The sequence below is a fragment of the Pantoea sp. B623 genome, from assembly GCF_024814475.1.
GTDB lineage: Bacteria > Pseudomonadota > Gammaproteobacteria > Enterobacterales > Enterobacteriaceae > Pantoea > Pantoea ananatis.
The window spans coordinates 286789-344459 of the sequence record NZ_JANUXM010000004.1; the positions used below are offsets into that span (position 1 = coordinate 286789).

The 57671-nt window shown below is 55.0% G+C and carries 48 protein-coding genes and 1 pseudogene; 23 read left to right on the plus strand and 26 right to left on the minus strand.

All coding sequences use genetic code 11. The annotated features are described in order from the left end of the window. The first annotated feature begins 253 nt into the window (after positions 1-253). The gene (locus tag NXS97_RS03175; RefSeq protein ID WP_234033877.1) at positions 254-442 is read left to right on the plus strand and encodes a hypothetical protein; all 189 of its coding nucleotides are present in this window, start codon (positions 254-256) and stop codon (positions 440-442) included. Positions 443-682: 240 nt separating this feature from the next. Here NXS97_RS03175 and NXS97_RS03180 read toward each other — a convergent pair whose 3' ends face one another. Together NXS97_RS03180 and NXS97_RS03185 are read right to left on the minus strand one after the other, a co-directional pair. Beyond that, a complete protein-coding gene (locus NXS97_RS03180; RefSeq protein WP_014605880.1) occupies positions 683-1240 on the minus strand; it encodes an isochorismatase family protein in 558 nt (185 codons plus the stop codon). A 152-nt stretch (positions 1241-1392) separates the two neighbouring features. After that, a complete protein-coding gene (locus tag NXS97_RS03185; protein ID WP_014605881.1) occupies positions 1393-1938 on the minus strand; it encodes a helix-turn-helix domain-containing protein in 546 nt (181 codons plus the stop codon). 92 nt (positions 1939-2030) lie between these two features. Here NXS97_RS03185 and NXS97_RS03190 point away from each other — a divergent pair, with 92 nt between their 5' ends. From NXS97_RS03190 to NXS97_RS03205, 4 genes are all read left to right on the plus strand, one after another. After that, a complete protein-coding gene (locus NXS97_RS03190) occupies positions 2031-3206 on the plus strand; it encodes a benzoate/H(+) symporter BenE family transporter (protein WP_105087539.1) in 1176 nt (391 codons plus the stop codon). A gap of 162 nt (positions 3207-3368) precedes the next feature. Then, on the plus strand, positions 3369-4718 hold the full coding sequence (locus NXS97_RS03195) for an SrfA family protein (RefSeq protein ID WP_116219716.1): 1350 nt from the start codon (positions 3369-3371) through the stop codon (positions 4716-4718). Positions 4719-4720: 2 nt separating this feature from the next. Next, the gene (locus tag NXS97_RS03200) at positions 4721-7684 is read left to right on the plus strand and encodes a virulence factor SrfB (RefSeq protein WP_259231695.1); all 2964 of its coding nucleotides are present in this window, start codon (positions 4721-4723) and stop codon (positions 7682-7684) included. Then, positions 7681-10056 (plus strand): virulence factor SrfC family protein, encoded by a 2376-nt coding sequence (locus NXS97_RS03205; RefSeq protein ID WP_014605884.1) that lies wholly within the window; start codon positions 7681-7683, stop codon positions 10054-10056. The genes NXS97_RS03200 and NXS97_RS03205 overlap by 4 nt, the downstream gene beginning before the upstream one ends. On the opposite strand, the gene NXS97_RS03210 is transcribed toward NXS97_RS03205, so the two are convergent. From NXS97_RS03210 to NXS97_RS03220, 3 genes are all read right to left on the minus strand, one after another. Then, positions 10053-10316: a barstar family protein gene (locus NXS97_RS03210; protein WP_259231696.1), complete on the minus strand. Its 264-nt coding sequence runs from the start codon at positions 10314-10316 to the stop codon at positions 10053-10055. The two genes, NXS97_RS03205 and NXS97_RS03210, sit on opposite strands and share 4 nt — an antisense overlap. 2 nt (positions 10317-10318) lie before the next feature. Continuing rightward, positions 10319-10756 (minus strand): ribonuclease domain-containing protein, encoded by a 438-nt coding sequence (locus tag NXS97_RS03215; RefSeq protein ID WP_014605886.1) that lies wholly within the window; start codon positions 10754-10756, stop codon positions 10319-10321. 96 nt (positions 10757-10852) lie between these two features. Then, the gene (locus NXS97_RS03220) at positions 10853-11200 is read right to left on the minus strand and encodes a helix-turn-helix domain-containing protein (RefSeq protein WP_013025716.1); all 348 of its coding nucleotides are present in this window, start codon (positions 11198-11200) and stop codon (positions 10853-10855) included. A gap of 302 nt (positions 11201-11502) precedes the next feature. On the opposite strand from NXS97_RS03220, the gene NXS97_RS03225 reads away from it, so the two are divergent. The 3 genes and pseudogenes from NXS97_RS03225 (at position 11503) to NXS97_RS03235 (ending at position 17224) form a co-directional block, all read left to right on the plus strand. Next, positions 11503-12657 carry an efflux RND transporter periplasmic adaptor subunit gene (locus NXS97_RS03225; protein ID WP_014593664.1) on the plus strand — a complete coding sequence of 385 codons (1155 nt, stop codon included), beginning with the start codon at positions 11503-11505 and terminating at the stop codon, positions 12655-12657. Positions 12658-12669: 12 nt separating this feature from the next. Further along, complete coding sequence (gene oqxB / locus NXS97_RS03230; protein ID WP_014605887.1) at positions 12670-15825, plus strand: multidrug efflux RND transporter permease subunit OqxB; 3156 nt, start codon at positions 12670-12672, stop codon at positions 15823-15825. Between the two features lie 108 nt (positions 15826-15933). Beyond that, positions 15934-17224: pseudogene (locus NXS97_RS03235) on the plus strand (dienelactone hydrolase family protein). A 141-nt stretch (positions 17225-17365) separates the two neighbouring features. On the opposite strand, the gene NXS97_RS03240 reads toward NXS97_RS03235, so the two are convergent. Together NXS97_RS03240 and NXS97_RS03245 are read right to left on the minus strand one after the other, a co-directional pair. After that, positions 17366-17860, minus strand: a complete 495-nt coding sequence (locus NXS97_RS03240; RefSeq protein ID WP_014605889.1) for an Rrf2 family transcriptional regulator — start codon at positions 17858-17860, stop codon at positions 17366-17368. A 187-nt stretch (positions 17861-18047) separates the two neighbouring features. Continuing rightward, positions 18048-19232: an MFS transporter gene (locus NXS97_RS03245; RefSeq protein WP_072136732.1), complete on the minus strand. Its 1185-nt coding sequence runs from the start codon at positions 19230-19232 to the stop codon at positions 18048-18050. Positions 19233-19430: 198 nt separating this feature from the next. Here NXS97_RS03245 and tus point away from each other — a divergent pair, with 198 nt between their 5' ends. Continuing rightward, complete coding sequence (gene tus, locus NXS97_RS03250) at positions 19431-20360, plus strand: DNA replication terminus site-binding protein (RefSeq protein WP_088900260.1); 930 nt, start codon at positions 19431-19433, stop codon at positions 20358-20360. Positions 20361-20393: 33 nt separating this feature from the next. Here the strand turns inward: tus and fumC are convergent, their stop codons facing one another. Further along, positions 20394-21791 (minus strand): class II fumarate hydratase, encoded by a 1398-nt coding sequence (gene fumC / locus NXS97_RS03255; RefSeq protein WP_014593659.1) that lies wholly within the window; start codon positions 21789-21791, stop codon positions 20394-20396. A 198-nt stretch (positions 21792-21989) separates the two neighbouring features. Here fumC and manA point away from each other — a divergent pair, with 198 nt between their 5' ends. The 3 genes from manA (at position 21990) to add (ending at position 26007) form a co-directional block, all read left to right on the plus strand. Further along, positions 21990-23165, plus strand: a complete 1176-nt coding sequence (manA, locus tag NXS97_RS03260; protein WP_014593658.1) for a mannose-6-phosphate isomerase — start codon at positions 21990-21992, stop codon at positions 23163-23165. Positions 23166-23297: 132 nt separating this feature from the next. Continuing rightward, positions 23298-24797 carry a YdgA family protein gene (locus tag NXS97_RS03265; RefSeq protein ID WP_013025708.1) on the plus strand — a complete coding sequence of 500 codons (1500 nt, stop codon included), beginning with the start codon at positions 23298-23300 and terminating at the stop codon, positions 24795-24797. Positions 24798-25011: 214 nt separating this feature from the next. Further along, entirely contained in the window at positions 25012-26007 is a 996-nt protein-coding gene (gene add, locus NXS97_RS03270; protein ID WP_028715104.1) for an adenosine deaminase, read from the plus strand. A gap of 43 nt (positions 26008-26050) precedes the next feature. Here add and NXS97_RS03275 read toward each other — a convergent pair whose 3' ends face one another. The 5 genes from NXS97_RS03275 to NXS97_RS03295 all read right to left on the minus strand — a co-directional run bounded on the left by NXS97_RS03275 (position 26051) and on the right by NXS97_RS03295 (position 31806). Further along, positions 26051-27091 (minus strand): oxidoreductase, encoded by a 1041-nt coding sequence (locus NXS97_RS03275; RefSeq protein ID WP_015700355.1) that lies wholly within the window; start codon positions 27089-27091, stop codon positions 26051-26053. Positions 27092-27169: 78 nt separating this feature from the next. Further along, a complete protein-coding gene (araC, locus tag NXS97_RS03280; protein ID WP_014593654.1) occupies positions 27170-28087 on the minus strand; it encodes an arabinose operon transcriptional regulator AraC in 918 nt (305 codons plus the stop codon). 72 nt (positions 28088-28159) lie between these two features. Further along, entirely contained in the window at positions 28160-29146 is a 987-nt protein-coding gene (gene araH / locus NXS97_RS03285) for an L-arabinose ABC transporter permease AraH (RefSeq protein WP_013025704.1), read from the minus strand. 12 nt (positions 29147-29158) lie between these two features. Further along, positions 29159-30679 (minus strand): L-arabinose ABC transporter ATP-binding protein AraG, encoded by a 1521-nt coding sequence (araG, locus tag NXS97_RS03290; protein WP_013025703.1) that lies wholly within the window; start codon positions 30677-30679, stop codon positions 29159-29161. A 143-nt stretch (positions 30680-30822) separates the two neighbouring features. Continuing rightward, on the minus strand, positions 30823-31806 hold the full coding sequence (locus NXS97_RS03295; protein WP_013025702.1) for an arabinose ABC transporter substrate-binding protein: 984 nt from the start codon (positions 31804-31806) through the stop codon (positions 30823-30825). A gap of 365 nt (positions 31807-32171) precedes the next feature. Between NXS97_RS03295 and NXS97_RS03300 the strand changes: the two genes are divergently transcribed. Both NXS97_RS03300 and araA read left to right on the plus strand, forming a co-directional pair. Further along, entirely contained in the window at positions 32172-33857 is a 1686-nt protein-coding gene (locus NXS97_RS03300) for a ribulokinase (protein ID WP_116219715.1), read from the plus strand. Between the two features lie 11 nt (positions 33858-33868). Continuing rightward, positions 33869-35359 (plus strand): L-arabinose isomerase, encoded by a 1491-nt coding sequence (gene araA / locus NXS97_RS03305; protein WP_014593649.1) that lies wholly within the window; start codon positions 33869-33871, stop codon positions 35357-35359. Positions 35360-35690: 331 nt separating this feature from the next. Here the strand turns inward: araA and NXS97_RS03310 are convergent, their stop codons facing one another. Further along, positions 35691-36428: a hypothetical protein gene (locus NXS97_RS03310; protein ID WP_078828660.1), complete on the minus strand. Its 738-nt coding sequence runs from the start codon at positions 36426-36428 to the stop codon at positions 35691-35693. Positions 36429-36638: 210 nt separating this feature from the next. Continuing rightward, the gene (locus NXS97_RS03315) at positions 36639-37361 is read right to left on the minus strand and encodes an SDR family NAD(P)-dependent oxidoreductase (protein ID WP_015700360.1); all 723 of its coding nucleotides are present in this window, start codon (positions 37359-37361) and stop codon (positions 36639-36641) included. Between the two features lie 93 nt (positions 37362-37454). On the opposite strand from NXS97_RS03315, the gene NXS97_RS03320 reads away from it, so the two are divergent. Together NXS97_RS03320 and NXS97_RS03325 are read left to right on the plus strand one after the other, a co-directional pair. Next, positions 37455-38405 (plus strand): LysR family transcriptional regulator, encoded by a 951-nt coding sequence (locus NXS97_RS03320; RefSeq protein WP_041455901.1) that lies wholly within the window; start codon positions 37455-37457, stop codon positions 38403-38405. A gap of 142 nt (positions 38406-38547) precedes the next feature. Beyond that, positions 38548-39246, plus strand: a complete 699-nt coding sequence (locus tag NXS97_RS03325; RefSeq protein ID WP_116219714.1) for an RluA family pseudouridine synthase — start codon at positions 38548-38550, stop codon at positions 39244-39246. Between the two features lie 101 nt (positions 39247-39347). Here the strand turns inward: NXS97_RS03325 and NXS97_RS03330 are convergent, their stop codons facing one another. Beyond that, positions 39348-40283 carry an alpha/beta fold hydrolase gene (locus NXS97_RS03330; RefSeq protein ID WP_015700363.1) on the minus strand — a complete coding sequence of 312 codons (936 nt, stop codon included), beginning with the start codon at positions 40281-40283 and terminating at the stop codon, positions 39348-39350. Between the two features lie 97 nt (positions 40284-40380). On the opposite strand from NXS97_RS03330, the gene NXS97_RS03335 reads away from it, so the two are divergent. Then, positions 40381-40971, plus strand: a complete 591-nt coding sequence (locus NXS97_RS03335; RefSeq protein ID WP_015700364.1) for an ABATE domain-containing protein — start codon at positions 40381-40383, stop codon at positions 40969-40971. A gap of 88 nt (positions 40972-41059) precedes the next feature. On the opposite strand, the gene NXS97_RS03340 is transcribed toward NXS97_RS03335, so the two are convergent. Continuing rightward, positions 41060-41599, minus strand: coding sequence for a DUF2058 domain-containing protein (locus NXS97_RS03340; protein ID WP_014593642.1), 540 nt, complete (start codon positions 41597-41599; stop codon positions 41060-41062). A 392-nt stretch (positions 41600-41991) separates the two neighbouring features. After that, entirely contained in the window at positions 41992-42474 is a 483-nt protein-coding gene (locus NXS97_RS03345) for a cold-shock protein (protein WP_013025692.1), read from the minus strand. Positions 42475-42766: 292 nt separating this feature from the next. Here NXS97_RS03345 and NXS97_RS03350 point away from each other — a divergent pair, with 292 nt between their 5' ends. The 5 genes from NXS97_RS03350 to NXS97_RS03370 all read left to right on the plus strand — a co-directional run bounded on the left by NXS97_RS03350 (position 42767) and on the right by NXS97_RS03370 (position 47455). Continuing rightward, positions 42767-43432 (plus strand): haloacid dehalogenase type II, encoded by a 666-nt coding sequence (locus NXS97_RS03350; RefSeq protein WP_015700365.1) that lies wholly within the window; start codon positions 42767-42769, stop codon positions 43430-43432. A 34-nt stretch (positions 43433-43466) separates the two neighbouring features. Further along, positions 43467-44513 (plus strand): phosphotransferase, encoded by a 1047-nt coding sequence (locus tag NXS97_RS03355; RefSeq protein ID WP_072136724.1) that lies wholly within the window; start codon positions 43467-43469, stop codon positions 44511-44513. A gap of 14 nt (positions 44514-44527) precedes the next feature. Then, complete coding sequence (locus NXS97_RS03360) at positions 44528-45895, plus strand: aspartate aminotransferase family protein (RefSeq protein ID WP_078828655.1); 1368 nt, start codon at positions 44528-44530, stop codon at positions 45893-45895. Between the two features lie 10 nt (positions 45896-45905). Next, positions 45906-46409, plus strand: a complete 504-nt coding sequence (locus NXS97_RS03365; RefSeq protein ID WP_014605903.1) for an Lrp/AsnC family transcriptional regulator — start codon at positions 45906-45908, stop codon at positions 46407-46409. 662 nt (positions 46410-47071) lie between these two features. Then, on the plus strand, positions 47072-47455 hold the full coding sequence (locus NXS97_RS03370) for a hypothetical protein (protein ID WP_015700368.1): 384 nt from the start codon (positions 47072-47074) through the stop codon (positions 47453-47455). 460 nt (positions 47456-47915) lie between these two features. Here the strand turns inward: NXS97_RS03370 and NXS97_RS03375 are convergent, their stop codons facing one another. The 5 genes from NXS97_RS03375 to NXS97_RS03395 form a co-directional block, all read right to left on the minus strand. Next, positions 47916-48743, minus strand: a complete 828-nt coding sequence (locus NXS97_RS03375) for an MBL fold metallo-hydrolase (RefSeq protein WP_015700369.1) — start codon at positions 48741-48743, stop codon at positions 47916-47918. Between the two features lie 106 nt (positions 48744-48849). After that, complete coding sequence (locus NXS97_RS03380) at positions 48850-49557, minus strand: alpha/beta fold hydrolase (protein ID WP_015700370.1); 708 nt, start codon at positions 49555-49557, stop codon at positions 48850-48852. Between the two features lie 104 nt (positions 49558-49661). Then, positions 49662-50243, minus strand: a complete 582-nt coding sequence (locus tag NXS97_RS03385) for a histidine phosphatase family protein (protein WP_014593637.1) — start codon at positions 50241-50243, stop codon at positions 49662-49664. Positions 50244-50415: 172 nt separating this feature from the next. Continuing rightward, entirely contained in the window at positions 50416-51519 is a 1104-nt protein-coding gene (locus NXS97_RS03390) for a mechanosensitive ion channel family protein (RefSeq protein ID WP_015700371.1), read from the minus strand. A gap of 565 nt (positions 51520-52084) precedes the next feature. Next, entirely contained in the window at positions 52085-52972 is an 888-nt protein-coding gene (locus tag NXS97_RS03395) for an SDR family oxidoreductase (RefSeq protein ID WP_015700372.1), read from the minus strand. Positions 52973-53051: 79 nt separating this feature from the next. Between NXS97_RS03395 and NXS97_RS03400 the strand changes: the two genes are divergently transcribed. Then, on the plus strand, positions 53052-53999 hold the full coding sequence (locus tag NXS97_RS03400) for an AraC family transcriptional regulator (protein WP_014593634.1): 948 nt from the start codon (positions 53052-53054) through the stop codon (positions 53997-53999). Between the two features lie 89 nt (positions 54000-54088). Here NXS97_RS03400 and NXS97_RS03405 read toward each other — a convergent pair whose 3' ends face one another. From NXS97_RS03405 to NXS97_RS03415, 3 genes are all read right to left on the minus strand, one after another. Further along, entirely contained in the window at positions 54089-55519 is a 1431-nt protein-coding gene (locus NXS97_RS03405; protein ID WP_015700374.1) for a cytosine permease, read from the minus strand. Positions 55520-56031: 512 nt separating this feature from the next. After that, positions 56032-56925 (minus strand): N-acetylmuramoyl-L-alanine amidase, encoded by an 894-nt coding sequence (locus NXS97_RS03410; protein ID WP_015700375.1) that lies wholly within the window; start codon positions 56923-56925, stop codon positions 56032-56034. Next, a complete protein-coding gene (locus NXS97_RS03415; RefSeq protein ID WP_019105273.1) occupies positions 56926-57201 on the minus strand; it encodes a LuxR C-terminal-related transcriptional regulator in 276 nt (91 codons plus the stop codon). It abuts the gene before it with no gap. Positions 57202-57671: the final 470 nt, after the last annotated feature.

Below are 57671 nucleotides of genomic sequence, written 5' to 3' on the forward strand. Positions count from 1 at the left end.
ACGTTGAGCAGTAAAATCTGTTTCAGTCGTGCCTTTAATCAGGATGTTACCAATGCGAAAAAAGAGGCGGAGGAAGGTCCAGTGTACATCACCGATCACGATAAACCCGCGCATGTCCTGTTAACGGTTGAGGCATATCCGAGGTTAACAGGCGGTAAAAAAAACTGGCCATGACGCTGGCAATGCCTGAAACGGCAGATGTCGATTTCGAACCTGAACGGCCTGTCATCACCGGACGAGATGCCGGCTTCTGATGCGTTATCTGCCGGATAACCCGATCCTTTCTGGGTTGCGTAAGGCAGGCACGCCGCGTATTGATCCCAATGTCCTGGCATGGGCTAATGCTATTGACCTTGACAGCACGTTCATTTCAGCGCTGACGCGGCTGGAAACAGAGACAGGTATTTTGCGTCTTGAAGGGCTGAATGGGGAGCAGGCATAACGTTTGCACCACGAGTATCAGACGCAGGAGCTTGAGGCGGGTCGCCAGCGAAGGTTGCCGATTGATGGCCTGTTCGCAGGCCGGTGCGCCATGCTGCACCTGCCCGACTGACGTTCCGCAACCGATGCGCTGATTGCGGCAACGGCGCTACAGCACGATGTCATTCAGGTCACGCGTAACCTGAACGATTTCCAGGGACTGGGCGTGATGCTGCTCAATCCCAGGCCTGCCTGACAGGGTTTACAGCGCGTTCAGTTTGGCAATCACATCATTATAGCTGCCCGTTTCACCAAGGCGGGGAAAGACGCGCTTGATGCTGTTTTCGTGCGTATCACTATTGAGATCGGTCATCGCATCCACTGCAAGCGTGACGTTGTAACCTGATGCGTACGCCTCACGCGCCGTCGATTCCACGCCAATACTGGTTGCAATGCCGCAAATGACCACCTGGGTAATGCCACGCTTTTGCAGTTCATCATGCAGCGCGGTGTCATGAAACGCGCCCCAGGTTTTTTTGGTGATGGTCAGATCGTTATGCTGCGGTGTCATGGCGGGCACCAGGGTCGCCCAGTTTGCAGGCAGCTCGCCTTCGTGACGCGGCTGTTCATTGCGACCAGGCGCACCGCCTGCCACGTTGACGAGCACGACGGGCAGATCCTTTTCACGGAAGGCGCTGGCAAGCCGCGCGCAGCGTTCAATCACCGGCTGTGGCTCGTGCACAACTGGCAGCGCGACAATCCCCTCTTGCAGATCGATGACGATCAGAGCGGTTTTCGCATCAAGTGTGGTTATAGCCATAGTCATTCCTCACAAATCGGTAACAGATAAAGCGTCAGTATGGCGCAGACGGCGGGCGTTGATACAGCCTGCAAAGCGCGCCATACAAGGGAAACGAAGTATACAAATGCCGGTCGGGCCTGAACAGACGCGGCTGGTTTCAATTTGTAAGCTCAGGTTCGACCCAGATAGTGGATCAGGCTGTGAAACCGCAGGCGGCGGTCAAGGGGATTACGATAGCTGTGAGCGACGTCGGCCCGGAACTGAAAGGCTTCGCCCTGTTTAAGCCGTCGCCAGGTCTCTTCCACGCCTAACAACAGTTCCCCTTCCAGTACCACCACCTGCTCAATCACCCCTTTCTCATGGGCAGTGGAGTCGCTCTGCGCACCCGCTGCCAGCTCAACCGCCAGTAAATCAAAACGCAACCGGGCGTCGTAAGGCAGCAGCGGCGTAACCGCCATCTGCGCATTCTGCTGCCGGTAACAGGTCACCTCGCCTGCGGAATGTGTCCCGGAATGAACAAAAAATGAGAACGGAACGTTGAAGCCGGTCGCTATTTTCCACAAGGTCGCGACCGTGGGGCTGGACTCGCCGCGTTCAATCTGGCCCAGCATCGCCTTACTGACGCCCGTTTTTTCTGCGGTTAAGCTCAGGCTCCAGCCATTGGCCTGGCGCAATTGTTTTAGCCCATCGCCAAGATATTGATGCAAATTTTCCATGTTATCTCCTGCTTTACCGCTTCAGTGTAACACTTGTGCGTTATAACGCCCTGTGCGAGGATGTGCGCTATAACGCACAAGAGGGTTACACCATGTCAGCACGCCGCGCACCCTTTCCCGTTACCCTGCCCATTGCCGTTTCCGGCCTGGTGGCGGTATTAGTCGGCTACAGCAGTACCGGTGCGATTATCTATCAGGTTGCCCTGTCCGCGGGCGCCTCATCCGCGCAAATTGCCGGCTGGCTTTCCGTCATTGGCCTGGCGATGGGCATTGCTTCAGCGGGGCTCTCTCTGGCGTACCGGATGCCGATCTTAGCCGCCTGGTCCACGCCGGGCGCGGCATTACTCGCCACCAGCCTTCAGGGCGCATCAATACACGAAGCCGTCGGCGTATTTGTTTTTGCCAATGCCCTGATTGTGTTGTGCGGGGTGACGGGCCTGTTTGCCCGACTAATGAACTACATCCCTGCCTCGCTGGCCGCCGCCATGCTGGCCGGGATTTTACTGCGCTTTGGCCTGCAGACGTTTAGCGATTTAGCGGTAAATTTTACCCTGGCGGGCGCAATGTGCTGTGTTTGGCTGCTGGCACGCCGGTGGTTGGCTCGCTACGCCATTCTGATCGCGCTGCTGGCAGGCCTGGCTGTCGCATACGGGCAAAACAGCCTTCATTTTCCCGCGCATGCGGCGAGTTTTAGCCTTCCCGGCCCTGTCTGGCCGACCTTTTCATGGCCTGTACTCATCGGTGTTGGCCTTCCCTATTTTCTGGTGACCATGGCGTCACAAAATGCACCTGGCATCGCCACATTGCACGCCCATGGCTACCGTCCCCCGGTCTCCGCGTTGATGAGCTGGACAGGACTGCTGGCCCTGGTCTTGTCACCGTTTGGCGGGTTTTCGGTTTGTGTGGCGGCGATTACGGCGGCCATTTGCATGGGAGAAGATGTGGATGTCGATCCCCGTCGCCGCTGGATAGCTGCCGCGCTGGCCGGTTTTTTTTATCTGCTGGCTGGCTTTTCCGGCGCGTTAATTGCCGTGTTGTTCAGCGCACTGCCTGCGGTAATGGTGCAGGTGCTGGCGGGGCTGGCACTGCTTGCCACGCTCGGCGGCAGTCTGCAACGGGCGCTTGAGCAGCCCGAGGAGCGGGACAGCGCCCTGATAGCCTTTTTGATCACCGCATCCGGGGTAACGCTCTGCGGCATCGGCGCGGCGTTCTGGGGCCTGGTCGGCGGTGTGGTTGCACATCTGTTATTAAAGCGTAAAACAGCGTAACATCATCTGGGCATTGGTTATTTTCCCGCCAGCGGGTCAAAAAACCACGCATTTATCCCCTTTTTCAGCGGTTTGATTTGCCATTGTCCCACGTAAAATCACCGTAATCGACGATAACACGCGATCTTCTGCCTCAGACAACGACCGATAAGGGCTTAACAGGTGGCAAAAACTTTTCTGCGCAGCGGCAATCTGGATGCGGTTCTGGCTTTGGGCGAGAACGGCCAGCCTGTATATGCGTCCGCCCTGCAAATCCGTGAAACCCTGCGTTTGCGCCGTCAGAGCGCGCTGGCAAATTGCCTGGCGATTCCACAAACGAACGAACGTGGCGACCGGCTTGACTGGTACTCGCCCTTCCCGGGCAAGGTTAAGTCCTGGATGGGCGCCAGCGATTATGAACGCCGCCAGGCTTTACAACATCTCACAGCCTGTCAGCAGGATCTGCAAGCCATCAGCGCCAGCGCCAGCGGTGCGGCCAATCCGGCAATGCGCCTGTTCGGCGCGCTGTTAGGCAAAAGCTTGCAGTTTCCCAATCAGCAATATGTTTATCTGGTCAACGGCAAACCCGTCATAACCTTTTGGGGGTTTGTTGACGCGCAGGAGCGGAATCGCGACGATGCGCTGGCCTGCCTGCGAGACAGTCTTGAAGAGTCGCTGCCAACCGTGCTGGTTGAACCACCGCCCGAACCGGTGACGATCGCTGCCGCCTCTGAACCCGAACCTGTTGTCGCACCGGAGCCGGAGATCGTGACGCCGCCGGTCCAGGAAAGCGCGGTTCAGGCCCCAGAACCTACGCCCACGGCGACAGCGCGTCGTCGGCCTTTCCGCCTGTGGTATTTACTTCCAACCCTGGCGGTTGCCGCGGCAGCAGCTGCCGCTGTGATCTTGCATCTGCCTCAGTCAGAACCGGTGACGGTCACGCAACCGGTCGCGCAAAACACGCCGGCTCCCGCGCCGGTTACCGCCACTAAGCCACCGGCGGTCGTCGCGTCTGCTGAAAAACTGTCTGCCACGCTGCCACAGAAACCGGCGGCGGTGGTCGCAAATGCATCAACTGCGGCTGCACCGACTTCCGCTGCGCCCGCGCCCTCATCAACCCTTTCAAATGTGGTGGTGCCTGCTGTGCCCGCCAAACCCGACGATCTGGTGGTGACGCCGGATGCCGTGCGCGATGGACAGGTACAGGTCATTGATGGCCGCTGGCGTGTGGATATTGCACAGATCAAAACCCCGACCGGTAAACCGCCGGTGATGCGTTTCCAGTTCAATAAAGGGAAAGGCAGCGTGCAGATCAGTCAGGGCAATACCACCTGTAAGGCCGACGTGACGGCCGCGATGACCAGCGCAGGAAACCTGGTGATTGAGAGCCGCTTTACTGCCCGGTGCGCGGACAAATCCCGTTACCGTATGCCATTGTTAGTGTGTCATTCCAGCATTGGCGCGGCCGTCTGTGAAGCGCAGTACAGTGCGGATCGTGTGTATCCCATTACGATTAAGCGTGAGAGTAAGTAACTATGTTGGCTCCCCTGATCGATGATAAGCAGAAAATTTCTCTGATTGAGAACAGCGGCGTGCAGTTCCTGGATTTTGGTCTGCAGCTTTCCGCGCCCCAGGCGCGACGCCAGTTTGTGCGCCAGACGGCAAACGGCCCCTTGCTGCGACTGAACGTGGACGGCAACAGCGGCAAATTTTTACTTTACCCACAGGACGGTGGCGCGCCTGAAGTGGTTCGTCCTGAAACCGACATCGCCCTGTCAGACTCGCTGACGCTGCTGGAAGCCTGCTGGTTGCCCCTGCCGATGCTGCGTTGCGCATCGGGCCGCCGCTTTATTGGCGGCCCTGAAAACTGGGCGCGCATGCGTCTGGTGGCCCTGGATAAACCCGACAGCACCGGCAATACGCACCGCGTCACGCTGGCTTTCGATACCCGCTGCGTCGCTGATGAAGACGGCGGCGAGCAACTCGGACTCACGCCTTCCGATGCGCAGAACGGCGTGACCTTTGCGCTGGCCTGGCATAACTACGAGCTGGGCGAATTCCTTGACCATACCTGGGTTGATGGCTGGTTGCGTGAGTCCTTCACCGACCGCGTAGCCGATCGCCGGGAGCAGGCCATCAGCCAGGCACTGCGCGAGTTTGAATATCAGGCGCATTACCTTAACCTGCTGGAATTACTGGGCGAGCAGCTTAACCTGACCGAGATCCACATTCAGGCCGCCACGCTGAAAACCCCGGCGGTCAACGTCGATATTATTCTCGACGTAGGGAATTCCCACACCTGCGGCATTCTGGTGGAAGACCATCCGGAAGAGAGCAACGGCCTGAAGCAGACCTATGAACTGCAAATGCGCGACCTGTCTCAGCCGCATCGGGTGTATAACGAACTGTTCGACAGCCGGCTGGAATTTGCCGAAGCGCGTTTTGGTAAAGCCAATTTTTCACTGGAAAGCGGCCGCGAGCAGGCTTTTATGTGGCCCTCGTTAACCCGCGTCGGGCGTGAAGCCAGTCGCCTGGCCCTGCAACGCGCCGGTCTGGAAGGCAGTACCGGCCTGTCCAGTCCACGCCGTTACCTGTGGGATGAAGCACGCTATCAGCCGGGCTGGCGCTTTAATCAGCAGAGCCCGCAGGGGGAACCTCAGGCCTGCGCCGCGCCGTTTACCTCGTTAATGAATGATGAAGGTCAGCCGCTGTACGCCCTGCCCGTGGATGAACGCTTACCGGTGTTCTCCGCCCACTACAGCCGCAGTTCGCTGATGACCTTTATGTTGTGTGAGTTGCTGGCTCAGGCGCTAATGCAAATGAACAGTGCGGCACAGCGCCAACGTATGCCGCAAAGCCATGCCCCGCGTCAGCTGCGCCACGTTATTTTGACCCTGCCGTCCGCCATGCCAAAACCTGAACGGGAGATCTTCCGCCGCCGCATGCAGGAAGCCATCGCGCTGGTGTGGAAAGCCGAGGGCTGGCACCCGGCCGATGAGGATTTTACCGAGCAGAGCCAGGCCCAGAGCAGCAAGCCCGTCCCGGATGTGCAGATGGAATGGGACGAAGCCACCTGTGGCCAGATGGTGTGGCTGTTTAATGAGACGCAGGTGAACTTTGCCGGACGGGCAGAAGATTTCTTTAGCAGCATGGCACGTCCCGACCGCCCGCGTGAGGCGGATGAACTGCCGGGCAAGAGCCTGCGTATTGCCTCTATTGATATAGGCGGCGGCACCACCGATTTAGCGATTACCCAGTATCGTCTTGACGACGGCCAGGGTAATAACGTCAAAATCACCCCGCGCCTGCTGTTCCGTGAAGGCTTCAAAGTCGCCGGTGACGATATTCTGCTGGACGTGATCCAACTGTGGATTTTACCCGCTCTGCAACAGAGCCTGCAAAAAGCCGGGCTGACACTGGCGGAGCCGCTGATCAACAAGCTGTTTGGTCACGACAGCCGCATGGACGGACAGGCCACGTTACGCCAGCAGGCGACGCTGCAGCTGTTTATCCCGCTGGCTCAGGCGGTGCTGGAGCGCTACGAAAACTGGGATCCGCTGGAAAGCCACGCCGAGATCAATGCGCTGTTCGGTGAACTGGTCGATCAGCGCCCTGCCGATGCGGTGCTGGCGTTTGTTAACGGTGAAATTCAGCGTGAACTCGGCGGCAACAGCCGTTTTGATCTGCTTGAGGTGCCGCTGGTGGTCAGCATGGCTCAGTTGCACGGTGAGTTTATGCAGCATCGCATGGCGATCATTCCGGCGCTGCGCTCTATGTGTGAAGTGGTGTCACTCTACCAGTGTGACGTCCTGTTGCTGACCGGACGTCCTTCGCGCTTCCCCGGCATTCAGGCGCTGGTACGTCATCTGCAGCCGCTGCCGGGCAGCCGTATTTTATCGCTTGAGGGCTATCACACCAGCGACTGGTATCCGTTTAATAAACATGGTCGCATTGATAACCCCAAATCGACCGCCGCGGTCGGCGCAATGCTGTGCCTGCTGGCGCTGGATTTGCGCCTGAGCAGCTTTTGGTTCCGTGCAGGCGACTTTGAGCCTTATTCAACCATTCGTTATCTCGGTATGCTGGACGAAAATCAGGCGCTGACGGACGAAAACCTGTGCTACAGCGAAATCGACCTCGACGATCAGCAGTTTTCGCTGGATCGCAAAACCAGCTTTCGTATTCGCGGCAACGTGTGCCTGGGATTCCGCCAGTTAGATAATGAGCGCTGGCCTGCCTCGCCCCTCTACAGCCTGACGCTCAATGATGCGGCGCTGGCGCGTAAGGTTGCGGGGGAAAGTGTCCTGCGCGTCAAGCTCGCCGTGAAGGCCGGTCCGGGTGCGCCCGGCCCTGAAAATCTGGTGTTAAGCGAGGCTAAACTGGATGATGGCACGCGTGTTCCGCTTGAACATCTGAGCCTCAAACTCAATACTCTCTCCGCCACGGGCAATGCCAATGCGCAATACTGGATTGACAGCGGGAGTGTGTGTAAACGATGAGATCGGTAAAACCCCGCCAGCCGCAGACGCTGGCAAAACGCCTGAGTTTATTGCAGGACGCCCTGAACGGCAGCCTGGCCTGGATTGAGAATACCCGCGAGCAGTCGCCCCGCCTGGCTCTGGAAGCCGAAACCCTGACCCTGCAGCTAAGGCAGGCTCGTGTACAGGCCCAGGCCCTGGCGCAGCAGGTTGCGCGCCCGGTGACGCTGGCGCTGTTTGGCCAGTCCCAGGCGGGTAAAGCCTGGCTGTTGACGGAAATGGTGGCCGATGCACAGGGCCAGTTGATCACCGCGTTAAGTGATAAACCGGTGAATTATTTTCAGAATGTGAATCCCGGCAATCTCGACTTCGCCACCGCAACGCGTTTTACCCACCAGCGGGAACCCCTCTCTTCAGAGTGGCCCGTTGAGCTGACGCTGCTAAGCGAGGCCGACGTGCTGCGCCTGGCCATCTCCTGTGGTGGCGGTGTCACCCAGCCCGACACCGCAAAAATTGACAGCGTGTTGCAACGCCTGCAACGCCATCGCTTAACCACGCCGCTGCCGGGTCTGGAGAGCGACGCGCTGGTCACGCTCTGGTCCTGGTGCCGCCGTCATCACCTGTATGATGCACAGCTTGATCGCCACTTCTGGCCACAGGCTGTTGAACTGGCACCCTGGCTGAGCGTTGACGACCGCGTGCAGCTGTTTTCACTGCTGTGGCCAGCCGAGCCCGCCCTGAATGAGCTGGTGCGGAGTTTACTGCATCTGCGCCATCAGCTTCGTAACAGCACCCGGGTACTGGCTCCGCTTAGCCTGCTGACGGATAACGCCCTGTTGCCCGCGGAGCAGCTGATTGTTCCCGCCAGCGAGCAGGATCAGTCGCTGCCAATCGAGGTTTGCCCGTTAAACGGTAACCGTCTGGGTAAACCGCAGAACGTGGCGTTGGGATTACTTGCCCTGCTCACGCTTGAGGTCACTATTCCCCTTAGCTCCACCCCGCGCACCGCGCTCTATGATGACGCAGACATGCTGGAGCTGCCCGCACCGGGTACGCCCAGCGATCCGGCCCTGCGTGAAGAGCGCCAGCGCCTGCAGCAGCAGGATGCACTACGCGCACGCCTGCTGGAGCACAAACGTACACTGATACCGGGCATTTATGCCGCCCGCCAGAGTATCGATTTGCTGTTAATCTGCACCGCCGCCAGCCAGCGTCAGGATGTTGACGTCGCCAGTCAGGCGTTACGGGAATGGCAGCGTCACCAGCCAGTCAATGAGGCGGGCGAGAAACCCCGTCTTATTTGGGCTATTACCCCTTACGATGCGCGGCATCAGCAGATCAACGTCGACGAGGCAGTGCAGCGTCAGGTGGGGCAGCCGGGTCAGCAATGGGGTTCCATGCTGGCACTGGATCGCGCAGGCGTGGACCGGATGTCTGACTGGCTACAGGAAGAAATGCAGCCTGAAGCCCGTCGCGATATGCTGATCGCACAACTGGCACAAATTCAGCACACCGTTGTCGAGCGTCGGCTTCAGCCCTGGACGGAAGCGGGTGCATCGCCCGACCAGGCGGCACGCAAGCAAAGCATCGCCGATACACTGCTGAAGTGTTTACAACACCGCACCGGTTTACATGGCGAACTGCTTGAGCGCTTACAGCCCTCCCGCGAGGCCCTGCGTCAGCTCTGGCTCAACCAGTCCACCTCATCCGTTCCGGCGGCGACGTCCAGCATTCAGGCCCCGGAAAATCAGTTTGGTATTGGCTTTGAATTTGATTTGTTCAGCGATAACGAAGTTGAACAGCCCGCCCCGAAGCAGACCAGCTTCGGTCAGGGCTCGGCACAGTTCCCGCGTCAGGTGTTTAGCCTGTGGCTTAACCACCTGCGTCAGCTACCGGAAAATCAGAGCCTGCTGGCTTTACTGAATATTGATAAAGCCACGATGGAGTGGTTGATCGAAGAGTTGATCACGGCCAGCTTTCGTACCGGTATTCTGCAGTCCCTGCAGCAGGCGCTGCATGAACCCGATGCGCAGAGCATGACGCATGAATCACGTGCTGACCGTCAGGTCACGCGCGCGATGACGGTGCTGGGGGATTTTGTGGCCTGGCTGGGCTTCCTGCAGCGTCCGGAATCGGAACGTCCTGGCAGCCGGGTCAATCGCGGGCAGCCTGTTTTCTCGCGCCCGCCGGCACCCAGCGTTAATTTCAGTGCAGGACAGCGCCTGACGAAGCTTTCCGCCGCGCCAGCAAACCATACGGCCTACTATATTTACGACTGGCTGGTGGGGCTTAACACCGTGATTATCGAAAACAATGGCTATACCGGTGGGGGCGACCTGCCGGTTGCAGCGCGAGAGTCACTTACAGCCCTGCTTAAGCCACTGCGCCACTAACCGTAAATCAGGCGCAGCTCGACCGCCAGCGACTGCGCCGCCTCTTCCAGCAACGCCACTACGGGGGCCAGTTCCTCATTGCACCGTTCTGCATGCAGCAGATGAATCGTGGCGGGCAACGCCATTCCTCCGGTCAGCCAGTCCCATAGCGCATCCAGATTATTGCCAAATCCGGCAGGACAATCGCTCTGCGCCGCAAACGCATGATAGAAAGCCTCGCGATCGATGAGCTGGCGCAGATCAAAGCTTAAGGTCAGCATGGTTACTGAACCGGCTTAAAGGTGCGATAGTGGTCGGTCGAGAGGAAAACCAGACCATCAGAGGAGTAGACCAGCCTGTCAGCCTCACGGTGGCCGCAGCGGTAGTTCACATCCGCCTCGAACCACTGGCGATCGGCGCGTTCAGGCAATTTTCGTTCCCGGTTGGAAAAGCGATCGCCGCCGATGGCCCGCCCCGGCAACACCTCACACAAGTCCCCTTTCGCTGGATTCCAGCCAAGGCGACGCGCCTGCTTTTTGGTAATGTAGTAATCGGGCAATTGCTGATGCTGCAGCACCCAACGGGCGACCGTTCGCACATCCGTTAAGGCAGCGATATCCGAGGCCGACGTTTTGGCTGGTGCAGACGTCAGATAAGGTCTTAACCCCACCCAACAGAGAACAAGGATCAGAACCAGTCCAACCCACAGTTTTTTTGACATGATGGCATCCCTTTAAACAGGATGCAGATGATAACAGCTTTAGCGGGCGATAAAAAAGCGCGGGCCAGATTGCCTGGCCCTGGCGGGATACTGCTTTTACTGCATGGCTGACTGCGAAGGCACAGTGTGACGGCGCCATGCACCCGGGGCTACACCGTACTGACGCTTAAAGCTGCGGTTAAAAGACTGTTGCGAGTCAAATCCCAGCGATATCGCTACATTCAGGATAGGCTCGTTGGTGCTGGTCAAACGGTCGGCCGATTTTTTCAACTTCTTCATGCGAATGTATTCACCCAGTGGATAGCCGGTGTGCTCTTTAAACATCCGTTGCAGGTGCCATTTTGAATAGCCAGCGCGCTCAGAAACGGTATCGAGATCGAGACGTGCTTCGATATTGTTATCGATCCAGCTAATCAGGTCGTGAATAAAAGCGTTACTCATCATGTTTATTCTCCCGTCGCGGCGCGAACAGTATTAGTATCAGTTGCAGTTACACTTAAAGCGTGGCTGACAATGCCATTTAATGCAAGTTTAATTAATACATTAAATGCCGCACTTTTTATGGGGCTTATTTTTGGCTGCTGTCATGCACCGATCGCGGCGTTGAAAACCGCACATAAAGTGTATCAGTAATTCTTGCAGTTCTTAGTCGCACAAGCCTACACTCCTCGCGATAAATTGCAACCATAGAAGTTGCAAATATTGGCCTTCGGGCCTTATTTCACTGTCATCGCGGGATCACAAAAATGATTACTCACTGGGTTCGTCAGGGATCTTCCCTGCTGGGAATGGGGCTGCTGGTTAGTCTGCTAAGCGGTTGTGACACGGGCCAGGCTAAAAATGCCCCGCCGCCGCCGCCCGACGTCAGCGTTGCGGATGTGTTGGTGAAGCCTGTCAGTCAATGGGACAGCTTCAACGGGCGCGTTGAAGCCGTAGAAAGCGTGCAGCTCCGGCCTCGCGTTTCGGGTTATATCGACAGCGTTAATTATCATGAAGGCGACGAGGTCAGGAAAGGTCAGGTCCTGTTTACCATCGACGATCGCAGCTACCGTGCCGCACTGGAACAGGCAAAAGCGACGCTGGCCCGCGCGCGCAGTCAGGCCAGCCTGACACGCAGCGAATCGGCACGCACCGAGAAGCTGGTGGGTACACAGGCGGTGTCACGCGAGATGTGGGAACAGCGACGTTCAACAGCCAGTCAGGCTCAGGCTGATGTGCAGGCCGCCGAATCCTCTGTCGACATGGCTCAACTCAATCTGGATTTTACCCGCGTCACCGCGCCGATCGACGGACGGGCCAGCCGGGCCATGATTACTGCCGGTAATCTTGTCACCGCTGGCGACAGCGCCAGCGTACTGACCACATTGGTTTCGCAGGACAAGATGTTCGTCTATTTCGACGTCGATGAGACCACCTTCCTGCACTATCAGGCAATGGCACGTCAGGGACAACAGCGGCATGCCCTGCCCGTTGAAATCGGCCTGGCCGGCGAACAGGGTTATCCACATCGCGGCAACGTCGATTTTCTTGATAACCAACTTAATGCCAGCACCGGTACGATCCGCATGCGCGCCCTTCTGGACAACCGCCAGCGCACCTATACGCCCGGCCTGTTTGCCCGCGTTCGCCTTCCCGGTAGCGCGCAGTTTAATGCCGTGTTAATCGACGACAAAGCCGTGCTGACCGATCAGGACCGCAAGTATGTCTATGTGGTCGATGCACAGGGTAAAGCCCAACGTCGTGATGTTCATCCCGGCGCGATGGCGGACGGATTACGCATCGTTACCACCGGTTTACAGGCGGGCGATCGGGTTATCGTTGCCGGCCTGCAAAAAGTGTTTATGCCTGGTATGCCGGTAACGGCAAAAACCGTCGATATGGCCGCGACTGCCGCGCGATAACCTGAGGTTGTTATGGATTTTTCCCGCTTTTTTATTGATCGGCCGATCTTTGCCGCCGTGCTGTCCGTCTTGATTTTTATGACCGGACTGATCGCCATCCCGCTGCTGCCCATCAGTGAGTATCCGGACGTGGTGCCGCCCAGCGTGCAGGTGCGTGCCGAATATCCCGGCGCTAACCCGAAAGCCATCGCCGACTCCGTGGCAACGCCGCTGGAAGAGGCGATTAACGGCGTTGAAAACATGATGTACATGAAGTCCGTGGCCGGTTCTGACGGTGTGCTGGTGACCACCGTGACCTTCCGCCCGGGTACCGATCCGGATCAGGCCCAGGTTCAGGTGCAAAACCGCGTAGCCCAGGCCGAGGCGCGGTTGCCGGAGGACGTGCGCCGTCTCGGCATCACGACGCAAAAAATGTCGCCGACCCTGACCTTAGTGGTGCATCTGTTTTCCCCTAATAACACCTACGATTCGCTCTATCTGCGTAACTACGCCACGTTGAAAGTCAAAGATGAGCTGGCCCGTCTGCCGGGCGTGGGGCAAATCCAGATTTTTGGCGCGGGTGAATACGCGATGCGCGTCTGGCTCGATCCCAACAAAGTGGCGGCGCGCGGCTTAACCGCCTCGGACGTTGTGAAAGCGATGCAGGAGCAGAACGTACAGGTTTCTGCGGGGCAACTTGGGGCGGAACCGTTAAAAAAACAGAGCGATTTTCTGCTGTCCATTAATATGCAAGGACGGCTGGAAAACGAGCAGCAGTTTGGCGATATCATTCTGAAAACGTCAGAGGACGGCTCACTGGTCCGGCTGCGTGACGTGGCGCGCATTGAAATGGGTTCAGGCAGCTATGCCCTGCGTTCGCAGCTCAATAACAAAGACGCCGTCGGTATTGGTATTTTCCAGGCACCGGGCGCCAATGCTATCGATCTGTCAAACGCGGTGCGTGCCAAAATGGATGAACTGGCCACCCGTTTCCCCAACGATGTGAAGTGGGCTGCGCCTTACGATCCCACCGTGTTTGTTCGCGACTCCATTAAGGCTGTGGTGCAAACCCTGCTGGAAGCGGTGTTTTTAGTGGTGCTGGTGGTGATTCTGTTCCTGCAAACCTGGCGCGCTTCCATTATTCCCCTGCTGGCGGTTCCGGTATCCGTAGTCGGCACCTTTAGCGTGCTGTATCTGCTTGGGTTCTCGCTCAACACGCTAAGCCTGTTCGGACTGGTGCTGGCCATCGGTATCGTGGTGGACGATGCCATCGTGGTGGTGGAAAACGTTGAACGCAATATTGAGATGGGACTGTCACCCAAAGCCGCTGCCCATCAGGCGATGCGTGAGGTATCCGGCCCGATCATTGCCATCGCCCTCGTGCTGTGTGCGGTGTTCGTGCCCATGGCGTTTCTGTCGGGCGTGACCGGCCAGTTTTACAAACAGTTCGCCACCACGATTGCGATTTCAACCGTGATCTCCGCCATCAACTCACTGACCCTGTCTCCCGCACTGGCCGCGATGTTACTGAAGGATCATCAGGCCCCCAAAGATATGCCGACGCGCCTGATCGACAGGCTGTTTGGCTGGATTTTCCGCCCGTTTAACCGCTTCTTTCAGCGTAGCGCGCACGGCTATGAATCGATGGTGGGGAAAACCCTGCGTCGTCGCGGCGCGGTGTTTGGTGTTTACCTGGTGTTACTGGCTGGCGCGGGCTGGATGTTTCATGCGGTGCCGGGCGGGTTTATTCCCACTCAGGACAAGCTTTACCTGATCGGCGGCGTCAAAATGCCGGAAGGCTCGTCGCTGGCGCGCACCGATGAAGTGATTCGTCAGATGAGCGAAATCGGCCTGCAAACGGAAGGCGTGGCCTATGCGGTGGCCTTCCCCGGCCTGAACGCGTTGCAGTTTACTAATACGCCGAACAGCGGCACGGTCTTTTTTGGCCTGAAGCCGTTCAGCGAACGTAAACAAACGGCGGCGCAGATAAACGCGGAGATCAATGCGAAAATTTCCCGCATTCAACAGGGATTTGGCTTTTCAATTATGCCACCGCCTATCCTGGGGCTAGGCCAGGGTTCGGGCTATTCCCTTTACGTTCAGGATCGGGCCGGACTGGGCTATGGCGCACTGCAGACCGCGATTAACACCCTCTCGGGCGCGGTTATGCAGACGCCGGGCATGCACTTCCCGATCTCCTCTTATCAGGCCAACGTGCCACAGCTGGAGGTGCAGGTTGACCGCGATAAGGCGAAAGCACAGGGCGTAGCGTTAACCGATCTGTTCAGTACGCTACAAACTTATCTGGGTTCATCCTACGTTAATGACTTTAACCGTTTTGGGCGCACCTGGCGCGTCATGGCGCAGGCCGACGGGGAATTCCGCGACAGCGTTGAGGACATCGCGAACCTGCGTACCCGTAACGACCGCGGTGAGATGGTGCCGATTGGCAGCATGGTGCACATCACCACGGCCTACGGCCCCGATCCGGTGATTCGTTATAACGGCTATCCGGCGGCTGACTTGATCGGCGATGCCGATCCACGCGTGCTCTCATCGGCCCAGGCGATGCGTCAACTTGAAACGATGTCGGGTCAGTTGCTGCCGAACGGCATGAATATCGAATGGACCGATCTCAGCTATCAGCAGGCGACGCAGGGTAATACGGCCCTGATTGTTTTCCCTGTTGCTGTCCTGTTGGCGTTTTTAGTGCTGGCTGCACTGTATGAGAGCTGGACGCTGCCGCTTGCGGTGATCCTGATTGTGCCGGTGACCATGCTGTCTGCCCTTGTGGGCGTCTGGTTAACCGGTGGGGATAACAACGTATTCGTGCAGGTTGGACTGGTCGTGCTGATGGGGCTGGCCTGTAAGAACGCCATTCTGATTGTGGAGTTCGCCCGCGAACTGGAGATTCAGGGCAAAGGCATTACAGAAGCGGCGCTGGAAGCCTGCCGTCTGCGCCTGCGTCCTATCGTAATGACCTCTATCGCCTTTATTGCCGGCACGATCCCCCTGATTCTGGGTGAAGGTGCGGGTGCTGAAGTGCGTGGCGTTACCGGCGTTACCGTGTTCTCCGGTATGTTAGGCGTTACGCTGTTTGGCCTGTTCCTGACGCCGGTGTTCTACGTGACGCTGCGCAAGCTGGTGACGCGTAAAGCCGCTGAGCAGCGCTTACAGAACGCGCCATAACGGAGTCGACAGCGGGCGATGAAAAACCGCCTGCTGTCATCCCTCCGGCTTCATGCTTTCCCACCTGCTTAGCGCACTGCTTTTGCTTTTAAAAATAAAACCCTGTTAATGGGCGAGGCAGAATTTCGCCGTCGCATGCATGACATAGTTATGGCTGATAATGTGACGGACGCGATATCCCGCATGATTGATAATCTGTCGCCCGCTCCTGTGACCTTCAAAAGCAAAAAGCAAAAGGAAATGTTCAGAATGCCGTTTCGTTTTCAGCGCAATATGATGATTCTGTGCCTGCTTGTGATTTCACTTCCTTCCATTAGCTTGCCCCTTTCGCCATACCAGCAATTTGATGGACTGATAAGAGCGCCCCTTACCTTTGAGGTGACGCTGAGCAATGGCCAGTTCGCTGAGCTTGATGCCTTTGTCACCCGACCCAGCGGAACCGGTGCCGCACCGCTGGTCTTGATAACTAACGGGACTGAAGGCTCCCGGGCCTTTGATCGCGGCATCATGAATCCAAACCGTATGTCAGGCACGGCTCTGGCGTTTGCACGCCACGGCTATGCTGCAGTGGTGGTGTTACGCGAAGGCTATGGCCACTCAAGCGGAAACGCAGAATATGCGGGCGGTTCATGTGAACAGCCGCGCCATCAGCTGGCCGGGCAGCGAGATCGTATGGATCTGCTGGCCGCGCTGGCTATACTGCAAAGACAGCCCTGGGCATCGCGGGAAAACGCGATTCTGGCTGGCATGTCTTCCGGCGGCTTTGCCGTTCTGGCAACCAGCGCGGCGAATCCGCCTGGCGTTAGCGCGGTCATTAATTTTGACGGCGGCCGGGGCGCGAATAAAGATAAATCGCTTTGTGATGGACCGGGTCTGCTTACCGAATTCGAACGCTACGGTGCAACGGCACGTCTCCCCTCGCTCTGGCTCTACTCTGCCAACGATCAGGATTTCTCGCCTGACATGGGAAGAACGTTTTATGACGCCTATCGACGTCAGGGCGGCAGCGCTGAATTTCGTGAAATGCCCCCCCTTTGGTAAGAATGGGCATGTTTTCATGGATAGTGCGCCTGAAGCATTTTGGTGGCAGACGGTTTCCGCGTTTCTACAGGCGCATCATCTGCCTTACCAAGAGGTTGTCTCTCTTCCCGACACCACCTTGCCCGTGCCTGCGGCGTTAAATAAAGCCGGGGCGGAGGCGTTTAAACATTACACCTCGTCCCGTCTGTATGAAAAAGCCTTCGCGATCGGTCCGGAAGGCGCATGGGGAAGCGCCTATTGGGCCAGAACCGGCGACGATGCGGCCAGCATCGCCCTTGAATATTGCAATACCTTTAACCGTGGTGATAAAGGCAGTTGCAGGCTGTATGCCATCGGTGATGCGGTTGTTTTACGCTAAGCCTGCACGCTAAAAAAATGATGGGCCGGGCAGAAAGGACAGTGCCCTGTAACAGGGGGATAATCATGGTGACGGGCAAAATGTGACGCGCGGCAAAGCGCTGTTTCCTTGAGGGACAATCAACACATAAAAAAAGCCGCATCAGCGGCTTTTTTTGCACTCGCTTTCAGGCTCTGCCACATCCGGTTCCGGTACGGCTGTGCAGTTGCTGGTATCGTGGGTTTTCAGCTCATTTAAGGCATCGGCCACCGTGCGTTTGGCCAGGACCGCGAGTGAGGCCTGCTCGGCTTCTTCTGCGATGGATTTAAAATACCAGCACAGGTTGGCGCTGACCAGGCAACGCGGCGCGACGTCCGGGCGCGCAGCCCAGAGTTTTTTATCATCAGTGACGGAAACATAAATATCACGCAGGGTGATGTCTGCCGCCGGTCGGCCAAGATGAATGGAGCCGGTGCGTCCCAGCGTAGACACAATAATGCCGTCACGCGTTAATGGCACCATCAACTTGCGGATAAAACTCGGGTTTGCTTCAAGCCCGTAAGCGAGAATCGCGCTGGTAGAGCGTTTTCCCATTTGCTCCGCCATCGCCACGCTCAGAACCATTTGCAAAGCTGTCGGGAAGCGATAATCAAGCATCTTTGTATCCTGAATTGCGGTGCGTTTTTGTTGTTGTATTGCCGCATGAGTGAACAATGAATCAGCTGTAAATATAACAAAGGCGGTGGGTTTTTAGAAGCAAGAGGCCCGCGACAAGGCACATATTCACCACACTGAAGCCGTCAACAGCACAAGGTGCTTACCGCCATTCTGCTTGCCGATTCGCTTAAGGCGCTGCGTTGACCTGTGCGGGAAGCCGTTTTTTTAACGCCACCACCAGCAGCAGGTTCAGCACGGCGAGCGTGCAAAGCAGCCATAAGGTGGCGTCTGCGCCCAGGGTGGCAAACACATAGCCAAATACCAGCGGCGTTATTGCCTGGCCCATTAGCGCCGGGCGCGCCATTCTGCCTGCGAGCACGGCATAGGCTTCCGGTTTGACCATCACCAATGGCAACGTGCCCCGCACAATCGCACGCAGGCCGTTGCCTGCACCGTAAAGGATCATGCTGAAGAACGCCGTTTGAGGAAACAGCGCCAGCAGCACCAGGCCCAACGCGACGAATCCAACAGAAAAAAACGTGGTCCAGATGGGGTGATTCCCTTTGAAAACCATATCGATAATCCGCGAAGCCACCTGGCACGGCCCCAGTATGGTGCTGATCGCCAGCGCCGAGGCCAGGCTGTAACCGCTCGCTTCCAGCAGGGTAATAAGCTGCACGGAGATGGCCGTCATGATGACCGATGCCAGGGTGAAAATGGCACACAGCAGGCGAAACAGTACCACAGGCAAATCGGCCTCAGCGGGAGGCAGGCTTTGACGTTTAACCGCTACGGGCAGACTGCTCTGCGGCAGTGCAAAGAGATAAACGGGCAGAACGCAAACCAGTAACAGTCCGGCGATGGCAAAACAGGCGCCGCGCCAGTCAAGCCAGTGGATCAGCAGTGCCGTTCCCGGCCAGACCAGGCTGGTGCAGAAACCGGAAATAAGCGTTATGCCGGTTATCGCGCTGCGCGCATGTCCGCCATAGCGAGTGCCCAGGGTGGCAAAGAGCGCATCGTACAGCCCCATCGCCATGCCCACGCCAATGATGACCCAGGCCAATAAAAACACAGGTAAATGATGGCTGAACCCCATGAGGATCAACCCTGCCGCCATCACAAAGCCATTTAACGCCAGCATCAAACGCCCGCCGGTCCGGGCAATCATGTGCCCACAGCGCGGAGCCAGTAGCCCGGAAACCAGAATGCCTAACGAGAGCCCACCATAAACCCACTGTTGCGACCAACCGGTCTCCGCCACGATGGGCGCGGCCATCACCGCCATCAGATAAAAGGATCCGCCCCAGGAGAGGATCTGAACCAGCCCCATAAGGACAATGCTGAATGAACCGGGCTTTTTGATTACGTCCATGTCGGGAATCCGTTAGCGAGCGAAGCGTTTTTATAACATGTTAATGCAATGGAAAAAACGGGGGCCACTTTTTCCTGCCTGCGCCGAATGGCGGCACGGTTTTAACAACATGACTAATAGTATGTTGTAACTACAGTCGCTATTGCAGCGCCTTGCGACTTCTGCCACATTGAGCATGTTGTAACTATGGAGAACAGAATGGCGCGCTACGATTTAGTGACTGACATGCAGCAATGCGTAAAAGATCTTGAGCAGGCGTTAGGTGCCTTGCGGCAGCAGATTGAGTCGCTACCGCTATTGATTGCCCGGGTCTTTCGTTTACCGCCCGTCGAAAAAGGTCATGAGCACGATCCTGTGACGCAACTTGCCGTTGAGCAGCTGCTTGGCATTCAGGCGCGAGACATGGCCATGAATCACTACTGCCGGCTGTTTATGCAACATCAGTCGGAAAAGCTCAGTACTAAAGCCGCCGTGCGCTTGCCAGGTGCGCTTTGTATTGCGTGCAGCGAACAGGAAGAAACGGAGCTCACTGAGCGCATCGCGGGAATCAATCACCTTAAAGCCCGGCTGGAGCACCTGATTACGGTGGAGTCCGGCCTGCCCTCTGAAGCCCGCTTTGAGTTTGTCCATCAGCATTTACGAGGGCTAATCACCCTGAATGCCTACCGGACCATCACCGCGATCCCGGCACCGGAAAGTGTACGTTTTGGCTGGGCCAATAAGCAGGTGATTAAAAACGTGAAACGGGAAGAGATCGTTGCCCAACTGGAAAGAAGCCTGAAAGCGGGCCGCGCCCAGGCGCCCTGGACACGAGAACAGTGGGCAGAAAAGGTTCAACAGGAGCTGGCAGATGTCCGCGCCCTGCCCGCCTCAGCACGTCTTAAGATTAAACGCCCGGTGAAAGTGCAGCCTATTGCGCGCATCTGGCGCGCAGAAGAGAAAAAGCAAACCCAGCTGGCCTGCCCGTCACCGATTCTGGTGCTGTGCCGCGACCGCAGCCAGGTGCCGCAGTTGGGTGAGCTGCTGAATTATGATGCCGACAATATTACGCATCGCTATAAGCCAGCCGCCGAACCGCTGTCTTTGCTGATCCCCCGGCTGCACTTATGGGTTGATTGTCTGGTGTGATATCAGGGCCGTGAAGGCCCTGACGTGCCTGATTCACTGCTTCATGCTGCCAACCATCTCTTCCGGGCGAACCCAGGCATCAAACTCGTCTTCAGTCAGATAACCCAGTTTCAGCGCCGAGGCTTTAAGCGTTAAGCCTTGCTTGTGAGCCTGCTTGGCAATTTCCGCCGCTTTGTCATAACCGATGTGGGTATTTAACGCGGTAACCAGCATGAGCGATTCGTTGAGTAACTGTTCAATTCGCTCACGCACCGGCTCAATACCGGTCGCGCAGTGGTGGTTAAAGCTGTCCATGCCGTCGGCCAGTAAACGAACCGATTGCAGGAAGTTATGAATAATCATCGGACGATAAACGTTCAGCTCGAAGTTGCCTGACGCACCGCCCATGTTAATCGCTACATCATTTCCCATCACCTGGCAGCACAACATTGTCAGGGCTTCACACTGGGTTGGATTCACTTTGCCCGGCATAATGGAGCTGCCCGGTTCATTTTCCGGAATAGCGATTTCACCGATACCACAACGTGGGCCCGATGACAGCCAGCGCACGTCGTTGGCAATCTTCATCAACGACGCCGCCAGCCCTTTAAGTGCGCCGTGCGCATGCACCAGCGCATCGCAGGTTGCCAGCGCTTCAAATTTATTGGGCGCGGTCACGAAGGGTTGTCCGGTCAGGTCAGCCAGTGCTTTAGCCACGCGAACGGCATATTCAGGATGCGTATTCAACCCGGTTCCTACCGCCGTTCCACCCAGCGCCAGTTCTCCAAGGTGCGGAATGCTCTGTTCGATGTGCCTGAGGTTATGCTCAAGCATGGCAACCCAGCCCGAAATTTCCTGGCCCAGTGTTAACGGCGTGGCGTCCTGGAGATGGGTACGGCCAATTTTAACGATGTCTTTAAACGCCTCAGATTTGGCGCTCAGCGTTTGTTTAAGCACGTTCAGCTGTGGGATCAGATGTTCACGCACCGCAATGACGGCCGCCACGTGCATGGCGGTGGGAAACACATCATTCGAACTCTGGCTCTTGTTGACATCGTCGTTAGGATGCACGAGGCGCGCCATACCGCGCGCTCCGCCGAGCAGCTCACTGGCCCGGTTAGCCAACACTTCATTCATGTTCATGTTGGTCTGGGTACCTGAACCGGTCTGCCAGATTGCCAGGGGGAATTCGTCACTGTGCTTGTCCGCTAACACCTCATCGGCGGCGTTCACGATCGCTTCCGCCCGCTCGGCCGGTAATAAGCCCAGATCCCGGTTAACGCTCGCGGCGGCGCGCTTGGTCATTGCCAGCGCATGAACCAGCGCGACAGGCATTTTTTCTGTCGAGATGCGGAAGTGCTCCAGTGAGCGCTGTGTCTGAGCGCCCCAAAGTTTCTCAGCCGGTACATCAATTGGCCCCATTGAATCTTTTTCAACGCGATTGGCTGCCATGATTCTCTCCTTAGCACAGTTTTAGATAAGACTTAGCGTCATCGGTTGTCGATTAGCCCCTGTCTGACGCGGTTAAACTTACACAATTTTTTAACATCCTCCGAGCTTAGCATCCTTCTTGCGCGGGATATGTATTTTCCATGGCGGTTTCTGGTTTAATAAGCGCAGTCTTTTTCCGCCAGTAAGGCAATTAAAAAAATGAAAAAAATGATTAACTCCCTGCAAAATTATGCATGGGGCAGTAAAACCGCTTTAACCTCGCTGTATGGCATAGCCAATCCAAAGCAGTTACCGATGGCTGAATTGTGGATGGGTGCGCACCCTAAAAGCCCATCGACTGTGGAAGAACATGGCAAGCCCCGTTCGTTACGTGATGTGATTGCGGCCAATCCACAGCAGATGCTGGGCGATGCCGTTGCTAAGCGCTTTGGCGAGCTGCCTTTTTTGTTTAAAGTGCTGTGTGCCGATCAGCCGCTGTCCATTCAGGTGCATCCCAGCAAACGCGCCGCCGAAGAGGGGTTTGCGCGTGAAAATGCCGCGTCAGTCCCTCTCAATTCCGCAGAACGCAATTATAAAGACGCTAATCACAAGCCCGAACTGGTCTATGCGCTGACGCCCTTCAAAGCCATCAACGGCTTTCGCGAACTGAACGAAATGGTTTCGCTGCTGGAGCCGGTTGCCGAGGCACACCCGCAGATCGCCCAGTTCCTGCGCCAGCCCACTTTGGCGAATCTTGCCCAGCTGTTTTCCACCCTGCTTTCCCTTGAGGATGATGAAAAAACGCAGGCGTTGCGCGTACTGATGACCGCCGCACAGCAGCATCATGGCGAGCCATGGCAGACTATCAACGACATTGCGGAAGTGTATCCGCAAGACAGCGGCCTGTTTTCACCGCTGCTGCTTAACGTGATCACGCTGCAACCCGGCGAAGCCATGTTCCTGTTTGCCGAAACACCGCACGCCTACCTGCACGGCGTCGCGCTGGAAGTCATGGCCAACTCTGATAACGTGTTACGCGCGGGCCTGACGCCGAAATATATCGATATCCCAGAATTGATGGCCAACCTTGCATTTAAAGAAAAGCCGGCCAGTCAACTGCTCACGCAACCCGCGCAGCACGAAAACAGCCTGAATTTCCCCGTACCCGTGGAGGATTTTTCGTTCTCTATTCATGCGCTTACTGATAAGCCGCTTTCTGTCCATCAGGACAGCGCTGCGTTGCTGTTTTGCGTTGAAGGCGAGGCGACGCTCGTCTGTGGTCAGCAGCAGCTGGTGCTCAAACCTGGCGAATCCTGTTTCGTGGCAGCCAGCGATCCGTCTCTGACCATTGCAGGTCACGGCCGTGTTGCACGCGTATTTAATGAGTTAAGCTGAGACGGCTGACGTCACCGCGCTTAACTGCTATTATTTCAATCTATTAGCTAAAAATGCCTGTGGGCGCTTTTTCATCCGCCGTTTGGCGCGGTCTGTCAGGCGGGTGAAATCAAGGATAAGGACGATTCAGCAATGAAAAAGACTCAAGTTGCCGTTGGTGTGGTAGTTGCTCTGGGCGTAGTCTGGACAGGTGCGGCATGGTTTACCGGCAAAAAGCTGGAAAGCAATATGGATCAGATGATCCAGAACGCCAATGCCCAGTTGACGGCGATGGCCCCGAACAGTCGTCTTAAAGTGAGCTATCAGGATTATCAACGCGGCATTTTCAGCAGTAAAATGAATGTGGTTATCCAGGCGAGCTCGCAGACGGAGGACAACCCGCTGCTAAAACCCGGCCAGAGCATCATTCTGAATGAACAGATCGATCACGGTCCTTTCCCGTTTGCCCAGCTGAAAAAATTCAACCTCATTCCCAGCATGGCCTCTGTTCACACCACGCTGGCAAACACCGATGCGGTAAAAAAACTGTTTGAGCTGACCAACAACCAGTCGTTTATCAATGCTGAAACGCGCGTGGGATACAGTGGAAGCACCGATACCGCGGTAAATATTCTGCCCATCGATTATCAAAATGCACAAACGGCGCAGCGCGCGGCCACCAGCGGCGGCACGGTGAATATCAGCGCAGATAACAAAGGCGATAAAGTTTCGCTGGACAGCGACATCGACAGTATTGCGATCACCAGCAAAAACCAGGTCGATCAGCCGGTCATGTTTACGTTAAACGGACTGAAGCTTAAAGCCGATACGCACCTGACCAGCGAAGGCGTTCGCATTGGCGATCAGTCAATCAGCGTGGATAAACTGGCTGCCGCCGTTAACGGACAGGACGCGGTGATCCTGAATAAGATGGTCGGTGATTCTGCTTTTGATAATAAAGCGGGCAAAATCAGTGGCGACATCAACTATAAAATTGATGGCGTGGAAGTGCAGAAACAAAATCTGGGCCAGTTCGCATTAAAAATGAAGCTGTCTCAGTTCGATGCGCAAAGCGTAAAAACCTTCTCTGACAACTACAACGCACAGCTGACCACGCTGATGAATCAGCCGGGCGTGGAAGATGATCCGGTTCGTTTCCAGAACGGTGTTCGTGCCATTCTGCTGAATAATCTGCCTACCCTGTTAAAAGGTGCGCCTACCGTTAGCGTTGCACCGCTGAGCTGGAAGAACGATAAAGGCGAAAGCACCTTTAATCTGAACGTTAATTTTAACGATCCGTCGACGGTAACGGGCGAGCCGCAGACGCTGGCCGCATCGGTTGATCGCGTGCTGAAAACGCTGGATTTAAAACTCTCTGTGAATATGCCAATGGCAACCGAAACCATGCGCCATATTGGCCTGGCTGAGGGCTATCAGGCGGACGACGCGCAGAAGCTGGCGGATCAGCAGGTCAAAGGCCTGGCAGCGATGGGACAGATGTTCCGTCTGACACAAACCCAGGACAACAATATCGTCACCAGCCTGCAGTATGCTAACGGCCAGGTAAATATGAACGGCGACAAAATGACGCTGGAACAGTTTATGTCTCGTTACATGCTGGGCGTGCCAACCAACGAAGGCATGCCAGAATAAGCGTTATCTTCTGGAATCAGGCGGCCTTTGGCCGCCTTTTTTATGCCAATGCCTGGCGGGTGTGCCGCTGCTGGTAAATTCATTCAGTGCCCATCACGCAACTTTGCGCAATTTATCAGCACCTGACTCACTTGTTGCGCAAATTGCTGGCGTTGTTGCGCAAGATATTTTTATAATCCTCTGCACTTTACAGATACCCGGACGAGTGCACTCCATGATTGATTCAAAACTTCCGCTTACCGACATTCATCGCCACCTTGATGGCAACATCCGTGCACAAACCATTCTTGATTTAGGCCGCCAGTTTAACCTGTCCTTGCCCGCCACTACGCTTGAAGCCCTGCGCCCGCATGTGCAGGTAACGGAAACACAGCCGGATCTGGTGAGCTTTCTGCAAAAGCTGGACTGGGGCGTAAAAGTGCTGGGCGATCTTGACGCCTGCCAGCGCGTGGCGCGGGAGAACGTGGAAGATGCCGCCAGAGCAGGCATTCATTACACCGAGCTGCGTTTCTCGCCGGGCTACATGGCGATGACCCATAATCTGCCGATTGCAGGCGTGGTCGAGGCGGTCATTGATGGCATAAAAGCCGGATGCCAGCAGCATGATATCGACGTGCGTTTAACCGGCATCATGAGCCGTACGTTTGGCGAACAGGCCTGTCTGGATGAGCTCAACGGTTTACTGGCCTTCCGCGACCATATCACCGCCGTCGACTTAGCCGGTGACGAGCTGGGTGCGCCGGGGAGTCAATTCCTCAGCCACTTTGCCCGCGCGCGTGATGCCGGTTTTCGCATTACGGTTCATGCTGGTGAAGCAGCAGGCCCGGAAAGCATCTGGCAAGCCATTCGCGAATTAGGCGCTGAACGTATCGGTCACGGCGTGAAAGCAATTGAAGATCGCGCGCTGATGGATTACCTGGCTGAACACGCGATCGGCATCGAATCCTGCCTGACCTCCAATATTCAAACCAGTACCGTGTCCTCGCTGGCCCAGCACCCGCTGAAAGTCTTCCTGGAGCACGGCGTTCTGGCTACGATTAACACCGACGATCCTGCGGTACAAGGCATTGAGCTGGCCCATGAATACCTGCATGCTGCCCCGGCGGCAGGGTTAAGCCAGGCTCAGATGCGACAGGCCCAGGAAAATGGCCTGACGATTGCCTTCCTGAATGAGGCGGAAAAAGCGGCCATTCGGGCGAAAGTGCAGTAAACAACAAGGCCGCTGATTCAGCGGCCTTTTTTTTGCGTATTGACTATTTTAAAGACACCGTCTGGCGTTTTTCTGCCGACTGTAGCCCTCGCTCAATCAGCTCCATCACCTGAATTGCCTCTTCAGCAGTGACCGGGTTCGCGCCTCGTCCGTTAATGGCATCACGGATCCCCGCATAGTAGGCCGGATAGTTGCCGGGCTGTGTCAGGCAGGTTTTCTCGGTCATGCTATCACCCTCAACCTGCGTTAGCGTGCCATCGCGCATGTCGTAGCCCCACTCTTCGCTCGGCGGAAAATCACCGGCTTTGAGACGATCTTCCTGCGGGTCCAGACCGTATTTCACGTAGCTACCTCGCGTACCGTGAACCGTATAGCGCGGTGACTCTGCCGCCGCTAACATGCTGGCATGGAGTACCACGCGTCGCTGCGGATAGGTTAACGTGGCGTGGAAGTAGTCGGTCGTTTGTGCGCCGGGACGCAGTTCAGCTAAATCCACATTGATCGCCACCGGTGGTCCAAACAGCTGCAGCGCCTGGTCCAACAGATGCGGGCCTAAATCGAACCAGATGCCGCTGCCCGGCCCTTTCATTTCACGCCAGCGTTGGCGAACCTCCAGCCGGAAGCGGTCAAAGTGCGATTCAAAATAGCGCACCTCCCCCAGCTCGCCCTCGGCAAGTAAGGCTTTTAGCGTCAGGAAATCGCTGTCCCAGCGGCGGTTGTGGAACACAGACAGCAACAACCCTTTGGCTTTGGCTAGCGCATCCAGCTCGCGCGCCTGTGACAACGTCACGGTAAAGGGCTTATCAACGACCACGTGCTTGCCCGCATTCAGTGCCGCTTTGGCCAGGGGAAAATGCGTATCGTTGGGGGTGGGGATGACAATCAGTTGTAGGGTGGGATCGTCCAACAGCGCCTGAGGATCGGCCACCACCTTTACGGAGGGCCAGTCGGCATTGACTTTGCTGGCATCGCTGCTGGAAATGGCTGCCAGCTCAACATCCGGCGTTCCCGCAATCAGCGGGGCATGAAATGTTTTACTGGCAAAGCCATATCCAATGAGTCCAACTCGCAGTTTCTCGCTCATTCCTTTTCCTCTCTATTCGCTAACCAGACTGATTTAAGACTAATAGTCTCGTCAGGACAAGGAGGATTCCCCTTAAAATCAGGAGACTGTGCTGCGGGCGACTGTCCAGGCGTGCTGACTGGCTAAATTATCGTGCACGTCCTGATTACGTCGACGAAAATCACTGGGGCTGACGCCCACGCGTTTACGGAAGACGCGCGAGAAATAAAGCTGATCGTCATAGCCCACTTCGCGACCAATGCTGGCAATCGGCTCCTGCGTGGTCTGCAGCAGCAACTTGGCCCGTATCACCCGCTGATCTTCACGCCAGCGAAGGAGATTCACGCCCATCTGCTCACGGAACAGGTGCGCCAGCCGCGAAGGCGATAAGCAGACGTGGCGAGCCACTTCTTCAATTTTCACCTCGCTGGCGAGATGATTGTTCACATACTGACAGGCTTCGATGATGCGCGGATCGCGAATTTGCTGGTGATTTCGCGGATCTTCCTCCACCGCACGAAGCAACAGGCGCTCCAGCAAATTCATCGCCAGTTCTTCGGCAAAGCGGCGTGAGGAGTTATGGGTTTGTTCAATGGTGGCAAACAGGCGATCGAATTCGCCACGCAGGGATTCAGGCAACCGCAGGCGCCCTACACCTTCCTGCTCATCCTGCCAGCGCAGCCAGTCATGCCAGTAAGCGCGCGGACGGAAATAGACCCAGCGGTGAAACCACTGCGGGCTGTCGGGGGCACGACCGTAATAGTGGGCGGTTTTCGGCTGAAACAGCAGCATTTCACCGGGTTCACAATCAAAGGCTTTTTCGCCATCGAATACCCGGCCTTTGCCTTTGATGGTCAGGTTAAGAATATAGCCCTTCATGCCGTGCGGGCGATCGATAAAGAAATCCAGCGGACCATCCGCGGTGATAGGCGTTAACCCCGCCACCAGCCAGGCATTAAACGCGTATCCGGGCAGCAGGGGATTTTGCTGCTCTGCCGGTAATTCACGGTGATACATAATGTCCTCACTTCGTCGTTGAGTGATCACCCGCGGACGCCTTTCGCGTCCGCGGGAAGGTTTCACGCCAAATCAGACTTTATTTTTTTGTTTGTAGCGGTCAAATATCACCGCGGCTAACAGTATCAAACCACGCACAACATACTGTGAGAATGGCGAGATATTTAACAAATTCATCGCATTCTCGACGGTGCCAAGAATAAGCACGCCCGCCACCACGTAGGAAATTTTACCGATTCCGCCCTTAAGGGATACGCCGCCCAGGACGCAGGCAGAAATGACCACCAGCTCATAACCGATGGAGGTCATCGGCTGTCCGCTGGTCATACGGGACGCCAGAATGATGCCCGCCGCGGCGGAAACCAGACCTGAAAGGATAAAAATAATGATACGAGTCCGCACTACCGGTACGCCTGCCAGTCGCGCGGCTTCTTCATTGCCGCCGATAGCCAGCGTGTTGCGTCCAAACGTGGTTTTATTCAGCAGGAAGGCAAAAATCACCATGGTGGCCAGGGTGATCCAGATGGGGGCAGGCACGCCCAGCCAGTTGGCGAAGCCCAGCACAAAGAAGCGCTCGTCTTCGATGCCGACCGCTTTGCCATCGGAGAAAATGTAGGCCAGACCACGCACGATCTGCATTGTCGCCAGGGTCGTAATCAGGGCGTTAATCTTCAGTCGTGCAATCACGAAACCGTTGATAAAGCCGGTCGCCATTCCAAGCAGCAGCCCGGCCCCCACGCCAATCCACAGGCTTTCGGTCATGTTAATGACCACCGCCGTTACCACGCCTGCACAGGCGATAACGGAGGCAACCGAGAGGTCGAAATCGCCGGATGCCAGACAGAACAGCATGCCGCAGGCGACCATGCCGGACATCGACATGGCCAGCCCCAGGCCTTTCATATTGATAAAGGAGCCGAAGTTGGGCACAAACACAGCACAGGCAATAAACAGCAGTGCAAAGACCACCAGCATGCCGAAATTGTCCCAGATGCGACCAAAATGCAGACCACGGCGTGGCGCTGCTGGCGGCGTATTAGATGTCGTGGATGAAGTCACGGTACTCTCCTGTCAGGCCACGGCGGCCGCTTGTGTCGTTTTAGGCATAGCCAGGCTCAGCGTCTGCTGCTCCGTAGCCTCGTCATGCAGTATTTCTCCGGCGATAGCCCCTTCACGCATGACCACAATGCGGTCAGCAAGGCCCATCACTTCCGGAAGATCGCTGGAAGCAAACAGCACCGCAATGCCCTTGTTTGCCAGCGCATAAATCAGGTTATAAATTTCGTGCTTGGCCCCAACGTCAATGCCGCGCGTGGGCTCATCCAGCAGGATCACTTTCATCTCCTCTGACAACCAGCGCCCCAGAATGGCTTTTTGCTGGTTGCCGCCAGAGAGGTTCATGATCAGCTGATCGGCACTCGGTGTTTTGATGTTGAGCGAACGAATATGACGGTCAGCGTTCGTGGCTTCCCAGCCGTTTTTAATCAGGCATCCGGCGGTCAGGTTATGGCGACGGGCGCTGATGTTGATATTGTCGCGGACCGAATGTACCGGAATGATGCCTTCGGCTTTGCGATCTTCCGGGCAGAGCATCACGCCAGCACGGATAGCATCGATTGGGGCGCTGAGCTTCAGCGGTTCGCCATCCAGCAGCACCTGACCGCCACGCAGTCGCGTTGCGCCAAACAGCCCTTTCAGCAGCTCGCTGCGCCCTGCGCCAACCAGGCCAAATAAGCCAACAATTTCGCCCGCGTGCACATTGAGCGAAATCGGCGTTCTGACGCCCTTCGCTTCCACATTCTGCAGTTCGAGCCGCACGGCGCCTTTTTCACGCGGCGAATATCCATAAATGTCGCCCAGATTACGCCCGACCATCGCCTGAACCAGATCGTCGTGATGCGTGTTGGCCATGTCTGTAAAGGTTCGAACATAGCGGCCATCTTTAAAAACGGTGATGGCGTCGCTGAGGGCAAAGATCTCTTCCATACGATGCGAAACGTAGAGCACCACGCGCCCTTCTGCCCGCAGCTGACGGATAACCCGGAACAGGTTATCGATTTCCCGTGCAGACAGTGAACTGGTGGGCTCATCAAACGCGATGATGCGCGCATTGCGCGCCAGCGCTTTGGCAATTTCCACCATCTGCCATTGCCCCAGAGACAGGTATTTCAGCGGCATGTCGGGATCAACGTCCATGCCTAAGTTTTTCAGTTGCAGTCCGGCTTCGTAACGCAGCAGTTTTCGGTTGACCAGCCCGCGCTTGTGCGGCAACTGACCGAGATAAATATTTTCTGCCACGCTCATTTCGGGGACTAAATGCAGTTCCTGGTAGATAATCGCCACGCCCGCGTCCAGCGCGTCAGTGGTGTGCTGAAAATTAACCGGCTTTCCTTTGATACGAATTTCACCGCCGCTCGGCAGATAGCTACCACTGAGGATTTTAAGCAGTGTCGATTTACCGGCACCGTTTTCTCCCATCAGCGCATGCACCTGACCACCGTGGCACTCAAAAGAGATGTCCTGTAACGCTTTGACGCCGGGAAAGGTTTTACTGATGCCATGAAACGACAGAAAGGCTGAATCAGTGTTCATGGTTTCTCCAAAAAATGGCGTTGATGATTCGGGCCACCGGCAGTTAAGGATTTATCCTGTTACCCATTGGGTAACGCTGTAAAACCCCTGCTTTCTCTGTGGCCCGATAATGACTTTACCTGTGCTGCCTCAGCAGCCTGCTGTTACATCAACCCTTTCTTCGCCAGCTCGGCTTTAAAGTTGTCGCGGGTGATTAACACCACGTCGGTGACTTCAGTGAATTTCGGCGGTTCCTGACCTTTGCTCACCCAGTTGTAGAGCATCTGGCTGCTCTTATAACCGTGGATATCCGGGCTTGGCAGCAGAGATCCATAGAAGCCGGTTGCGTTGGCCTTCGACAGTTCACTCACCGCATCCACACCGTTAATACCGATACCGATGACGTCAGCGGCTTTAAAGCCCTGTCCTTCGGTTGCGCGCACGCCGCCCAGCACGGTGTTGTCGTTCATGCCGACAATCAACCAGTGTTTCACTTCCGGGTGCTGAACCAGCAGAGAGTTACCCGCATCGAATGCACCAGGGATATCATTGGACTTGGTCGGCACCTGGTAGATCTGTTTTTCCGGGAATCCTGCGGCTTTTAGCGCATCCATCGAACCCCCGGTACGACGACGGGCGGTATCCAGCTCGTTCGCCGTAATCGCCATCACCGCCGTGTCTTTTGCGTCCCAGCCGCGTTTTTGCATTTCTTTATAGAGTTCCTGACCCTGACGCTCACCAATCTTGGTCGCCGCCATCATTACTAACGGCACGCTATCCATGGGTTTGCCTTTGGCGTTGACGAACTGGTCATCCACCGCAATCACTTTCAGTCCGTAGCCCCGTGCTTTTGCCATAATGGCCGAGCCCAGCTTGGGATCCGGTGTACAGATAACAAAACCTTTCGCGCCGCTTGCCGCAAGGCTGTCTATCGCATTGAGGGTTTTCTCACCGTCCGGAACGGCAATTTTGATGACCTCGAAGCCCAGATCTTTTCCGGCCTTATCGGCAAATTTCCATTCCGTCTGGAACCACGGCTCCTCGGGTTGCTTGACCAGAAAACCCAGCTTCATGGTCTCGGCGATAGCTGATTGTGACATAACCGCTGCCAGCCCAATGGCTGCCAACGCTTTAGTGAATTTATGCATGATGCTCTCCGGCGCTAGTTGTTTTATCGCTGTTAAAAACGAATTGGTGTAAACGCTACCAGTTAACTTTCTTTTAGGGGTACAGAAGTAAATCAGGACGTTAGCGCGAGCCGCGATGGTAGCCTGCTTAAACGTTGGCCTATTTTTAGCGGGAATGGAGAAGAAAAATGTAGAGCGGTATCACATCTTAAAATCACGACAGAATGATCCATATATTCAGCGAATTTAACCGTCTCTTAACTTTTGCAATGGATCACAATTTCACTGCTGATGGCAGAAAAGTGCATATTCTCAGCCAGCCGTGACTAACCGTTATTTCTTACACATCACAGGATAAGGAGGTTTATTCATAACAGGAGATTCAAATGCGTACTGAAGCCATCACCCTGGGACTGGACTTTGGTAGTGATTCGGTGCGTGCGCTGGTGGTGGATTGTCACTCTGGTCAGGAGCTGCAAAGTGCCGTGGCAAACTATGCACGCTGGCAGCAAGGCCTTTACAGCGATCCTCACAGCAACCGCTTCCGTCACCATCCACAAGACTATATTGATGCCATGGAGCAGGCGATGCTCGAGGTGTTAAATGCGTTGAGTGAAGAACAACGCGCTGCCGTCGTCGGTATCGGCGTTGACAGTACCGGCTCCACACCCGCGCCTGTTGACCGTGACGGCAAGGTTCTGGCGCTGCGGCCTGAATTTGCTGAAAACCCGAACGCGATGTTTGTGCTGTGGAAAGATCATACGGCAATTGAAGAAGCCGAAGAGATCAATCAGCTGTGCCGTAGCGGCCGCTTTACCGACTACAGCCGTTACATTGGCGGTATTTACTCTTCTGAATGGTTTTGGGCAAAAATCCTTCACGTGACGCGTCACGATGCAGCGGTGCGCGAGGCCGCAGTCTCCTGGGTTGAACTGTGCGACTGGGTACCGGCATTGCTCAGCGATACCGTTGCCCCAGAAAAACTGCGCCGTGGACGCTGCGCCGCCGGTCATAAAGCACTGTGGCACGGCGACTGGAACGGCTTGCCGGATGTGGAATTTCTGAATGCGCTCGATCCCCATCTTACTCAGCAGCTTGACTCCCCGCTGTTTAAAGACACCTGGACCGCGGATTTGCCGGTGGGCACGTTGAGTCCCGAGTGGTCACAGCGCCTGGGCTTATCCCAGCAGGTGACGATTTCAGGCGGTGCCTTTGACTGTCATATGGGTGCAGTGGGCGCAGGCGCACGGCCCTACACGCTGGTGAAAGTGATTGGCACCTCCACCTGCGACATTTTGATTGCGGATACTGAGAAGGTGGGCGACCGCGCGATCAAAGGCATTTGCGGACAGGTCGATGGCAGCGTGGTGCCGGGCGCCATGGGTCTGGAAGCCGGACAGTCGGCGTTTGGCGATATTTATGCCTGGTTCAGTCGTCTGCTCGGCTGGCCGTTACAGCAGGCGGCGCAGCACCATCCTGAACTAAAACCGCAACTGGCAGAGATGCAAAAGTCGCTGATCAAAAACCTGACTGACGCCTGGGCCGCCAATCCGCAATTGGATCATATGCCGGTGGTGCTGGACTGGTTCAATGGCCGCCGCACACCGAACGCCAATCAGCGCCTTAAAGGTGTGATCACCGATCTTAATCTCGGCACCGATGCGCCTGCCCTGTTTGGCGGCCTGATTGCGGCGACCGCATTTGGCGCCCGCGCCATCATGGAGTGCTTCGAGCAGCAGGATATTCCGGTTGAGAACATTTTGACCCTGGGCGGCATTGCCCGTAAGTCTCCCGCCATTATGCAGGCCTGCTGCGACGTGATGAATCGCCCGCTGGATATCGTCTCTTCAGATGAATGCTGCGCCCTGGGCGCCGCCATCTTCGCCGCCGTGGCCGCCGGTGTTCACCGCGACGTCGAGCAGGCACAGAACGTGATGGCCAGCCCGATTGACGTCACGCTGCAGCCCGATCCGCAGCGCGTCGCGCGCTATCAGGAACTTTATCAACGCTATCAACAATGGTGCGTGACGGCAGAACCTCATTATGCCGCACGTTCCGCTTCCGCTAAGTAAAGGAGTGGTTTATGCAACAGTTCAACGTGTGGTTTGTCATTGGTACACAGCACCTCTACGGAGCGGAAACGTTACGTCAGGTTGAGCAGAATGCCCGTCAGGTGGTGGAAGGTCTGAATCAGGCGGGATTGCCTGTGCGCCTGGCACTCAAACCGCTGGTGAAATCGCCAGATGAAGCGCTGTCGCTGTGCCGTGACGCCAGTCACGATCAAAACTGTGTGGGCATCATTACCTGGCTTCATACTTTTTCGCCGGCCAAAATGTGGATCGGCGGTTTAAACGTATTAACGAAACCGTTATTGCAGTTTCATACCCAGTTTAATGCCGAAATTCCGTGGGACAGCATGGACATGGACTTCATGAACCTGAACCAGACCGCTCACGGCGGTCGTGAGTTTGGCTTTATCGGCGCACGTATGGGCCTGCAGCACAGCGTGGTGACCGGCCACTGGCAGGATAAACACAGCCAACAGCGCGTGGCCAACTGGATGCGTGCCGCGCTGGCCAAACAGGCCAGTCAGCACCTGAAAGTGGCCCGTTTCGGCGATAACATGCGTGAAGTGGCCGTAACGGAAGGCGATAAGGTCGCGGCACAAATCAAATTTGGCTATGCCGTCAATGGCTGGGGCGTGGGCGATTTGGTCGAAGTGATTAACGGCGTCAGCGATGGCGATGTTAATGCACTGGTCGATGAGTATGAGAGCCAGTACCGCTTTACCGATGTCGCCGCCGTCGGCGGTGAAAAGCGGCAAAACGTTCTGGATGCCGCGCGCATTGAGCTGGGCCTGAAGCGTTTTCTGGACGATGAAGGCTGTATGGCATTTACCACCAACTTCCAGACGCTGCATGGCATGACCCAGCTACCCGGCCTGGCGGTACAGCGCCTGATGGGCCAGGGCTATGGTTTTGCAGGCGAAGGGGACTGGAAAACGGCCGCCCTGCTGCGCATTTTCAAAGTGCTGGCGGGCGATCGTCCCGGCGGAACCTCCTTTATGGAGGATTACACTTACCACTTCTCACCGGGCAACGATTTAGTACTGGGTTCACATATGCTGGAGGTGTGCCCGTCCATCGCGCTGGAAGAGAAGCCGCTGATTGACGTTCAGTTCCTGGGCATTGGCAACAAAGCCGATCCGGCACGACTGATCTTCTCAACACCGGCAGGCCGTGCCATCAACGCCAGCGTGATCGATATGGGTGACCGCTTCCGTCTGCTGGTGAACGTAGTGGACGCCATTGAGCAGCCCAAACCTCTGCCAAAACTGCCCGTGGCCCGTGCGCTGTGGAAAGCTCAGCCATCGCTGGCAACGGCCTCTGAAGCCTGGATCCTGGCGGGCGGCGCGCACCATACCGTGTTCAGTCAGGCACTGAGCCTGGATGATATGTATCTGTACGGTGAGATGCACGGCATTGAGGTGCTGGTGATTGACGAACATACCCAGTTGCCTGCGTTTAAGGATGCCCTGCGCTGGAACGATGCGTACTACCATATGAAGCGTTAAGATTGCTGAGACGTTGCGAACGGGCCAGCTTGCTGGCCCGTTTTTTTATGGCTTGCCGCCGACCTTATCAACTCAGGCGGTCAACCGTGAATCACCCGAGGTAATACAATCGGATCAGTATGCCTTGCGTCACGGCTTTGCTCTTCTTTCGTCTCTGTCTCGTTATGAGGTTCTGCGTCAGTTCGAGCCTGTTTCTGTGCAGTCAGTAGGCTGATGCAAAAGGGTTATCTGGCAGCAGAAATTAACATACGGGCAAGAGGTTCTTTGTACAAAGGGCACAGGCCTGGATCACTCATTGCCTGCCACGTTACAGCGGCAGGCAGATCTGGATTTATTTTTTCAATAAACGTGGCAGTTGATTATCAAGCTCAAGAATACAGGCATCCATCATCTTTTGCGTTTCCTGGGTCACTTTAGCGTAATTGTTGGCCTTCCAGTCACTGAGCGGTGCTGTCGCCGGTTTCGGTGCACACTCTGATACCACATAGGCGCTGAGAATATTGCCGCCTTCCGGACGTTTATAGAACAGTACGCGGTAGGTTAAATCGTAGTTGCTGTTATTGGCCGACATATCGCTATAAACCAGTGACCATTGCGCCGCGGCAATGAACAGCGGCTGTGTATAAGCATATCCGTTGCCATTTTTATCGAGCCAGCTTTTTATTTTCACTACGGCTTTTGGGGTAAAATAGTGCGCCGTAGGTTCGGGCAGCGCATCAACAGAGGTGCCTTTATAACTGTTTTTGTCAAAGGAGCCGGTGCTGATTCCCCCACCTAACACTGCCGTTAGCACAGACATGCCCACACCCGCACCCGTACTCACCGGTGTGACTTCGCGCAGTTTTACGTCTGAGTAATGATTGTTATTCATATCCACTGGCGCATAAATCGTCTCAACAGTCAGCGTGCTGCCGTTATCGGCCTTAACGACCTGAGCATTATTTTTACCTGCGCATCCCACCAGAAAGACTAATGACAACGTACCCGTTATTAATAACTTGCTCATATTTATCGCATTCCCTTTACGTAAAAAGCCCTTGTTTCCGATTGTCTCTTTAAGGATTTCCAACCGGATTCCAGCTTCTATAACGGGTAAAAGGGAAAAAGCTTTAGGATTTTTTCATTAATTTTTGATGAATACTCATGGCTTAGTGTCGGTTAAGCATGATGGTACGCGGGAACCTTCAGGCAGCTGACGGGCACCTGTGGTTCAGCAGTGCCCACGGATGCCCTCACAGAAGAGGCCTGAATATCACCCTTTCCATCACTGAATGGCGGTTTACCACGTCACCGGCTTGCCAAAGCGATCCAGATACTCCAGCCCCGGTCGGCCCCGCTTGTGCTCGATGACGTTCACGATATCAGGCAGGGTTTCCTCAAGGCTAAAGGCCCCCTCTTCACCGCCCAGAGCCGTGCGGATCCAGCCCGGTGCCAGCAGTAATAAAGCCCGGTCCGGATGAGCGCGCGCCTGCCGTGCCGCATAGCTTCGCATATATTGATTCAGCGCGGCTTTAGAGCCGCGATACACTTCTCTTCCCCCTTTCACATTATCCCCCACGCTACCTTGACCGGATGACATGACGCCAATCAGTCCGTTGGCTCTGACCCGATCCTGACAGGTTTCAACAACCCGCATTGGCGAAAGCGCATTCGTTACCATGACGTGAATAAAATCTTCGGTACTGACCTCTCCAATCGTCTCACTCTGGTTGGGATTCGCCGTTCCGGCATTCACAAAAAGCGCGTCATAGCAACGATGCTGCAACCGCGAATTAAGCTGAGAAATTTGATCGGTATCGTTGATGTCCAGTTGTTCAATGGTAAGTGCATGCGGATAACGTGCAGACAAATCCTGCATAGCCTCGGGATGGCTGTTACGCACCGTTGCCGTCACTTCCCAGCCGCGGCTGAGCAGCTCACTGGTCATGGCCAACCCGATACCTCGTGAGGCACCTATTAATAACATTTTGGGCTTGTCGGCCTGAGATGAATGAAGCGTCATAAGAGTTACTCCTGCTGGTTGCGGAAATAACGACTTTAATGCGCAAAGAACAGTTGAGCCAGACGCACAGGATGCAATAATAGATTGCGTCTGATGCAAGGGTCTGACTTTATGCCTGATATTGATCTGAATTTACTCACTGCGCTGGATGCTTTGCTGACAGAGTGCAGCGTGACACGCGCAGCGAAACGGTTGGGGCTCAGTACCTCAGCCATGAGCCGCACGCTAGGCCGCTTACGCCTGGCGACCGGCGATCCGCTACTGGTTCAGGCCGGGCATAATATGGTTCCAACGCCCTATGCCACTGAACTGGCCACGCGCGTCCATGAGACGACTATGGACGCGTTCGCCCTGCTGCGCCCCGCAGATAAACGCCTCGATCTTTCTACAACCGCGCGCAGCATCGTTATACGGGCGAATGAAGGATTTATCGATTTAACCGCCGCTGCGCTGCTTAACGAGCTTCGCCAGACCGCGCCCAGGCTACGACTCATTTTCGTCAATAAATCAGATAAAGCGCCGCATGCGTTGCGTGAAGGCAAGATTGATCTTGAAATTGGCGTGCTGGGTACGGATGCGCCGGAACTCAAGACCAGGCTGCTATTCAGCGACCACTTTGTGGGCATCTGCCGACGCGATCATCCGCTGCTGGATAACCCAGGCGTGACGGCAGAGCGCTATGCCAGCTTTTCGCATATCGTCATGTCCAGAAATAATGCCCGCTCTGGGCCTGTTGACGCCGCGCTTGATGCGCTTCAACTGCGCCGGGACATTCTGATGTCCGTTCCGACTTACAGCAGCGCCATCAATATTGTTTGTCAGACAGACCTCATTGGGCTGGTACCCTCATCCGCGCTGGTCGGGCCCAATCGGCGCGCCGACCTGGTGCATTTCGACCTGCCGGTAGCTACACCGGTGATAAAAGTGCTGGCTATCTGGCATCCAAGACTGCACGCGGACCCGGTGCACCGCTGGCTTCGTGATACGATCGTCGCCGTTTGCCGCCGGGAGCAGGGTAAAAACCAGATGAATAGCGCGATGTGATACCGGGTCGACACAGAGACTCGCGATCTTGCAAGCCAGTATCAGACTTTTTTCCTTTCCGGGCTGACGCTTATAGCGCCCCGTTCGCCTGGGGGGTGAAAATTCGTTATCATCAGCGCCTGTTCCCCCCCCAGGCCCACTGATGTCTACGATCGTTGATACTTTTATTGCCCCGCCGTGCCATGAGGAGATACGCATTCTCTATCAGGACGACCATCTGGTGCTGATCGACAAGCCCAGTGGGCTGTTGAGCCTGTCAGGCAAAAACCCCCAAAACCTGGACTCGGTACACTATCGCCTGGTGACGATCTTCCCCGGCTGCACACTGGTGCACCGGCTGGATTTTGGCACCTCCGGGTTGATGGTTGTGGCGCGTAACAAAACCATTAACGCGGCGCTCAGCCAGCAATTCAGCGCGCGCACGGTGGCTAAGCACTACAGCGCCCTACTGTGCGGACATTTACCGGATGAAGAAGGCATCATTGATGCTCCCATCGCGAAAGACCCAGCCCGGTTTCCACGGATGTCTATTTGCGCCGAATGGGGCAAGCCTGCCCGTTCCCGTTATCGGGTTGTTGAGCGTTTTAACCCTAAACGGGATGACGCCAGTGTGATTCCCCTGACGCGCGTGACGCTGATCCCAGAAACCGGTCGCACTCATCAGTTACGTATTCACTGCCAACTGCTGGGCCATCCGATTTTAGGTTGTGACCTCTACGGGGGGCTTTTGCTGCCGGGCACGGAACAGACGCCAAGGTTAATGCTTCATGCCAGTGAACTGCAGTTAATTCATCCCGTTACCGGTGAGCCCTTTCACATCGTCAGCCCCAGCCCGTTTTAACGCAACGCCTTCACATGGGCGCCAGGAACACGGCTGACATTGTTGTGCCGGGCCGCTCCAGCCCGCAAACGCCTCTTCTTGTCACGGCTCACGGCACCAGTTTACTTAAGGTGCAGGTTGTTCAGAAAGTCGGTAATAGCCGCAGCGATCGCCAGGCCGTGCGTTTCCAGCGCAAAGTGTCCGGTATCATAGAAGCGAATCTCCGCATCGGGCAGATCCCGTTTCCACGCCTCGGCACCAGCCGGCAGGAAGAAAGGATCGTTTTTCCCCCACACCGCCAGCAAGGGGGGCTGAAACTGACGGAAGTAGTTCTGAAACGCCGGATACAGCGCCACGTTTGATGCGTAATCCAGCAGCAAATCGAGTTGAATCTCCGCGTTACCCGGCCGAAGAATGTGCAAACCCTCAAGCGTGTAACCATCGGGTGAGACACGACTTTTATCGGGCACGCCCTCAAGATATTGCCATTTGATCGAAGCTGGCGTTGGGAAGTCTCGTAGCGCGTCACGGTTTTCCTGGCTGGGCTCCTGCCAGTAGCGCTGGATCGGTTTCCAGCCCTCACCCAGTCCTTCCTCATAGGCGTTACCGTTTTGAGAAATAATGGCCGTAATCCGTTCCGGATGACTGACGGCAAGCCGCCAGCCGACGGGGGCGCCATAGTCATGAACCATCAGCGCATAGCGCTCCAGCTTAAGCTGTTGCGTTAACTGTTCAATAGTGATTGCCAGCTGGCTGAAGGCGTAAACGTATTCGCCTCGTGCCGGAGATTCCGTGAAGCCAAACGCAGGCAGGTCGGGTGCAATCACGTGGTAGTGCCCGGCAAGATGCGGGATCAGGTCTCTGAACATAAATGAGGATCCCGCAAAGCCATGTAACAGCAGTATTGTCGGCCTGTTGGGATCGCCCGCTTCGCGGTAAAACACATTGACGTCGCCAACCTGTTCGTAGCGGTATTTTACGCCATCCCGTTGCTGTGCATCGTTAACGTCTTGCGTACGCAAACTGTCTGTCGTCGTAATGGATTTTGAAACCGCCATGATGTTTCCTTATGATGTAACCGTTAAAGTTGTTATTTGAAGGTTACGATCTTATTTGCTAACCTGTCAAATATATTTTTAACAGTTACAGGCAGCTATGAATCCCGATCTCAACACCCACGACTTCCTTTTCCTGGCGGATAACCTCGCACTGGACTTTATCAATAGTGAATACGGCGTGGACGAGCAGCGACATGACTGTTTCAGCGACGATCGACGCGTGATGCTCTGGCTGGAGATGGCAGGGACCTTGCCGGATGGCGCGCCTTTGCAGGCACCTGATGGGCTGTTACATGAAGCGCGGGCGCTGCGCGACAGTGCACGTGCACTTGTCGATGCTGCGATGAATGGCTTATCTGCGGATCTGACTGTTCTTAACAGGCTCTATAAGGACGGGCGCCCGACGAAGCGACTGGCGTGGGATGATGACGCGCAGCGATACCAGATCGCGGTTAGCCACGAGGAGATAAGCATAGCCATCCTGCTTTGGCCGGTGGTCAACGCACTGGTCGAGCTTGTTGTCAGTGACAGCTTTACGTACGTGCGCCAGTGTGAAGCACATGACTGTATCCTGCTTTTCCATGACCTCAGTAAATCGCACCGCCGCCGCTGGTGTAGCATGGCGACCTGTGGCAATCGCATGAAAGTCGCGGCGTTTCGATCCCGAAAGCGATCGGATCAGGTTTGATTATGGCTGCAAACGGCACGAGCCCTGCGGCGAAAGTGCGCAGCACTTTGCAGCAAGGCTCAGCGGTTATCCCGCCTGATTGCAATCATTACCACATCAGATCATCGGGTACTTTGAAATCGGCATAGGGATCGTCTTCATCCTGGGCTTCCTGACTCAGCGCACTGTTTAAGACAATACTGTTGGCATCACGTTGGGCAATTTTATCAGCAACGCTCGCGGGAATAATGGCGTAATGGCTCTCTTCACTGTTATCCACCTGCAAACGTGCGATCGCCAGACGGCCATTGATAAGTTGTGCCTGGGTGGGCTTATCCACCATGATTTTTTTAATCAGGTTGTTATCTGTGAAGTTAAAACCGATATCACCTCGGGAAATGTCGATTTTGTTCATGTCAATCAGCTGCTTCACCTGCGCCTTGTACTCTTTTGAAAGCACAGCCTGCCGTTGTTGTTCATTGAGCTGCTTGTCACGCTCTTGCTGGGCTTTTTTGTTCTCTTCTACAGCTTCGCGCGCCTCGCGGGCCTGAACACGCGATTTTTTGGCCGTTCTCTGGACCTTGTCCATTTTCTTACTGGTGACTAATCCTGCTTTTAACAGCTGCTCTTGTAAGGTGAGTTTTGCCATCTTGTTCTCTGAATCTGATGAGGAATGGGCGGGATTATACCTGAGGCGATAGCAGATTGCAGACGCTGATATGGTGCGCGCTTAAGACTCGAGCGGACGTTGTATGCGCGAAGTCGTGAGGTTCCCCACGTCGGGTCCGGTATCCGTCAACCGTTCATCCCCGGGTTAGCGTCCTGCAGATGTTGGCTGAGAGGGAGCCGGTGGTTCGCTAACGCAATCGGCTATGCGCAACAGAGACGACGTTGAAGGAAGTCTGTAAGCTCATCAAGACGCGCACTGGAATATAACAAACCTGTTAGTCACAGGCGGGAAGGCGCGAAGAGAGATAAAAAGAAGGCATAAACGCCGCCAGCGCCCTGTCTGGCGAGCACTGGCAGACAGGTCTGATGATGTCAGACCTTGAGCATTTTTACCGTGGCATCAATGTCTATCTCATCTTCAGAGAAGATTAAGGTTGCGCCCTGAAAGGTGGTGATGGCCAGTTTTTTCAACGTACGCATCTCATCGGCCTGGGCTGCGGATTTAGGTTTGATATTGTTCATTAAGATGCCCACAGACAGCACCGTATTTTCTTTATCGATACGGCTGCTGGCAGGCACTTCCTCGCTGAAGACCACATAAGACTTGATGGCAGTGAGCTTGATTCGCTCACCCGCGATAAAAATGTATTTGCTTTCGGGCAGGACTTTCACCGCAAAGGCCGACAGCCCTTTATTGTTGGTGGTGGGTTCAAACGTCACCGCCGCATCTTTCTTAATCAGATCAGGGTTGGCGACCTTAATCACGTGAAAATACCGGTTATCACCGTTTTCATCTTTGATAAAGCCAAAGCCTTTATCCTGAAACCAGGTTGTGATTGTTCCATTCATCGCCATTACCGCCTACCTAATCGTTTATCTACTCAATTTTTTCAGCGCGCAGTGTAAAACACAATGCGGGTGCAAACTACGTCTTTGGGCTAAGTGTGGCCGATAAATTTCTGCTCTGCACCTAAGCTTTTCGGGCAGAGAGGTCGGGAAGACCATGAGGGCGTGGCTGGCGGCAGATGAATAATGCCGCCCCCCACTGTGAATTGAGCAAAAACCACTCCGTTACCGGGTCAATAAGAAATTATCTGTTCATTCACAGCGATATACTTCTTTAAAACAAATTAAAGAGGTTAATCGCATGATTTATCAGCCAAAATTTATCAGCTTCGACTGCTACGGAACGCTCATAAACTTTGAAATGGGGCCGACCGCTAAGGGGCTTTTTGCCGACCGGATTGCAGAACAGCGAATGCCTGCGTTTCTGGACAGCTTCCGTTTCTACCGGCTTGATGAAGTGCTGGGTGACTGGAAGCCGTTTTTTCAGGTCGTTGAAAACGCTATTCAGCGGGCCTGTAAAGCGCATGATGTGGAGTACCGCGATTCTGATGCACTCACTCTCTATAAGGCGGTGCCGACCTGGCAGCCACATCCTCACGTTGTGGAAACGCTGGAATTGATCTCTCAACATATTCCGTTAGTGATTTTGTCGAATTCGATGGTGGATCTTATTCCCCACAGCGTCGCCCATCTTAAAGCGCCTTTTCATGCGGTGTACACCGCTGAAGCGGCTCAGGCTTATAAGCCGCGTGCACAGATTTTCGAATACATGTTTGACCAGTTGGGCTGCGGACCCGAGCAGATGATGCACTGCTCCTCCAGCTTCCGTTATGACCTGATGACGGCATCCGACCTTGGCTTTATGGCCAAAGCGTTTATCGATCGTGGGCATGAACCCGCCTTAGAAGGTTATGGCGTTGATCGGCTCACCGACTTCCGCCAGCTTGCCGGCCTGCTTGGTCTTTAATGCGTCTCTGGGTGCGGAGAAACGAGGAAATATGATGCCTGATGAACAGAGGCCCAAGGCGGTCGCACTCAGCACAGCTGCGCCAGCGCTTTCGCTGCCGGCTATCCAATCTTTAGTGTCTGAAAAATATGGCATTGAGGGCACCGTCCTGCCGCTGGCCAGTGAGCGCGATCAGAACTGTTGCATCGAGCAGGCCGACGGCACGCGCTATGTGTTAAAGATCAGTAATCCCTCTGAAGCGCTGTCCATCGTGGATTTTCAGATTGCCGCGCTTAATCACATCGCCGAGGCTGCGCCCGGGCTGTCCACGCCGCGCGTCGTGCGAACGCTAGAGGGCTCCCTGCGTGACAACGTCACTCTTGACGGAGGAGAAATAACGACCGTCAGAATGCTGACCTATTTAGACGGTATACAGGTTAAGGATACGGAGAGAACCCCAGCACAGCGTTGCGCGATGGGCACCTGTCTGGCCCGGCTTGACCTGGCTTTACAGGCATTCAGCCATCCCGCTGCCAGCCACGATCTTCTCTGGAACGTTTCAGCCGCGCATCGCCTGATGGATAAGCTGGAAGACCTCGTGGATCCCACCCGTCGCAGGCTGGCTGAAAAATTTATGACGCGTTTTATCACCCATATCCTGCCGCGCCTTCCGGCGCTGAGGGCGCAGGTTATCCATAACGACTTCCATCTCTACAACGTGATGGTTGCGCCAGAGGCGCAGGATCATATTACGGGCATTATCGATTTTGGCGACATGCTTTATGCCCCCCTGGTCGGCGAAGTCGCAACCGCGGCGGCCTTTCAGATGACAGGCAGCGTCGATCCTTTTGCCGGCGCCGCCCAGTTTGTCGGCGCCTACCACCAGACGCTCCCGCTTACCGATCTGGAGCAGGCGGTCGTGACCGATCTGATGGCGACCCGTCATCTGATTACCGTTTTGATTACCGAGTGGCGCGCGGTTCGCTATCCACACAATCGCGCCTATATCATGCGGCACAATCCAGCCGCGTGGGAGGCGCTGTCTTTAATGGCGGATCTGTCTCGCGATACGGCACGTGACCGACTGCTGGCTGAACTCTGAAACCGGAGAATTGTATGAAAAGCACGACAGATCTCAATATGGTAAACGCCTATATCCCCGGCCAGGTCGACGTGGGACCGGTCACCGCCGCGATGATTCAACGGCGCGATGCGCTGCTCGGCCCGGCCTATCGCCTGATGTACGAGCATCCCTTACATATCGTACGCGGTGAAGGCGTGTGGCTCTTCGATCCTGAGGGCCGTCGCTATCTGGATATTTATAATAATGTCACCTCGCTTGGGCACTGCCATCCTGCCGTCACCGAGGCCATCTGTCAGCAGGTTCAGACGCTGGCAACAAATACCCGCTACCTGCACGACACCATTCTGGAACTGGCCGAACGCCTGCTGGCCACCGTGCCGGAAACCGCGCTTGCGCATCTGATGCTGACCTGCACAGGCAGTGAGGCCAATGACCTGGCTTACCGTATTGCCAAAGTTCGTACCGGGGGCACCGGCATTATTGTGACCGAGACGGCCTATCACGGCATCACGGACGCGGTGTCTCAGTTTTCGCCCTCTTTAGGCACGTCGGTGGATCTTGGCGCCCATGTGCGCCTGATTCCTGCCCCACGGCTTTATCATGCTGAGGGAGCCGATCTTAGCGAGCGCTTCACGCGCGACGTGGAAAACGCAATCGCCGACCTGCAGCGTCACGGCATCAAACCCGCCGCGCTGATCGTCGATTCCTTGTTCACCAGCGATGGCATCTTGCCTGGTCCGGTGGGCTTTATGAAAGGTGCAGTTGAAGCCATCAAGCGGGCCGGTGGCGTGTTTATTGCCGATGAAGTTCAGCCCGGCTTTGGGCGCACAGGCGAGACAATGTGGGGCTTCCAGCGCCACGGCGTTATTCCGGACATGGTGACGCTGGGCAAGCCGATGGGCAACGGTCAGCCGATTGCCGGCCTGCTGGCCACCGCTGACGTGCTTGCGGAGTTTGGTCAACGCTCACGGTATTTCAATACTTTTGCGGGCAATACCGTTTCCTGCGCAGCCGCACTGGCCGTTCTGAAAACCATTGAAAGGGATGGCCTGGTTGCCCATGCGCGCGATGTAGGCAAACAGCTGCTTGATGGCATAACCGCGCTGGGTAAAAAGCATGAGGCGATCGGTGATGTTCGCGGTGCCGGCCTCTTCGTTGGCGTGGAACTGGTTTCCGATCGTCTGTCGCGCACCCCGGATCGCTGGCTGACCAGTCAGGTGGTGAACAGAATGCGTCAAAAAGGCGTGCTGCTGAGCGCATGCGCAATGGGCCACAACGTGCTGAAAATTCGCCCACCGCTGGTCTTGACGGCAGATCAGGCGGGAATGATAATCGATGTCCTCGATCAGTCGCTGACAGAAGCGACGGCCGCCAGGGCTTCCCAGTCTGTTCTGAGGTAATCACCTGACCATGACGCACACTAAACCCCTCGATCGTACCGATATCAGAATACTTGAGCATCTTCAGCGCGAGGGGCGGTGTTCGATAGTGGAACTGGCTGAGGCGATCAGCCTCAGCCCCAGTCCCTGCCTGGCGCGCACCCGACGCCTGGAGCAGAGCGGAATTATTTCGGGTTACGCCGCCAGGGTTACGCTGAATAAACTGGGTAATAACCTGGTTGTGTTCTCCGAAATCACCCTGAACAGTCATTACCCGTCCGATTTTATCAAATTCGAATCCGGCGCCTGTAAGTACCGGGAGATTGTAGAGTGCTACAACATCAGCGGAGGCTATGACTATCTGTTGAAAATCATCGCCCCGAATCTTCACAGGTTTCAGGACCTGATGGATCGTTTGCTGGACGATGAGATCGGTATTGCCAAATTCGCCAGCCGGGTCGTTCTTCGGCAACCCTGGCAGTGGCGCGAAGAGCCACTGAGCGAGATTGCAACCGGGCAGGCAAGCTGGTCGTAGGGACTTATGGAGGCTGACGGCACGTCAAATCACAGGAAATGCGCCTGACCGTTACCCGCCTGTCGATAAGACCCGAGTTCAGACCAAAAGCGCGATTTGCCCCTCATCAGGGGCTGACATTTCTGTGAGGGGTGCCGACTGTACTGGACGGTTGTTCCCACTTCCCGGTCCGGCTTTGAAAACATCCTGTTTGTCCACGTGCCCCTGGTGTAAGCCGACTGCCAGGCACTGCGAAACAGCGCGCCAGCAGCAGAACGGCGTTGCGACCTGTCCATGTGGTAATGCGATCAAAGACATTGCCGTACGGCGCCCTGAAGCATCCAAACGGACCACCCTGCAACGCATCTTTTCTGGCTGCACGCCATGCATCACACCGTCTCACGAGGCTTAAGGCCAGCATCGCCAACGGGATCACCGAGCCCGGTTTCTACGCCGTTTTTGGCAGATAAGAGGCCCTGTTGGAAGAGGGAGTGCAGTGCTATAGTGCCCTTTACGCTCAGCGCAGCAGAGACTGACGTAAAGGCGCTGATCGGCTTTCTGCACCCTGTTAACCCCGGCTTTTCGACCGTAGCTGAGGGTGACTTTAGGGATGAGCCTGATGCAGCGGTATTATCCGCAATAAACCAGGCCGAACGTTAAGGCTTTGAGCGGTGAAAATGATCATGCGATATCAGATGGCTGTCTTGTTGTTTGCAGGAACAACCGCTGCGCTGGCAGCGCCCCCCGTTGCCAATGTCTGGCAGATCTATCAGGCTGAACTCGCTCGCCAGTGCCCAGCTAAACATCTTGAATGGCTCGCACCGGCTGACATTCGTGATGCGCTTGATGACTATCAATCCCATCTGAGTACCGGTTTACAAAGTGCGATGACGACCGCCGAACGTCACAGCTGCCGCGATGTGTCGGCAGGTGTGACATGTGACAATGTCGGTGACCTGGATATTGCCTGGAAAAACGATTTAATGCCCGCTGTTGCGGCCTCTTTTTGTCGCCGTTTTACGATGTGCCGAAAACAGTCGGACTGCGACAACCTTGCTGCACCTTAGCGCTCGCCTACCCGTCACCGACGCGAAACCTAAGCGCATGCCGGAATCCGCAGAAGCCTTGCAATCCTTTTTAAGACAATCAATAACTGCGCGCAACGGCGCAGACATTAACCGGTGGGGAAAATAGCACCAGGAGCCTGCAAAAAAGGCCCACCACGCGTCAGGCAGCGGCATGAGTTCGCCTGTCTTAACGTGAGGCTGCAGCCCGTTTTCGAACGTCGCGGTCACGCCCTGACCTTTTAGGGTCAGATCGCTTGCACCAGATACACCGTTAACCCCAATAAACAGTCAGGCGTCCGGGCGCATCCATGCGAACCGTTTCTCCGTTGCGCGCAAACGTCGCGGGGACGCGTGCAACGTGGGGAAATCCTAGATTGATGCCGCCTGCCCCGGCACCGCCATTCAACACGGGGCGCACTGAGGTCAGGCAAGGATGACAACGTGAGATAACCCAACCGGCTCAGACAAAACGCCATTCAAAGCCGTTTGCCGTTTTATTGATATGACCGGCGGAACTTCGGGCAAAGTGAGCGCTGAACCATAGCGCCTGATTCTCGACAGCCCATTCCATCGCCCAGCGGCGTTGAACTTCAGCCTGCTCTGCGTTGGCACAAAAGCGTGAGGCCAGATGAGGCTGCCTGACCTGAAGCTCGTTATGCATCAGGTCACCGCTGAATAAGGCATATTCCCCCGCACTGTGCAGGATAATCGACGCATGATCGTGGCTGTGCCCTGGCGTCGGGACAACGCGTAACACTTCTGCGAAATGCGGCGTTTGACTCACATCGAACGTCTCAAGTAACCCGGCATCGATCAGCGGGTTAAAGCTGTCTTCTAAAACCGTTTTTCTTGCCGGATCGTTTTGCCAGCTTTTCAGGCCAATAGCGGAACAGTGATAGCGCGCATTTTTGAAAAATGGCGTCCACTTGCCTTCAACCTGATGGGTATTCCAGCCAACATGGTCGCCATGCAGATGGGTGAGCAAAACGATGTCCACCTCATCGGGATCAATGCCTGTCTCGCGAAAACGTTGTTCATAAGGCGTATCCAGTTGGTGGGAAAGCGGAGAGCCGGGGCGCTCACGTCCATTACCACTCGCTGTATCAATGACAATGACGTTATCCGGCGTCCGGACAATCCAGCTATGCACCGAAAGCGCGATATTTTCAGGAGAAAGGCCGTCCAGCTGCTGGTCTGGATATAGCATGCTCACAGATAATGACGCCTCAAGTTCAGAAACCTTGAAGACGTCACAGTCACCCACGCGATAGTTCGATTTCTGTTTCACAGTAGCCCCTAAGACAGGATGAAATGATGCTTTTGATGAGTATGATTGAATCGTATCAGCTGGAAGAGGTTATCCCTGCAAAAATCTCATCGCCCCGCCCTCTGTGCTAATCAGTCACCAGCCGGGCTATGTTTTCGCCCAAATCTAAAAGAAAGGCCTCTCGCGACGGATGTGAATCGGTTACCTGCGGAGGCAAGGTATTCATGAAGGTAAAATGCCCGGCCTCTGCCATCACACAGAGATAAGTCTGCGTGTAACCCTCCAGTGCCTGTTTAAGAAAGCAGGCCTGGGACGGGGGCGTCAGGCTGTCCTTTTCACCTGCCCAGATGTGAACAGGTACGTTCACCGCTGCCAGCGCAGACGGAGCCTGGAAAAAATCGGCGGGCGGTGCCAGTAAAATAAGTCGATGCAACATCCGGTCTCCGGCGAAAACAACCGATTCCCCTGTGCTTGTCATCGCTACAGCCCCGGCATTAAGCAATAAAATCACGCTACCCAGGGAGTGGCCAACACCGGTAACCGACGCATAACCGCTACAAAATTCATTCTGAGCCCGCGCAAGCCGCTGGCAGCGTTCCAGTAATTCAGCTCTGGTGGGCACGGGTGAGGTCAACCGTTCAAAGTGTGGCGCGACAACGGAAACGCCATGGCGGGCAAAGGTCTGGAGAAGTTCAAGATGGCGCAGCGGACTGCCGCCCAGCCCCGCAGCAAAAAGGATACAGCGCGTCGCCCCCTTAACCTGCAATAAGGTGACGTCAAACGCCTCTTCCCCATGTTTGATCCGAGACGTTTCCGTGAGATCACTTTTGTCCATCAAAACGCATCCCGCTTAACCGATTGTCAAAAATAATAACAGGCTATCGCCACCTTTACGCGTTGGATGCCGTTCTGCCACACAGTAAACCCCGGCTTCGTGAATTATGACTGGTCAGGACATTGGGATGAAACGTCATTGAGCCCCTCTGCATCCTGAGTAAATGATTTGAAGTGCTGGCGATCGTCAATTTTTACCACATAAATTGAATCAAAATCCGCTGACGGCCAGTCAGGTACAAGCCCCGCATCTCCGCCCGTTTTTTCAACAAGTGTCCGGGCAGCAATGACCAGATTTTTATGCTCCCAGGCGATCATGGTCAGCGGAACGCGTTTCTCATTGAGAAGGTCAGAGACCAGTTTACGGGGTTTATCCGCGTGAAAGCGCAGTATTACAGGCCTGGAAACCTGCACCGCCAGAGGGATCAGCGTGGAGAGTGGCCGCAGCGAACTCCCTGTTTTATCCTCTTTCGGTGCAGAGGCGTAAAGCGCATCCGGGTTTCCATAGCGGCTCAGCAACACTGCAGGAAGTTTCAAGGCCCGATTAAGACCTTTGCAGGTCAGTTGACCACTTGCGTTGTCGGGTTTTTCGCCATGACGAAAAAAAACATAGGTACTGTCGGCCTCAGCACTCAAGGGGACAAGGGCAGTACACGCAAACATTAATGCCAAAAATTTCTTCATCATGACGTCCTGTGAGTCATAAATTCGCCAGCAAGGGCCTGATTTCAGAGCAGTTCACTAACAACAGATAAACGGTCGATGAACGAATGAATCCGCTGACTGGCTGCACAAGTGCGCCAGACACAGGCACAATAGCGCTTATGCCCCGTCCGGCGCATCTGTATTCTGTGCGCTGTCACCCAAGCGAACCCGGTTGCGACCTGGCCTCCTGGCCGTTCATCTCCGAATCGGTCAGCGTCGCTCTGACATGCGGCAAACTCTGCGGATAATGTTGCTGAATAAACTCAATCATTTTCTCACGTACGTAACAGCGTAAATCCCAGGCCGTGGGAGAGTTCTGTGCGGTCATTAACAACCTGATGGTCATGGTTTTTTCGCTGGTATCGGTGACCTGGAGCACCTGCGTCTGCTGATCCCAAAGCCTCGTTTCACTGAGTACTTTTTCAAAATGCTGGCGGAGAGGTTCCAGCGGCATGGAATAATCCACGTAAAGAAAAACCGAGCCGAGTATTTGCGCGTTATTCCGCGTCCAGTTCTGAAAGGCATTTTCGGTAAAGTAGGTAATGGGCAGAACCAGTCGGCGCAGGTCCCAGATACGCACGACAACGTAGGTCAGATTGATCTCCTCAATCCAGCCCCACTCTTTTTCCACGACCACGGCATCGTCAATTTTTATCGGTTGCGTGAAGGCAATTTGGATTCCGGCAAACAGATTCACCAGCGACTTCTGCAGTGCAAAGCCAATGATGATTCCGGCTACGCCAGCACCCGCCAGAATCGTCGTGCCAAATTTACGCACACCCGGAAAGCTCAGCAGAATCATGGACAGACAGAATAACACCAGGATGACGATGGCGACCTTTTTGACATACATTAATTGCGTACGAATCTTGCGGGCGCGAAGGTTATTCGACAGATTAATGTCATAACGGATGAAGAGCATATCCTGCGCCACATTCGTCAACCGAATTAATACCGAGCAGACCGACAGGATAATAAAAATATTGGCGGTGGCGGTGATAAAATTCAGGGATTTTGGGGGGATATTAATATAATTCACCCCGATATTGATGAGCAGTAGGGGAATAAATAGAAACAGGGATCCACGTAGATGCTTTTCAAGCGATTTGAACAGTTTTCTGTCGCGATTTTGCCAGTAGCGAATAAACACAAAAAGAACAAATCGGGACAGAAAGCCCACAATTAACGAAAAGATAACCAGCAAAACCGCAGGCACCCAGGTTGGCACCCCTGAGAACTCATCAAAGATCAACGACATCATTTTCCCTTCTCAAGCAATCGACAGCCTTCGGCTGTATGAAAGGTCACTAAAATCAGTAACCGCTGTTTTCTCGGTTATCTGCGAACGACGTGATTACGTATAGTAGTCTATGAAAAATTTGACCCACTGCCTCTTTAATCGGATAAAAACCGCGTAAGGCGGCCATTTTTAGCGGCGTTGTGTTCATAACCGACTGAAAATAAGACTTATTTACTTTCGGGCAAGTAAGATATCGCCATCGGCTTCACTCAACCGACATGCTCTGCTGGTAGCGGGGGAAATACGCGAAAGCGCAGCAAGGCCTGGCTTCGGTGCAAAAGCATTGCCGAGCGAGACAGGCACGATTGCCGCACAACCGCCACGTCAAACACAAAGCCGCCACCTTGCAGAAGGCACGCACTCCTACCCGTCAGTTGAAAAAGGGGTTTTCCCCGGGGAAAGCACACCACCTGGTCGCCTGCGGTGGGCGACGGGCAGAACGATGTCGCTTTGGCGGGGCATATTACGTTGAGCAGGCCCACTTAGGGTGCAGCGGACCTGGCAGAGCAGTGTCGTTATCCCTTTAACGCAGACGAACCTGCTCAAGGTCAGCCAGTAAGCCGGGCCCCTGTGGCTTCCAGTCCAGCTCCCTGCGGGTGATTGCAGCCGAAGCAGACATGTCCTCTGCAACAAATTTGCTCAACGCGCCAAAGTGTGCTGATGCTTCACTCGCCTCAATGCGTACCACCGGCACATCAAGCACCTGTCCAATCGTTTCGGCAATGCTGCGCAGGGGAATACCTTCTTCTGCTACGGCATGATAGCGCCTGCCCGCCAGATTTTTTTCAAGGGCGAGGACATAAAGCCGTGAAGCATCACTGATATGTACTGCCGACCAGCGGTTCTGACCCTCGCCCACCCAGGCCGAGACGCCCTTTTGCCGGGCCGTTTCAATCAATGAGGTCACTAGCCCTTGTTTCAAGGGATTATGCACCTGAGAGAGCCGGATGACGGCAACATTGATCCCTTTTTCTAAGACCGCCATTGCGCCCCGTTCTGTCGCCTTACGCGGATTGCGGTGTTCAACGTTAACGTGGTTTTCAACTGCCAGGCTGCCAGGCCCTGCTGAGCCCAGCGCGACGGCGGACGTGACGATCAGCGGCCGCTGCGTTCCCGCCAGGGCTTCACCCAGCGCCTCAACCACCAGCCTGTCTTTTTCGCATTGGGCGACAAACGTGGAAAAATCATGATTAAACGCTGTGTGAATAACCCCGTCGCTTAGTGACGCGCCGCGCCGCAGGCATTGAAGGTCGTTAATGTCGCCCAAAAAGGGTTCGACACCCGCAGCAGCCAGCACTTCCGCGCCTTTTTGGCTGCGGGTCAGCCCTGCAACCTGGTAGCCGGAGGCAATAAGCTGAGCGGCAACCGCGGTGCCGATAAATCCCGTCGCGCCGGTAAGAAAAATTCGCATCCTGTCCGTCCTTACTGTGAATCAGCCATCATTTAACAACCCGATGCAGCTAATTTAGACGGGAGGCGTAATACATTCTATGCTGGAACGTCGCTGTTTTATGTCCGATCGTCCGGAGCAGACTATGGACCCGCTATCACAGTTGTTATCGCTACTCAAAACTGAAAGTTACGTTTCAGGCGGTGTTGTTCTCGATCCTGCGCAGGCAGTCCAATGGCCCGCTCATGACGGGGTCAAATGCTATGCCGTCGTGTTTGGATCCTGCTGGCTGTCCGTGGAGGGACTGGCAGAGCCCGTCAGGCTCACCGCTGGAGAGTGTTATCTTTTACCTCCCGGCCCCCCTTTCAGACTGGCAACAGACTTAACGCGAAAACCGGTCGATTTTCAGACCGTCCGGACTGAAATGATTTCCGATATCGCAAGCAAAACGCACGAAACGTCAGGTTGTTTTCTGGTAGGCGGGCATTTTTTACTGGCTGGCCGCGCTGCACGCCTGCTTTTGCATTCCTTATCACCCGTGGTGCATGTTCACAGAGACGCAGATAAAAAGGCGATGTATTGGGCACTTGAACGGATGGCTCAGGAAGTGCGCGCCCCTCAGCCGGGCAGCGAGCTTATCGTGCAGCAACTGGCTTTTATGCTGGTCATACAGGCCCTGCGATTGCACGCCGATGACAGCACAACTCCCCGCACTGGCTGGCTCTTTGCTCTCCGCGATAAAAAGCTGAGCGCGGCGATAGCCTGTATGCACGATGCCCCCGGACAGGGCTGGACAGTGGAAACGCTCGCCACGCAAGTGGGAATGTCACGTTCGGCGTTCGCACAACACTTTAGCCAAACCGTGGGTATGGCTCCTGCTGCCTATCTCACCCAGTGGCGAATGCTGTTAGCCTGCGACCGCTTACAACAGACTGATGACTCTGTACTGCATATTGCCACCTCGCTGGGATACGAGTCAGAAAGTGCATTCAGAAAAGCCTTTAAGCGCGTCATCGGCTGCACACCTGGAAAATTCCCCGCAGGGTAACAGGTTCAAGCCTGCCCTGGCAGACGGCAACAGACGGGAATGTTGGACATGATGCGAGACGATCGCCGCGGTTGGCGATCGTCTCGCGGTTATTTGGCCGGGCAGACAGACGCTTCAAGTTTGCCCCGCCGATCCCACCGGCAGGCAAGCAGCCACAGCAGCGCCGTCACAATCCAGCCGATGATCCACGAGATGTCGTTGCCGGCAAAGATCCAGGTCAGCGAACCATGATAAAGCGGGTTATCGATAAACGGCAGTTGCACCAGCACGCCCAGAAAGTAGACCGAAATACCGGCCCCGTTCCAGCGCCCATAGCGCCCGTCTGGCTGCGACAGCGCCGGGATATCTACTTTGCCATGGGTGATGAGATAAAAATCAGTCAGGCTTATCGCGCTCCAGGGCACAAAGAAAGCCAGCAGAAACAGCAGGAAGTGCGTAAAGGATTTCAGGAAAGCCGGTTCACTCAGCAGGGCAATAACGCAGGCCAGCGTCACCATTGAGGTGACAAACATAACGCGCCCCGCCCGACTGAGCGAGGTTTGCTGGCGAAAACCCGACACAATGGTCGTCAGAGACATAAAACTGCCATAGGCATTTAACGTGGTGAACGTAATTTTGCCAAAGCAGATGGCGAAATAGATCACCATCGCCATGGTGGCGCTGCTGCCCAGACTCACAATATAGCCAACCTCATTGCCTGAAAAGGCCTTACCGGCGATCGCGGCAACGATCACGCCCAGGGTCATTGATGCCTGGGTGCCGGTCATGCTGCCAAAGAACACCGAGCAGAACAGCTTCCTTGCGGAAACATCGGCGGGAAGATAGCGCGAATAGTCAGAGACATAGGGGCAAAACGCAATTTGCCAGGAGGAAGACAGCGAGATCGCCAGCAGAAAGTTAGCCAGCGTAAAATGGCGATTCTGCCATACCGCCGATAAATCGTGAGTGGAGAGCAGCGTGATGAATAAATAGGCAAAGGCCAGGACGCCGATCACGCTCGCCAGTTTCCCCAGTTGATGAATCACACGATAGCCCAGCACCGCAATCACCACAATAAGGGCGCTAAACACCACCATTCCGGTCGCGTTGCTGACGTGAATAAGCTTCGCCAGCGCCTGTCCCGCCAGCACCGTACCACTGGCAGAAAAGCCGACGTACATTATACAGACCAGCACCAGGGGAATGACCGCACCGAATACACCAAACTGCATGCGGCTGGTGATCATTTGCGGTAACCCCAGGCGCGGGCCCTGAATGGCATGTAACGACATGATGCCCGCCCCGATGATTTGGCCGACCAGCAGCCCAACCAGCGACCACACCACATCGCCGCCCAGAACCACAGCCAGCGCGCCCGTGACAATGGCGGTGATTTGCAGATTACCGCCAAACCAGAGGGTAAACTGGCTGAAAGGCTGCCCGTGACGTTCGCGCGGCGGGATGTAATCAATCGAACGGGTTTCTGACAGGCGCGGTTTCTCTGCGCCTGAATAATCTGCTGCAGGTGATTCAGCTGGCATAGTTTCCTCACTGGAACACAGCATACGCGGTGCGTTGAGACTTATTGTTGAACGGATGGATGCGCAAACGGTAGTACATGTATATACATGTAACGATACTGTCACGCGAGTTGAGAAGTTACAAGATGACGCGTCATTGGAAAATGTGATGGTGCAGGCAAGCCTGACAGGTGACCGCGCATCGCATGCTAGCATGTCGGGCGTGAAAACGAACAATTGCGCTGGCTCCTGCCCTCAACCCGTCAGATTGACGTATTGAAGGCAAAGCCGAGTACAGGCGAAACGCGCCACATGCCTTACCAGGTGTTAAATCCACAACAGCCAACACGGGAAAATTGCGATATGAATCTCCGTCTGGCTCCGTTCACAAACTGACAGGAGCCCTTATAAGGAGTCAGCCTAAACATAACGTTTGCCCGTTAGCCGCCCACCCAGCACACCCCTCTGCGTGACTGGCATGCGTAACAGCCCGATGCTCAAAGTCGCTGCCTGGCCTTGAGTTGATGATCCCTTCAATCAATGGCCTTTGGGCGATACTGTTCGTTAAGCGCCTGAGCAATTGCCTCTGTTTCCGCATCAGGTATGCCGTTATCAAGCGCCGGTCTGAAGTGCATTTGAAACGCCTGAATGGTTTTTATAGTCTCCTCGTCCAGCACACCCGTTTGTGGAATAGCATCATATCCATAGGTTTTAAGTAGCACCTGCATTTTATGAACATTCACAGGTGCGGTTGGCAGACGACCGTTGAGATATTTTTTTATTTTCTCTGCTTCCGGCCAGGCCCCGATCCCCTGAGCAGCCAGTTGTTTCCAGGGAAACAGCTTACCGGGGTCTTGTTTTCGCAGGGGGGCGATATCACTATGACCGACTACGTTATCAGGGGTAATATTATAACGCTGGATAATGCGCCTGGACAACGCGACAAGCGCCTTGATTTGTTTTTCATCGTAGGGATACCAGGTTTTATGTCCCAACATATTTTCTGAAAAACCACGATTAACAATCTCAATACCGACAGAAGAATCATTGAGATTGACACGCCCATTCCAGTTACTGACACCGGCGTGCCAGGCGCGCTTATCTTCATGGACCAGTTGATAGATGAGGGGTTTATCTGCTGTATTGTCAGGCGACTCAGGAATAAGGTAATGGGCGCTGACATTATTACCTGTAAGAAGTTTTAACGATGTCGCGTTATCAGCGGCCGTGTAATGAAAAACCAGGAAACGAATACGTTCGTTTTGGGCGAGTGAAGAATAATCATGGCTCAGCGTATAGTCTTGCCTGTTTGCTTTTGACGAAATGCTAGGGCTACAACCTGTAAGTGATAACAGTAAAAACAGGCTGGTAAGGATGCATCTTGCATTCTTTTTAATTCCCATATCAATTAAATCCTTTTGCAACATTTACTTTATCCTGATCGCTCTTTTATTCTGACGGAGGATAGAAAATTCAATCTCGCTCCTCTGATAAGAAAGCCTGTTTTCCAAAAACCACATAATGAATTCATTATCATTCTTCACGCCGACTTTTTTCATCACTCTCCGTTTATAATAACTGACTGTTTTCTCCGGCAGATTCATCCATTCGGCTATTTGCCTTACTGTCATCCCGGTCATAAAAAACCAGGTAACCGCCACTTCATTTTCAGTAAATGTCAGACAACGTTTTGCATTATCCATAAAAGTCACAACCCCTCCACTGGAGCAATAATTTTTTATCTCTCCACAAATAACCAAAAAAAATATTTAATTAACAATCAACCTCAAATCCCAACCTGTCATTCATCATCCCAACGCCATATAAAAATGCCACCTTCCCTAACCTGATGGCATTCAGTGAACGACTAGCCAAGATAATTCCGGATTGTACGTACCGGATTAACATGCCTCCCTCAACCCGGCATCATAATTTCTAAAAACGCCGCATTTAATTGATAGAAACCCTAAGCACGAAGCCACACAGAACTGATTTCCATTCTCAGAATATCGGATGTACTGTTTTTTATTAGTCTCTCGCTATTTTCATATTCAATAAAGCGTTCAGCTCAGAACATTGAGATAACAATTTTAGGACGTTACACAACCAGAAAGGGTATTATCTGCGCCTGTCTGTAACTCATCCCCGCCAGTTACAGAAAGGCGCAGAATCC

What these genes read in the sequence shown, in the direction of transcription:
- NXS97_RS03175 (WP_234033877.1), top strand. Translation starts at nt 254, where the DNA reads ATGCGTTATCTGCCGGATAACCCGATCCTTTCTGGGTTGCGTAAGGCA.
- NXS97_RS03180 (WP_014605880.1), bottom strand. Translation starts at nt 1,240, where the DNA reads ATGGCTATAACCACACTTGATGCGAAAACCGCTCTGATCGTCATCGAT.
- NXS97_RS03185 (WP_014605881.1), bottom strand. Translation starts at nt 1,938, where the DNA reads ATGGAAAATTTGCATCAATATCTTGGCGATGGGCTAAAACAATTGCGC.
- NXS97_RS03190 (WP_105087539.1), top strand. Translation starts at nt 2,031, where the DNA reads ATGTCAGCACGCCGCGCACCCTTTCCCGTTACCCTGCCCATTGCCGTT.
- NXS97_RS03200 (WP_259231695.1), top strand. Translation starts at nt 4,721, where the DNA reads ATGTTGGCTCCCCTGATCGATGATAAGCAGAAAATTTCTCTGATTGAG.
- NXS97_RS03205 (WP_014605884.1), top strand. Translation starts at nt 7,681, where the DNA reads ATGAGATCGGTAAAACCCCGCCAGCCGCAGACGCTGGCAAAACGCCTG.
- NXS97_RS03210 (WP_259231696.1), bottom strand. Translation starts at nt 10,316, where the DNA reads ATGCTGACCTTAAGCTTTGATCTGCGCCAGCTCATCGATCGCGAGGCT.
- NXS97_RS03215 (WP_014605886.1), bottom strand. Translation starts at nt 10,756, where the DNA reads ATGTCAAAAAAACTGTGGGTTGGACTGGTTCTGATCCTTGTTCTCTGT.
- NXS97_RS03220 (WP_013025716.1), bottom strand. Translation starts at nt 11,200, where the DNA reads ATGATGAGTAACGCTTTTATTCACGACCTGATTAGCTGGATCGATAAC.
- NXS97_RS03225 (WP_014593664.1), top strand. Translation starts at nt 11,503, where the DNA reads ATGATTACTCACTGGGTTCGTCAGGGATCTTCCCTGCTGGGAATGGGG.
- oqxB (WP_014605887.1), top strand. Translation starts at nt 12,670, where the DNA reads ATGGATTTTTCCCGCTTTTTTATTGATCGGCCGATCTTTGCCGCCGTG.
- NXS97_RS03240 (WP_014605889.1), bottom strand. Translation starts at nt 17,860, where the DNA reads ATGCTTGATTATCGCTTCCCGACAGCTTTGCAAATGGTTCTGAGCGTG.
- NXS97_RS03245 (WP_072136732.1), bottom strand. Translation starts at nt 19,232, where the DNA reads ATGGACGTAATCAAAAAGCCCGGTTCATTCAGCATTGTCCTTATGGGG.
- tus (WP_088900260.1), top strand. Translation starts at nt 19,431, where the DNA reads ATGGCGCGCTACGATTTAGTGACTGACATGCAGCAATGCGTAAAAGAT.
- fumC (WP_014593659.1), bottom strand. Translation starts at nt 21,791, where the DNA reads ATGGCAGCCAATCGCGTTGAAAAAGATTCAATGGGGCCAATTGATGTA.
- manA (WP_014593658.1), top strand. Translation starts at nt 21,990, where the DNA reads ATGAAAAAAATGATTAACTCCCTGCAAAATTATGCATGGGGCAGTAAA.
- NXS97_RS03265 (WP_013025708.1), top strand. Translation starts at nt 23,298, where the DNA reads ATGAAAAAGACTCAAGTTGCCGTTGGTGTGGTAGTTGCTCTGGGCGTA.
- add (WP_028715104.1), top strand. Translation starts at nt 25,012, where the DNA reads ATGATTGATTCAAAACTTCCGCTTACCGACATTCATCGCCACCTTGAT.
- NXS97_RS03275 (WP_015700355.1), bottom strand. Translation starts at nt 27,091, where the DNA reads ATGAGCGAGAAACTGCGAGTTGGACTCATTGGATATGGCTTTGCCAGT.
- araC (WP_014593654.1), bottom strand. Translation starts at nt 28,087, where the DNA reads ATGTATCACCGTGAATTACCGGCAGAGCAGCAAAATCCCCTGCTGCCC.
- araG (WP_013025703.1), bottom strand. Translation starts at nt 30,679, where the DNA reads ATGAACACTGATTCAGCCTTTCTGTCGTTTCATGGCATCAGTAAAACC.
- NXS97_RS03295 (WP_013025702.1), bottom strand. Translation starts at nt 31,806, where the DNA reads ATGCATAAATTCACTAAAGCGTTGGCAGCCATTGGGCTGGCAGCGGTT.
- NXS97_RS03300 (WP_116219715.1), top strand. Translation starts at nt 32,172, where the DNA reads ATGCGTACTGAAGCCATCACCCTGGGACTGGACTTTGGTAGTGATTCG.
- araA (WP_014593649.1), top strand. Translation starts at nt 33,869, where the DNA reads ATGCAACAGTTCAACGTGTGGTTTGTCATTGGTACACAGCACCTCTAC.
- NXS97_RS03315 (WP_015700360.1), bottom strand. Translation starts at nt 37,361, where the DNA reads ATGACGCTTCATTCATCTCAGGCCGACAAGCCCAAAATGTTATTAATA.
- NXS97_RS03320 (WP_041455901.1), top strand. Translation starts at nt 37,455, where the DNA reads ATGCAAGGGTCTGACTTTATGCCTGATATTGATCTGAATTTACTCACT.
- NXS97_RS03325 (WP_116219714.1), top strand. Translation starts at nt 38,548, where the DNA reads ATGTCTACGATCGTTGATACTTTTATTGCCCCGCCGTGCCATGAGGAG.
- NXS97_RS03330 (WP_015700363.1), bottom strand. Translation starts at nt 40,283, where the DNA reads ATGGCGGTTTCAAAATCCATTACGACGACAGACAGTTTGCGTACGCAA.
- NXS97_RS03335 (WP_015700364.1), top strand. Translation starts at nt 40,381, where the DNA reads ATGAATCCCGATCTCAACACCCACGACTTCCTTTTCCTGGCGGATAAC.
- NXS97_RS03340 (WP_014593642.1), bottom strand. Translation starts at nt 41,599, where the DNA reads ATGGCAAAACTCACCTTACAAGAGCAGCTGTTAAAAGCAGGATTAGTC.
- NXS97_RS03345 (WP_013025692.1), bottom strand. Translation starts at nt 42,474, where the DNA reads ATGGCGATGAATGGAACAATCACAACCTGGTTTCAGGATAAAGGCTTT.
- NXS97_RS03350 (WP_015700365.1), top strand. Translation starts at nt 42,767, where the DNA reads ATGATTTATCAGCCAAAATTTATCAGCTTCGACTGCTACGGAACGCTC.
- NXS97_RS03355 (WP_072136724.1), top strand. Translation starts at nt 43,467, where the DNA reads ATGCCTGATGAACAGAGGCCCAAGGCGGTCGCACTCAGCACAGCTGCG.
- NXS97_RS03360 (WP_078828655.1), top strand. Translation starts at nt 44,528, where the DNA reads ATGAAAAGCACGACAGATCTCAATATGGTAAACGCCTATATCCCCGGC.
- NXS97_RS03365 (WP_014605903.1), top strand. Translation starts at nt 45,906, where the DNA reads ATGACGCACACTAAACCCCTCGATCGTACCGATATCAGAATACTTGAG.
- NXS97_RS03370 (WP_015700368.1), top strand. Translation starts at nt 47,072, where the DNA reads ATGCGATATCAGATGGCTGTCTTGTTGTTTGCAGGAACAACCGCTGCG.
- NXS97_RS03380 (WP_015700370.1), bottom strand. Translation starts at nt 49,557, where the DNA reads ATGGACAAAAGTGATCTCACGGAAACGTCTCGGATCAAACATGGGGAA.
- NXS97_RS03385 (WP_014593637.1), bottom strand. Translation starts at nt 50,243, where the DNA reads ATGATGAAGAAATTTTTGGCATTAATGTTTGCGTGTACTGCCCTTGTC.
- NXS97_RS03390 (WP_015700371.1), bottom strand. Translation starts at nt 51,519, where the DNA reads ATGTCGTTGATCTTTGATGAGTTCTCAGGGGTGCCAACCTGGGTGCCT.
- NXS97_RS03395 (WP_015700372.1), bottom strand. Translation starts at nt 52,972, where the DNA reads ATGCGAATTTTTCTTACCGGCGCGACGGGATTTATCGGCACCGCGGTT.
- NXS97_RS03400 (WP_014593634.1), top strand. Translation starts at nt 53,052, where the DNA reads ATGCTGGAACGTCGCTGTTTTATGTCCGATCGTCCGGAGCAGACTATG.
- NXS97_RS03405 (WP_015700374.1), bottom strand. Translation starts at nt 55,519, where the DNA reads ATGCCAGCTGAATCACCTGCAGCAGATTATTCAGGCGCAGAGAAACCG.
- NXS97_RS03410 (WP_015700375.1), bottom strand. Translation starts at nt 56,925, where the DNA reads ATGTTGCAAAAGGATTTAATTGATATGGGAATTAAAAAGAATGCAAGA.
- NXS97_RS03415 (WP_019105273.1), bottom strand. Translation starts at nt 57,201, where the DNA reads ATGGATAATGCAAAACGTTGTCTGACATTTACTGAAAATGAAGTGGCG.